This is a genomic window from Mucilaginibacter sp. (assembly GCF_028287845.1).
Lineage (GTDB): Bacteria > Bacteroidota > Bacteroidia > Sphingobacteriales > Sphingobacteriaceae > Mucilaginibacter.
Map to the genome: position 1 here is coordinate 1 of NZ_JAQBOW010000154.1, position 57,671 is coordinate 57,671.

Annotated in this window: 57 protein-coding genes and 1 tRNA gene (1 of these 58 running past the window's edge); 24 read left to right on the forward strand and 34 right to left on the reverse strand. The window is 41.2% G+C overall.

Translation table 11 applies throughout. The features are described 5' to 3' along the window. A partial coding sequence (locus JWP71_RS15030) for a TlpA disulfide reductase family protein (protein WP_299501576.1) occupies positions 1-375 on the forward strand: 375 nt, incomplete at its 5' end. A 32-nt stretch (positions 376-407) separates the two neighbouring features. Here the strand turns inward: JWP71_RS15030 and JWP71_RS15035 are convergent. The 4 genes from JWP71_RS15035 to ffh all read right to left on the reverse strand — a co-directional run bounded on the left by JWP71_RS15035 (position 408) and on the right by ffh (position 5,737). Continuing rightward, positions 408-1,949, reverse strand: coding sequence for a YifB family Mg chelatase-like AAA ATPase (locus JWP71_RS15035; protein ID WP_299501577.1), 1,542 nt, complete (start codon positions 1,947-1,949; stop codon positions 408-410). Between the two features lie 397 nt (positions 1,950-2,346). After that, the gene (locus JWP71_RS15040; protein WP_299501579.1) at positions 2,347-3,936 is read right to left on the reverse strand and encodes a M1 family metallopeptidase; all 1,590 of its coding nucleotides are present in this window, start codon (positions 3,934-3,936) and stop codon (positions 2,347-2,349) included. A 107-nt stretch (positions 3,937-4,043) separates the two neighbouring features. After that, positions 4,044-4,343: a GIY-YIG nuclease family protein gene (locus tag JWP71_RS15045; RefSeq protein ID WP_299501582.1), complete on the reverse strand. Its 300-nt coding sequence runs from the start codon at positions 4,341-4,343 to the stop codon at positions 4,044-4,046. A 68-nt stretch (positions 4,344-4,411) separates the two neighbouring features. Further along, positions 4,412-5,737, reverse strand: a complete 1,326-nt coding sequence (gene ffh / locus JWP71_RS15050; protein WP_299501584.1) for a signal recognition particle protein — start codon at positions 5,735-5,737, stop codon at positions 4,412-4,414. A gap of 182 nt (positions 5,738-5,919) precedes the next feature. Here ffh and JWP71_RS15055 point away from each other — a divergent pair, with 182 nt between their 5' ends. Beyond that, complete coding sequence (locus JWP71_RS15055; RefSeq protein ID WP_299501585.1) at positions 5,920-8,382, forward strand: DUF5916 domain-containing protein; 2,463 nt, start codon at positions 5,920-5,922, stop codon at positions 8,380-8,382. Between the two features lie 10 nt (positions 8,383-8,392). Here JWP71_RS15055 and JWP71_RS15060 read toward each other — a convergent pair whose 3' ends face one another. The 7 genes from JWP71_RS15060 to ruvX form a co-directional block, all read right to left on the reverse strand. Continuing rightward, a complete protein-coding gene (locus JWP71_RS15060) occupies positions 8,393-9,418 on the reverse strand; it encodes a DUF3078 domain-containing protein (RefSeq protein WP_299501588.1) in 1,026 nt (341 codons plus the stop codon). A 41-nt stretch (positions 9,419-9,459) separates the two neighbouring features. Continuing rightward, positions 9,460-10,227: a hypothetical protein gene (locus JWP71_RS15065; RefSeq protein ID WP_299501590.1), complete on the reverse strand. Its 768-nt coding sequence runs from the start codon at positions 10,225-10,227 to the stop codon at positions 9,460-9,462. A 65-nt stretch (positions 10,228-10,292) separates the two neighbouring features. Then, the gene (locus JWP71_RS15070) at positions 10,293-11,180 is read right to left on the reverse strand and encodes a glucosaminidase domain-containing protein (RefSeq protein ID WP_299501592.1); all 888 of its coding nucleotides are present in this window, start codon (positions 11,178-11,180) and stop codon (positions 10,293-10,295) included. A gap of 28 nt (positions 11,181-11,208) precedes the next feature. Then, positions 11,209-11,751 carry a glucosaminidase domain-containing protein gene (locus JWP71_RS15075; RefSeq protein WP_299501594.1) on the reverse strand — a complete coding sequence of 181 codons (543 nt, stop codon included), beginning with the start codon at positions 11,749-11,751 and terminating at the stop codon, positions 11,209-11,211. A 2-nt stretch (positions 11,752-11,753) separates the two neighbouring features. Beyond that, positions 11,754-12,392, reverse strand: a complete 639-nt coding sequence (locus JWP71_RS15080; RefSeq protein WP_299501595.1) for an O-methyltransferase — start codon at positions 12,390-12,392, stop codon at positions 11,754-11,756. Positions 12,393-12,472: 80 nt separating this feature from the next. Next, the gene (locus JWP71_RS15085) at positions 12,473-12,847 is read right to left on the reverse strand and encodes a GxxExxY protein (protein WP_299501597.1); all 375 of its coding nucleotides are present in this window, start codon (positions 12,845-12,847) and stop codon (positions 12,473-12,475) included. 49 nt (positions 12,848-12,896) lie between these two features. Further along, positions 12,897-13,307, reverse strand: a complete 411-nt coding sequence (gene ruvX, locus JWP71_RS15090; RefSeq protein ID WP_299501600.1) for a Holliday junction resolvase RuvX — start codon at positions 13,305-13,307, stop codon at positions 12,897-12,899. 158 nt (positions 13,308-13,465) lie between these two features. On the opposite strand from ruvX, the gene JWP71_RS15095 reads away from it, so the two are divergent. The 5 genes from JWP71_RS15095 to rmuC all read left to right on the forward strand — a co-directional run bounded on the left by JWP71_RS15095 (position 13,466) and on the right by rmuC (position 18,232). Then, complete coding sequence (locus JWP71_RS15095) at positions 13,466-14,611, forward strand: hypothetical protein (protein ID WP_299501603.1); 1,146 nt, start codon at positions 13,466-13,468, stop codon at positions 14,609-14,611. Between the two features lie 2 nt (positions 14,612-14,613). Next, the gene (ricT, locus tag JWP71_RS15100; RefSeq protein ID WP_299501606.1) at positions 14,614-15,996 is read left to right on the forward strand and encodes a regulatory iron-sulfur-containing complex subunit RicT; all 1,383 of its coding nucleotides are present in this window, start codon (positions 14,614-14,616) and stop codon (positions 15,994-15,996) included. A gap of 3 nt (positions 15,997-15,999) precedes the next feature. Continuing rightward, entirely contained in the window at positions 16,000-16,482 is a 483-nt protein-coding gene (locus JWP71_RS15105) for a gliding motility lipoprotein GldH (RefSeq protein ID WP_299501609.1), read from the forward strand. 66 nt (positions 16,483-16,548) lie between these two features. Next, positions 16,549-16,803 (forward strand): hypothetical protein, encoded by a 255-nt coding sequence (locus JWP71_RS15110; protein ID WP_299501612.1) that lies wholly within the window; start codon positions 16,549-16,551, stop codon positions 16,801-16,803. A gap of 55 nt (positions 16,804-16,858) precedes the next feature. Then, positions 16,859-18,232, forward strand: coding sequence for a DNA recombination protein RmuC (rmuC, locus tag JWP71_RS15115; protein ID WP_299501615.1), 1,374 nt, complete (start codon positions 16,859-16,861; stop codon positions 18,230-18,232). An 11-nt stretch (positions 18,233-18,243) separates the two neighbouring features. Here rmuC and thiL read toward each other — a convergent pair whose 3' ends face one another. Continuing rightward, the gene (gene thiL / locus JWP71_RS15120) at positions 18,244-19,293 is read right to left on the reverse strand and encodes a thiamine-phosphate kinase (protein WP_299501618.1); all 1,050 of its coding nucleotides are present in this window, start codon (positions 19,291-19,293) and stop codon (positions 18,244-18,246) included. An 87-nt stretch (positions 19,294-19,380) separates the two neighbouring features. Next, positions 19,381-20,373 (reverse strand): quinolinate synthase NadA, encoded by a 993-nt coding sequence (gene nadA, locus JWP71_RS15125; RefSeq protein ID WP_299501621.1) that lies wholly within the window; start codon positions 20,371-20,373, stop codon positions 19,381-19,383. A gap of 408 nt (positions 20,374-20,781) precedes the next feature. Between nadA and nadB the strand changes: the two genes are divergently transcribed. Further along, the gene (gene nadB, locus JWP71_RS15130) at positions 20,782-22,374 is read left to right on the forward strand and encodes an L-aspartate oxidase (protein ID WP_299501624.1); all 1,593 of its coding nucleotides are present in this window, start codon (positions 20,782-20,784) and stop codon (positions 22,372-22,374) included. Here the strand turns inward: nadB and JWP71_RS15135 are convergent. Next, a tRNA-Gly gene (locus JWP71_RS15135) sits at positions 22,375-22,447 on the reverse strand. Between the two features lie 34 nt (positions 22,448-22,481). Between JWP71_RS15135 and JWP71_RS15140 the strand changes: the two genes are divergently transcribed. After that, entirely contained in the window at positions 22,482-22,997 is a 516-nt protein-coding gene (locus JWP71_RS15140; protein ID WP_299501627.1) for a gamma carbonic anhydrase family protein, read from the forward strand. Here JWP71_RS15140 and JWP71_RS15145 read toward each other — a convergent pair. From JWP71_RS15145 to JWP71_RS15165, 5 genes are all read right to left on the reverse strand, one after another. Continuing rightward, positions 22,984-24,645 carry an Ig-like domain-containing protein gene (locus JWP71_RS15145; RefSeq protein WP_299501630.1) on the reverse strand — a complete coding sequence of 554 codons (1,662 nt, stop codon included), beginning with the start codon at positions 24,643-24,645 and terminating at the stop codon, positions 22,984-22,986. The genes JWP71_RS15140 and JWP71_RS15145 overlap by 14 nt on opposite strands. Positions 24,646-24,757: 112 nt before the next feature. Next, on the reverse strand, positions 24,758-26,620 hold the full coding sequence (gene mnmG, locus JWP71_RS15150) for a tRNA uridine-5-carboxymethylaminomethyl(34) synthesis enzyme MnmG (protein WP_299501633.1): 1,863 nt from the start codon (positions 26,618-26,620) through the stop codon (positions 24,758-24,760). Between the two features lie 81 nt (positions 26,621-26,701). Next, complete coding sequence (locus JWP71_RS15155) at positions 26,702-26,950, reverse strand: hypothetical protein (protein WP_299501636.1); 249 nt, start codon at positions 26,948-26,950, stop codon at positions 26,702-26,704. Further along, positions 26,950-28,821, reverse strand: coding sequence for an ABC-F family ATP-binding cassette domain-containing protein (locus tag JWP71_RS15160; RefSeq protein ID WP_299501639.1), 1,872 nt, complete (start codon positions 28,819-28,821; stop codon positions 26,950-26,952). The genes JWP71_RS15155 and JWP71_RS15160 overlap by 1 nt, the downstream gene beginning before the upstream one ends. A 6-nt stretch (positions 28,822-28,827) precedes the next feature. Then, complete coding sequence (locus JWP71_RS15165) at positions 28,828-29,487, reverse strand: NAD-dependent epimerase/dehydratase family protein (protein WP_299501642.1); 660 nt, start codon at positions 29,485-29,487, stop codon at positions 28,828-28,830. Positions 29,488-29,570: 83 nt separating this feature from the next. On the opposite strand from JWP71_RS15165, the gene JWP71_RS15170 reads away from it, so the two are divergent. From JWP71_RS15170 to JWP71_RS15190, 5 genes are all read left to right on the forward strand, one after another. Then, positions 29,571-30,281 (forward strand): pirin family protein, encoded by a 711-nt coding sequence (locus JWP71_RS15170; protein ID WP_299501644.1) that lies wholly within the window; start codon positions 29,571-29,573, stop codon positions 30,279-30,281. A gap of 80 nt (positions 30,282-30,361) precedes the next feature. Continuing rightward, positions 30,362-31,141, forward strand: coding sequence for an ABC transporter permease (locus JWP71_RS15175; RefSeq protein ID WP_299501647.1), 780 nt, complete (start codon positions 30,362-30,364; stop codon positions 31,139-31,141). A 2-nt stretch (positions 31,142-31,143) separates the two neighbouring features. Next, positions 31,144-31,929, forward strand: a complete 786-nt coding sequence (locus JWP71_RS15180; RefSeq protein ID WP_299501650.1) for an ATP-binding cassette domain-containing protein — start codon at positions 31,144-31,146, stop codon at positions 31,927-31,929. Further along, positions 31,926-32,684, forward strand: coding sequence for an MlaD family protein (locus JWP71_RS15185; protein WP_299501652.1), 759 nt, complete (start codon positions 31,926-31,928; stop codon positions 32,682-32,684). Before JWP71_RS15180 ends, JWP71_RS15185 begins: the two co-directional genes overlap by 4 nt. A 72-nt stretch (positions 32,685-32,756) precedes the next feature. Then, a complete protein-coding gene (locus tag JWP71_RS15190) occupies positions 32,757-33,323 on the forward strand; it encodes a TetR/AcrR family transcriptional regulator (protein ID WP_299501654.1) in 567 nt (188 codons plus the stop codon). 97 nt (positions 33,324-33,420) lie between these two features. On the opposite strand, the gene JWP71_RS15195 is transcribed toward JWP71_RS15190, so the two are convergent. Genes JWP71_RS15195 through JWP71_RS15210 form a run of 4 tightly spaced genes read right to left on the reverse strand, consistent with a single transcriptional unit; the run spans position 33,421 to position 38,159 of the window. Beyond that, positions 33,421-33,933 (reverse strand): glutathione peroxidase, encoded by a 513-nt coding sequence (locus JWP71_RS15195; protein ID WP_299501656.1) that lies wholly within the window; start codon positions 33,931-33,933, stop codon positions 33,421-33,423. A gap of 49 nt (positions 33,934-33,982) precedes the next feature. Then, the gene (ybeY, locus tag JWP71_RS15200) at positions 33,983-34,408 is read right to left on the reverse strand and encodes an rRNA maturation RNase YbeY (RefSeq protein WP_299501658.1); all 426 of its coding nucleotides are present in this window, start codon (positions 34,406-34,408) and stop codon (positions 33,983-33,985) included. After that, positions 34,408-34,836: an ATP-binding protein gene (locus JWP71_RS15205; RefSeq protein WP_299501661.1), complete on the reverse strand. Its 429-nt coding sequence runs from the start codon at positions 34,834-34,836 to the stop codon at positions 34,408-34,410. The genes ybeY and JWP71_RS15205 overlap by 1 nt, the downstream gene beginning before the upstream one ends. After that, a complete protein-coding gene (locus JWP71_RS15210; RefSeq protein WP_299501663.1) occupies positions 34,833-38,159 on the reverse strand; it encodes a DUF4175 family protein in 3,327 nt (1,108 codons plus the stop codon). The genes JWP71_RS15205 and JWP71_RS15210 overlap by 4 nt, the downstream gene beginning before the upstream one ends. Before the next feature lie 201 nt (positions 38,160-38,360). Here JWP71_RS15210 and JWP71_RS15215 point away from each other — a divergent pair, with 201 nt between their 5' ends. The 5 genes from JWP71_RS15215 (at position 38,361) to JWP71_RS15235 (ending at position 42,754) form a co-directional block, all read left to right on the forward strand. Beyond that, positions 38,361-38,846, forward strand: a complete 486-nt coding sequence (locus tag JWP71_RS15215; RefSeq protein WP_299501665.1) for a DUF1801 domain-containing protein — start codon at positions 38,361-38,363, stop codon at positions 38,844-38,846. Positions 38,847-39,221: 375 nt separating this feature from the next. Then, positions 39,222-39,656, forward strand: coding sequence for a MarR family transcriptional regulator (locus JWP71_RS15220; protein WP_299501666.1), 435 nt, complete (start codon positions 39,222-39,224; stop codon positions 39,654-39,656). Positions 39,657-39,700: 44 nt separating this feature from the next. Further along, positions 39,701-40,960, forward strand: a complete 1,260-nt coding sequence (locus tag JWP71_RS15225) for an MFS transporter (protein WP_299501668.1) — start codon at positions 39,701-39,703, stop codon at positions 40,958-40,960. 206 nt (positions 40,961-41,166) lie between these two features. After that, positions 41,167-41,340 carry a hypothetical protein gene (locus JWP71_RS15230; RefSeq protein WP_299501670.1) on the forward strand — a complete coding sequence of 58 codons (174 nt, stop codon included), beginning with the start codon at positions 41,167-41,169 and terminating at the stop codon, positions 41,338-41,340. 133 nt (positions 41,341-41,473) lie between these two features. Beyond that, a complete protein-coding gene (locus tag JWP71_RS15235) occupies positions 41,474-42,754 on the forward strand; it encodes a glycoside hydrolase family 71/99-like protein (protein ID WP_299501672.1) in 1,281 nt (426 codons plus the stop codon). 209 nt (positions 42,755-42,963) lie between these two features. Here JWP71_RS15235 and JWP71_RS15240 read toward each other — a convergent pair whose 3' ends face one another. Continuing rightward, positions 42,964-43,188: a KTSC domain-containing protein gene (locus tag JWP71_RS15240; protein ID WP_299501675.1), complete on the reverse strand. Its 225-nt coding sequence runs from the start codon at positions 43,186-43,188 to the stop codon at positions 42,964-42,966. Between the two features lie 3 nt (positions 43,189-43,191). Beyond that, positions 43,192-43,377: a hypothetical protein gene (locus tag JWP71_RS15245; protein WP_299501678.1), complete on the reverse strand. Its 186-nt coding sequence runs from the start codon at positions 43,375-43,377 to the stop codon at positions 43,192-43,194. Between the two features lie 95 nt (positions 43,378-43,472). On the opposite strand from JWP71_RS15245, the gene JWP71_RS15250 reads away from it, so the two are divergent. Beyond that, on the forward strand, positions 43,473-43,844 hold the full coding sequence (locus JWP71_RS15250) for a nicotinamide-nucleotide amidohydrolase family protein (RefSeq protein ID WP_299501681.1): 372 nt from the start codon (positions 43,473-43,475) through the stop codon (positions 43,842-43,844). A gap of 341 nt (positions 43,845-44,185) precedes the next feature. Here JWP71_RS15250 and JWP71_RS15255 read toward each other — a convergent pair whose 3' ends face one another. From JWP71_RS15255 to JWP71_RS15265, 3 genes are all read right to left on the reverse strand, one after another. Continuing rightward, positions 44,186-45,031 carry a universal stress protein gene (locus JWP71_RS15255; protein ID WP_299501684.1) on the reverse strand — a complete coding sequence of 282 codons (846 nt, stop codon included), beginning with the start codon at positions 45,029-45,031 and terminating at the stop codon, positions 44,186-44,188. A gap of 108 nt (positions 45,032-45,139) precedes the next feature. Further along, positions 45,140-45,454 carry a hypothetical protein gene (locus JWP71_RS15260; protein ID WP_299501686.1) on the reverse strand — a complete coding sequence of 105 codons (315 nt, stop codon included), beginning with the start codon at positions 45,452-45,454 and terminating at the stop codon, positions 45,140-45,142. Positions 45,455-45,642: 188 nt separating this feature from the next. After that, positions 45,643-45,936 carry a hypothetical protein gene (locus tag JWP71_RS15265; protein WP_299501689.1) on the reverse strand — a complete coding sequence of 98 codons (294 nt, stop codon included), beginning with the start codon at positions 45,934-45,936 and terminating at the stop codon, positions 45,643-45,645. 204 nt (positions 45,937-46,140) lie between these two features. On the opposite strand from JWP71_RS15265, the gene tal reads away from it, so the two are divergent. Beyond that, positions 46,141-47,253: a transaldolase gene (tal, locus tag JWP71_RS15270; RefSeq protein WP_299501691.1), complete on the forward strand. Its 1,113-nt coding sequence runs from the start codon at positions 46,141-46,143 to the stop codon at positions 47,251-47,253. A 95-nt stretch (positions 47,254-47,348) separates the two neighbouring features. Here the strand turns inward: tal and JWP71_RS15275 are convergent, their stop codons facing one another. Then, on the reverse strand, positions 47,349-48,236 hold the full coding sequence (locus tag JWP71_RS15275) for a dienelactone hydrolase family protein (RefSeq protein WP_299501694.1): 888 nt from the start codon (positions 48,234-48,236) through the stop codon (positions 47,349-47,351). Between the two features lie 128 nt (positions 48,237-48,364). Here JWP71_RS15275 and JWP71_RS15280 point away from each other — a divergent pair, with 128 nt between their 5' ends. After that, positions 48,365-49,708, forward strand: coding sequence for an MFS transporter (locus JWP71_RS15280; RefSeq protein ID WP_299501696.1), 1,344 nt, complete (start codon positions 48,365-48,367; stop codon positions 49,706-49,708). Positions 49,709-49,710: 2 nt separating this feature from the next. Here JWP71_RS15280 and JWP71_RS15285 read toward each other — a convergent pair whose 3' ends face one another. The 3 genes from JWP71_RS15285 to JWP71_RS15295 are packed head-to-tail and all read right to left on the reverse strand — an operon-like array spanning position 49,711 to position 52,578. Next, positions 49,711-50,829, reverse strand: a complete 1,119-nt coding sequence (locus JWP71_RS15285) for an alpha/beta hydrolase (RefSeq protein ID WP_299501698.1) — start codon at positions 50,827-50,829, stop codon at positions 49,711-49,713. A 58-nt stretch (positions 50,830-50,887) separates the two neighbouring features. Next, positions 50,888-51,907: a hypothetical protein gene (locus tag JWP71_RS15290; protein ID WP_299501700.1), complete on the reverse strand. Its 1,020-nt coding sequence runs from the start codon at positions 51,905-51,907 to the stop codon at positions 50,888-50,890. A 59-nt stretch (positions 51,908-51,966) separates the two neighbouring features. After that, positions 51,967-52,578, reverse strand: a complete 612-nt coding sequence (locus tag JWP71_RS15295) for a SprT-like domain-containing protein (RefSeq protein ID WP_299501702.1) — start codon at positions 52,576-52,578, stop codon at positions 51,967-51,969. Positions 52,579-52,757: 179 nt separating this feature from the next. Here JWP71_RS15295 and JWP71_RS15300 point away from each other — a divergent pair, with 179 nt between their 5' ends. Further along, the gene (locus JWP71_RS15300; RefSeq protein WP_299501748.1) at positions 52,758-53,738 is read left to right on the forward strand and encodes an acyltransferase; all 981 of its coding nucleotides are present in this window, start codon (positions 52,758-52,760) and stop codon (positions 53,736-53,738) included. A gap of 18 nt (positions 53,739-53,756) precedes the next feature. Here JWP71_RS15300 and feoB read toward each other — a convergent pair whose 3' ends face one another. After that, the gene (gene feoB, locus JWP71_RS15305; protein ID WP_299501703.1) at positions 53,757-55,868 is read right to left on the reverse strand and encodes a ferrous iron transport protein B; all 2,112 of its coding nucleotides are present in this window, start codon (positions 55,866-55,868) and stop codon (positions 53,757-53,759) included. A gap of 13 nt (positions 55,869-55,881) precedes the next feature. Continuing rightward, complete coding sequence (locus tag JWP71_RS15310) at positions 55,882-56,097, reverse strand: FeoA family protein (RefSeq protein WP_299501705.1); 216 nt, start codon at positions 56,095-56,097, stop codon at positions 55,882-55,884. Between the two features lie 350 nt (positions 56,098-56,447). Here JWP71_RS15310 and JWP71_RS15315 point away from each other — a divergent pair, with 350 nt between their 5' ends. Then, a protein-coding gene (locus JWP71_RS15315) for a tetratricopeptide repeat protein (RefSeq protein ID WP_299501707.1) crosses the window boundary here: on the forward strand, positions 56,448-57,671 show its 5' portion. 255 nt of this gene lie beyond the right edge of the window; only the first 1,224 of its 1,479 coding nucleotides appear in the window; its start codon is at positions 56,448-56,450; its stop codon lies beyond the right edge, outside the window.

Genomic DNA, 57,671 nt, shown 5'->3' on the forward strand with positions numbered 1-57,671 from the left:
ATGGACGAGACGGCTTACTTAATTAATTATGATAAAAAATATCATTCAAAAGGCGTGGAAGTAGTTGGGTTGGCTTATGAGCGCACTACCGACTTTGCCAAATCGCGAAGAACAGTGCAGCAGTTAAAGAACCGTTTCAACATACCATATCCATTGTTGATAACCGATTATACACCAACTAATGGCGATCCGGCTAAAAGCCTGCCTATGATGGCTAAAGTATTAGGGTTTCCTACAACGATTATTATTGATAAAAAAGGCGACGTACGTAAAATACATACCGGGTTTAGCGGTCCGGGTACCGGCAAATACTACACAGACTTTATAGCAGAATTTGAAAAACTTACAAATGATCTGTTGGCCGAGAAAGGATAGTAGCAGCTAACTCCTTTGCTTTAACTTGCTAATTATCCAGCCCAGCCCTCTCTATCCAAACTCCTAAACTGTATCGCCTCGGCCAGGTGTTCTGTTTGAATATCTTCGCTTCCGGCCAAATCGGCAATGGTACGTGATACTTTCAGGATACGGTCATAAGCGCGTGCAGATAGGCCCAGTTTCTCCATTGCCTTTTTAAGCAAGGTTTGCCCGGCAGCGGTGATCTTACACAAGTCGCGCACCATTTGCGGGCTCATCTGGGCGTTGGCGTGCAAGTCTGGCCTGTTGCCGAAACGGGCTATTTGCACCTCCCTCGCTTTTATTACGCGTTCACGGATATGTTCGCTTTTTTCGGCCAGCCTGTCGGATGCCAGTTCATTAAAGTTAACCGGCGTTACTTCCACATGTAAATCGATACGGTCAAGCAATGGGCCGGATATTTTACTCAGGTATTTTTGCACCATGCCCGGCGGGCAAATACATTCCTTCTCGGGATGGTTATAATAGCCACATGGGCATGGGTTCATACTGGCCACCAACATAAAGCTACTGGGATAATCTACCGAGAATTTGGCGCGCGATATGGTTACTTTTCGTTCTTCCAGCGGCTGGCGCATAACCTCTAACGCGCTGCGTTTAAACTCGGGCAACTCATCCAAAAACAAAACACCATTATGTGCCAGCGATATTTCGCCGGGCTGCGGGTTGCCGCCGCCGCCAACAAGCGCCACATCGCTTATGGTATGGTGCGGCGACCGGAATGGCCTGATTGTAACCAACGCGTCGGCGGCGGAAAGCTTGCCGGCTACCGAGTGTATCTTGGTTGTTTCTAATGATTCGTATAAACTCAACGGCGGCAATATAGATGGCAGCCTGCGCGCCAGCATAGTTTTACCTGCTCCCGGCGGACCAATCAATATAGCGTTATGCCCGCCTGCGGCGGCTATCTCTAAGGCGCGTTTAATGTTTTCCTGTCCCTTTACTTCGCTAAAGTCGCTGTCGTAATTGCAGAGGCTGTTGTAGAACTCCTCGCGGGTGTTTACCACCTCGCGGGTTAGTTGTATATCGCCGTTAAAAAACCCGGCAACCTCGGTGATGTTTTCCACACCATAAACTTCCAGGTCATTAACAATGGCGGCCTCGCGGGCGTTTTGTTTGGGCAGAATAAAGCCTTTAAAGCCGTCTTTGCGTGCTTGTATGGAAATTGATAAAGCGCCTTTTATTGGCTGTAAGCTGCCGTCGAGCGACAGTTCGCCCATAATTAAATACTTATCCAGTTCTTCTGCATTTATTTGATTAGAGGCGGCAAGAATGGCTGTGGCAATGGTCAGATCATAAGACGAGCCTTCTTTTTTAATATCGGCAGGGGCCATATTAACTATGATTCGCTGACGGGGCATTCGAAAGCTGTTTGTTGATAATGCTGATTCTATGCGTTGCAGCGATTCGCGCACCGCATTATCAGGCAGGCCAACAATCGCGTAATAGATATTGCCCCCGCTTATATTTACCTCAACCGTAATAGTAATGGCTTCTATGCCATAAACGGCGCTGCCAAAGGTTTTAACTAACAATGTAATAGATTTTTATTTATGCGTAAGATATAGATTTTATTTTGACGTTTTTAATCGGATCGTAAATCTGATGGCGCTAAAGTCCGGGATTCGCTGGTTGGTACTGTCGCCGTAGGTTTTAGATCTTGTTTCACGCGAGGGTGTAACAAAATGTAACAAGTGAAACAAGATTTTGAGTTAAAGTATTGCTAATAAGCTATTTATGAAAAAGTGATGTAACAAAATGTAACAACTTATTCGTCAGTATTTTTAAGTATGATTTTATATTGATATATTGATAATCAGATAATTGCCAATTGACTGTTTTAGGAGTGATGTAACAAGATAATGAAACACATGAAACACCCATTTCAGGACAAATCAACGTCAAATTTAAAATCCCGACTAACAAGAAAGTTTATTTCACTTCCGCCACCGTAAAACTCGCCAATAAATTCACATCAGGGTCAACTTTTATAACCGCTGGGTTTTGCCTGGCGGGGATATTAATTGTCGTAGACCGGTCGGTCACATTTATGGTGTGTAGCTGCCCATCAACCGCTATCTCCAACGGAAAACTGTATAATACCTTTTGGGTTTGACTAACCTGTATATTAACCCCATGACTGGCGGCATCATATTTCCAGGCTATAGCCAGATCCGGATGACCGGCTGTATTTAGCCATTGTTTAAAAAATTCTTCCAGGTTCTTGCCGCTAACCTGTTCCATCACCTTGCGGAAAGCAGTAGTGTTGGCGTTACCGCCTTTATATTTGGCGAAGTAGGCGCTTATGCCCTTCCAGAAAACATCATCGCCTAATTGTCTGCGCAGCATGTGCAATGTCCAGTTACCTTTTTCATAGCTGTTGGCATTAAGCAGGGGCATATAGTTGGTTTTTACAGCGGTATCAACAACCGGGGTAAAACGAGTCTTTTCAAACTTTAATACTTTTACGCGGTCGGCCGCTAAGCGCTTTTTTAGGGTATCTACGCCATATTTGTTTTCGAGGTAATAGTTGGTTAGGTAAGTAGCAAAGCCCTCGCTTAGCCATAGGTGGTGAAAGTCTGTTTCGCTTACCGCATCGCCAAACCATTGGTGGGCAATCTCGTGCGCCATTAGTTCTTCTATACCTGTACTGCTTACCGATTCTTCGTAATAGAAAATAGCGCTGGCATTTTCCATACCGCCAAATATGGTTTTTGATTGCACATTAGCCAGCTTTTTATAAGCATACGGACCAATTTTATCGATATAAAACGGCAATATCTGCGCGGCAACCGCATAGCTTTTAAAGCCAATTGCCTGGTTCTCGGGGAACACATAAGTATAAACCGGGATGCCATTAACATCCCCGGGATGATCTATAGCGAAATCGGCTACGCCAATAACCATTACTTTGGTTGGCAACTGCGCGGTTTCTGCCCAATGGGTTAGTTTAAGTTTATTAGGCAGCTCTGTTTCGCTTTGCTTTAATCCGTTTGCTATAACCTGGTAATGATCGGGTGCGGTAACTAAAAAATCAACCGGGGCCTTATCGTCAGGCTCATCAACGCAGGGTAGCCAATTATGCGCGCGGTTGGGCCAGTTATCGCCAAAAAAAGTACGGTGCCCAAATTTATTGGTAGATATGATCAAGCCATCGGCCGGTATGCCTTCATAAACTATGGTATAAGTTTTCTGTTGATTTGGGGTGGCTTTGGTAAATATTTTTACCGCATCGCTATCTTGTTTAAATTTAATAGCTTTTCCATTCTGCACTACTGAGCTTACCAGCATCCCCTTGCCTTTAGCATTCTTTTCAACCAGGTTAACCTGGAAAGACTCCGCGCTTTTTAAAAACTTAACCGCGATATCTGCCCGGCCTTTAATAACGTTATTGGCATCGTTTAACTGTATGGCAAAGTTGTAGTGCTGTACATCTATTGTTGCGCCGGGAATCTGGGCAAGTGCGGATAAAGAAAAAAAGGGGGATACTAAAAGCGAGATATATAAATAAATTTTGTGCATAATGATAGTTACAAGATGTTTAAATATATGAATCTTGCTTTGCGAATCAAAACCCCGTGTCATTTCGAACGATAGAGAGAAATCTTATACGCCTTATTACAACGCTATCATTTACTTTCTTCATTAAGAAAACGCCACCCTGAATTTAAAGATGTTATTAACAGGTTTTTCTTTTCCCTACGCCATTTCTTAATTTCCTTTTCACGTGCGATGGCCTGTTCTATATGTGCAAAGTGTTCGTAGTAAACTAAGTTATAGCAAAAATACTTTCCGGCGAATGTGCTTTTGTTTCCTTTGTTTTCAGCATGTTCGTATAATCGTCTGCTTAAATCATTAGTAACACCAACATACAATACAGACCTGTCGGGGTTGGTTGTGATATAAACATAAAAATTGTAGTTCCACATAAACCGTGGTTTTTCGCTCGTATAAGATTTCTCCTCGTTCCTCGTCGAAATGACAATCGGGTTAAAGGCTACCGCGGCATCCTCTTCATCATACTCGCCATAGCTGCAGGGTTACTCATCTGTTTCATCACCTTGCGCATATCTTCAAATTGTTTTATCAGGCGGTTAACTTCGGCCAGGTCGGTGCCCGAGCCTTTGGCTATACGTGTACGGCGGCTTTGGTTTATGGTATCCGGGTTTTCTTTTTCGTGCGGGGTCATGGATTGAATAATGGCTTCAATGTTTTTAAAGGCGTCGTCCTTTATATCTACGTCCTTCATCATTTTGCCAACACCCGGTATCATGCCCATCAGGTCCTTCATGTTACCCATTTTCTTGATCTGCTGTATCTGGCTGTAAAAATCGTTAAAGTCGAATTTGTTCTTCCGGATCTTCTTTTGCAGTTCGGCAGCTTCTTTCTCATCAAATTGCTGCTGGGCGCGCTCAACCAATGATATCACATCACCCATCCCCAAAATACGGGAGGCCATACGATCAGGGTGGAAAACATCCAGCGCTTCCATCTTCTCGCCGGTACCAATAAATTTAATAGGTTTGTTTACAACAGATTTTATAGAGAGCGCCGCGCCACCGCGGGTATCGCCATCCAGCTTGGTTAATACAACGCCGGTAAAGTCAAGACGGTCATTAAACACTTTGGCTGTATTCACGGCGTCCTGGCCAGTCATGGCATCAACCACAAATAATATTTCCTGCGGATTTACGGCGGCTTTTACCTGTTCTATCTCCACCATCATGGCCTCATCAATAGCTAAACGGCCGGCGGTATCAATAATAATAACATTGTGCCCGTTCTGTTTGGCAAAGGCAATACCTTCTTTTGCTATCGCGACAGGGTCCTTCGATTCGCGGTTAACATAAACCGGCACACCTATCTGCTCGCCTAAAACCATTAACTGGTCCATAGCTGCCGGGCGATAAATATCGTCGGCAACCAATAGCGGCTTTTTATTTTTTTGTGTTTTTAAGTAATTGGCCAGCTTTCCCGTAAAGGTTGTTTTACCCGCGCCGTTCAAACCTGCAATTAATATTATAGTTGGTGATGTGCTAAGATTAAGCTCGGCAGCGGTGCCACCCATTAACGCAGACAGCTCATCATTCATGAGCTTGGTAAGCAACTGGCCCGGCGACACGGCTGTTAGCACGTTTGCACCTATGGCTTTTTGCCTTACATCATCTGTAAAAGCTTTGGCTGTTTTATAGTTAACGTCGGCATCCAGAAGGGCTTTGCGTATTTCCTTCATGGTTTCGGCCACGTTTATTTCTGTAATAGTTCCTTGTCCCTTCAGGACCTTAAATGCCCTGTCGAGTTTATCCGAAAGATTTTCAAACATGCGTATTATTTACTTTAAATTCCCAGTATTTTGAGGTTACAAAGGTATGATTTTGTTGCAATTATGCCTTAATGATTTAACATGCGCCTGCACATATTTAATGCTCTTTAACAATTCATTAACAAAAATATTGTAACGTTTTTTTTACTTTGCCGTCTTATAACCAAGCCGTAAGCACATTTATGATGAAATTTTTACCTGGTCTTTTTCTTTCCTGTATAACCCTTTGTGTGTATTCGCAGGCTCCCGTTAAAAAACTGGAGGCAGTTAAGGTAGCCATCCCGCCTAAAGTTGATGGTGTGCTAGACGATGAAATATGGAAAAATATACCTATCGCTACCGGTTTTATTGAGAATAATCCGGTAGCCGGGCGGCACGAAAAACCCGAAGAGCGCACCGAAGTAAAAATTATATATGACAACACGGCAATTTATGTTGCCGCGCGCATGTACGAAACATCCGCAAAAAAAGTAGCTAATGAACTTACCGCCCGCGACCAGATAGCTAATGATGATTTTTTTGGGGTGATACTTGATACTTATCTTGATGGGTTAAATGGCACCGGTTTTTATGTAACCGCGGCCGGGGTACAGTTTGATGCTAAGTATGTACCAACCAGCGGTGGCGGAGGAAATGAAGATGCTACCTGGAACGGTGTATGGGAAAGTAAAGTAAAAATAAACGACGATGGCTGGACGGCCGAATTCAAAATTCCATACTCGGCCCTGCGTTTTGGCAAAAAAGATATACAAACCTGGGGTCTTAATATGATACGCAGGCGACAATCTGTCCAAGCGCAGCTTTTTTGGAACGAGATCGACCCTAAAAAGAACGGGCTAATGAACCAGGAGGGCCAACTAACCGGGCTTAAAAGTATAACCCCGCCATTGCGCCTGGCCTTTTATCCTTACTTTTCTACCTATGTAAATAATTACCCTTATAATACGCCGGGTATTAAAAATACTACCAACTCTGTAAATGGAGGCATGGATGTAAAATATGGCATTAATCAAAGCTTTACGCTTGATGTAACCCTGGTACCCGATTTTGGGCAGGTACAATCAGACAATAAAATACTTAACTTAACACCTTTTGAGGTTAAGTACACAGAGAACCGGCCGTTTTTTACCGAAGGCACCGAGCTGTTTAACAAGGGCAACTTATTTTATAGCAGGCGCATAGGCGGGCAGCCCATTAATTATAGTGCCGCCTACAGTAACCTCAAAACCGGCGAATCTGTTAGCAGCAATCCTGTAGAGACCCGGTTGTTAAATGCTACCAAGTTATCCGGACGCTTATCAAATGGTTTAGGTATTGGCGTTTTTAACGCGGTAACCAGCGCGGCCAACGCGGTTGTTGAAGACGCGGCAGGCAATCATCGCCTGGTACAAACATCCCCCTTAACCAATTATAATATCCTTGTGCTTGACCAAAACCTAAAGAACAACTCTGATATCGCTTTAATTAATACCAACGTTAACCGGTTTGGTAAAGATTATAGCGCCGATGTAGGCGGCATTGTTTTTAACCTGAACAATAAGCCTAACTCTTATAATCTTACCGGTTATGGTATGATGAGCAATTTGCTTTATACCAACAAACCAACATCCACCGGGTTTAACTATGAAATTGGCGGGGGGAAAACACAAGGCAACTTTACCTGGAGCTTTTACCAGGATTTTGTTGATGACAAATATAACCCTAACGATTTGGGTATACTTTCATTTAACAATTATTTTAACCACACGCTTAACCTCAATTACTTTGATTATAAGGCGGGTAAGTACTTTAACCAGTGGGGAATATTTTCATCTACGCTTTACTCGCGCAGGTATAAAGAGTCGGCATATCAGAATTTAAATATTAACGCGGGGGCTTATTTAAGATACAAAAATAACTGGCAAAGCAATATTAACATTAACCATAATTTAGAGGGAAATGATTTTTATGAGCCCCGTGTTGCCGGGCGTTATTTCCGCACGGCAGAGGAGAATAATATCAGCATGAATTTAAATACAACCACCTCCAGCCGGTTACATGGCGGTATTTATTATATGTACCGCCTATATAACCGTTTTAGCGGGCACGGTTCTGACGCGGAAGTGTACTATACTTACCGTGTTAGTAATCACTTTTCATTCGGGCAGGATGTTATCTATTCGCCGCGGCATAATAGCACCGGGTTTTCAACGCTTGATACCTTAAACAACAACCCTGTTTTTGCCCGGCGCAATATTCAAACGCTCGAAAATATATTTAATATAAAATATACTTTTAACAATGTAATGGGGCTGTCTTTCAGGCTTAGGCATTATTGGTCTAAACTTAACAATCAGCAATATTTTGACCTTGCAACAAATGGCGAACTAACCAATTTAACTTCAGCGAACTTTAACCAGGATAATGACCAAAACTATAATGTCTGGAACATCGATATGATATACCTGTGGGAATTTTCGCCGGGCAGCGAGATAAGCGTAGCCTGGAAAAGCTCGTCATTAACCAATACTACCTTGGCCCGATATGGTTATTTCAATAATTTTGACAACACCCTCAATCAACCTAAAAACAATAATTTTTCGTTTAAAATATTGTATTATATTGATTATCAGAATTTAAAAAAGAAAAGCAAGAACAAGCTGTGATCAAGACCGATTATGGAAACCGGTAAGCTATCCCTAAAGCCATTCCTTCTGTGCCCTGCGGATCGGGCGAGGTGCTCTTATCATACAGGAAGGTGCCGTTTACTGTAACGTTTATCAGGCGGTTTACTTTTGCGGTCAGGATGGCATCAATGCGGTGACTGGTATAGGCAAGGGGCCGCTCGTAAGGGATGAACAACGCATACCTGGCATTGATGTGCATATTTTTCATAAAGTCCTTATCTAATAGCGCTACTATCTGGAAAGCCAGGTCGTTTTTAAAAGTATGCCCCGGCAGCACGCCATAATTAGCGGGTTGGTTATGGTAAATAGTGGTGTCTTTTACAAAGGTTTGGCGGGCGGTACCGGTGCCTATACGCAAGTCAAAGTATTTTACCGGTTTATATTCAAACCCCATCGATTCGGTAAGGTAGCCGGGCGCCATAAAGTTAGAGAGCAACAGCGGGTTAGCAAGCACGGCCCCACTTGCATCGGTGTATTGAAATCCTTTATCAAACTGTGATTCAAAACTTAACGAGCCAAAAAAGAACCAGTGTTTAGACAACTGTGTAGCTATTTTATTATCAAAAAATATACGGTCGTTTGTTTTGCGTGAACCCTGGCCCTTGTTTTTTGAAATGCCATAAATAAGATTTAGCTCGGCAGTGTAGTCAAATGGCGCTTTGTTATATTCTGTTTTAAAATCAAAGTTAGTCCCAAGCGCTATAGCATTAACCCCGCCGGCGCTATAATTATTACTAAACGCCGACTGGCTAAAGTTTAATCCAAATGTTATCCATTTATGCCAGTAGTTAACTTTATAGTCCAGCATAGATAGAGGTATCAGTTCAGGTTCTATCTGCAGGGCCCTTACACGAACAGGCAAGGCATTTTTAGGTGGGTCTATCCTGTACTTGTTAAGTAAGGCTGTGTCAATTTTAACACTATCTTTTTTTGATGTGTCGGTTTTTTGAGCCGATGCGGTTATTGCGGCTAAAAAAAGCGTAAGGAAGACTACTGCAAATCTTGTTTTAAACATACCAGTTGCAAAGAAAAGCAAAATTCTGTTTTTATGCAGATTTATTCCTTTTTTGCAGGCGATGCTGCATTAACTTTGGGTGGATATAATGGAGCCAATGCATGCGCGCCGGGGTTGCGCAAATATCTTCTGTAATTGGTTCTTATTGACAGTATAAAATCATACTCGGTCGAGTTGGCAACCAGGTAATATCCGGGCCGGTACTTTAACATAAAATCGGCCAGCCGTTTGTCTTTTAAACCGGTTACTCTACCTACCAGGGTTTTATTAAAGCGGTAATCTATAATGTCCTGTTTGTAATCCTCCTCTATGGTTTCGCGTAAATGCGCCGCGTTGCGACCGCTTCGGCTGAATATATTGTATAAAGCGTCTATGCCCAAACCCGCTCCGCTGGGGCCAAAATTTAAAAGGTCGCGGTTTGCTAATGGCCCGTATGCTTTGCTAAAATCACGTTTCGTTGCCAGCAATCTTTTTTGCGGGTCCATTAAGGTATCGAATATGGTAACTTCTTTAAGCTGTATCGCCATCCGCTTTAAATAAATAGCCAGGGGTATATAGCTTTGTACTTTTATGGTATCGGCAAAGTGTTCTTTTTGGCTAAAAACCAGCTGATCGCCGGGTTTGGCATCTATGGTAAATACCCCGTTTAAATTATCATAAACAGATATATGGGTATTCAGATTTAGTATATTAACCCTTGATAGCCTATCCTTGCTTTCGGTATCAAACACAATACCCGCAACAGAAGTTTCCTGGGCAAGGGCATGCGCTGATACAATAAAAAAAAACAGAAGTAGTGCCGGTTTCATTTGTGGGGTCAAAACTAAACGTTTATAAATGCTGCAGCATACATTTTAACAATAATTAACAGGGATTATTTAGCGATGACAAGCGCCTGGCCTATCTTGATGCCATTGTCTTCCATGTTATTTAATGCTTTAAGTTCATCAACAGTTAAGCCAAAACGTTTAGAAATGTTGTATAGTGTGTCGCCGGTTTTTATGGTATATAATTTATTGGTTGGTGTGCTTTGCACGAGCGAGTCTTTTATTGACTTCCCTATATTTTGACCAATCTGGGCCAATACCCTATCTTCCCGCTTAATTTTCTGAATTTCACCTTCGGGGCGGTCATACTGATCTAAATGGTATTTTTCTATAACACCAATTAATAACTGCGGATATTTAGGATTGGTTGCATATCCTGCCTGTTTTAAGCCATTGGCCCAGCCCTGATAATCGTTCTTATCAAGCTCGAACAATGCTGCGTAACGCTTTCTTTTTAAAAATTCCGAATGGTCCCGGTAAGAATCTTCGGCCTTATCGTATACCCGGAAACAATCGTTCTGCTGGTCATCATCTTTGTAGTAGCTTTTGCCTTTCCAGTCGCTGGTGCATTTAATGCCAAAATGATTATTGGCAATCCTGGCCAGGTCGCCATTGCCGTAGCCCGATTCAAATAACCCTTGCGCCAGAGTAATACTGGCCGGGATGCCATATAAATTCATTTCCTGTATGGCAATGGTTTTAAAGCGATCAATATAAGAAGCTACTGTAAAGGGCACATAATTGGCAATAGCTTCGCTGCGTGCTTTTTGGATGATCGCATTATTTTTGTGAGCCTCGCTATCAGAAATAATTGGAGCCGGACCGTGGGTAATGCCTTTTTTGTGCACGGAGCATGAGCTGAAAAAGACAATAGCAATAAATAAACAAGTTATGTTTTGCCTTAAAGCAAAAGCGGTGAGTTTGGCATGATTCATTGTGCCAAAATAAGTTTTATTACTGTAATTATGGATTGGTTGAATTGTTTTGTGCCATTTGTGGTTTATCATCCGGCATTTGGTCCAGGTCATTTAACTGGTATTTACGGATGATGGCCAGTACCTGTGATCCCCATTTTTTGCTGCTGGCATAGCCACTGCGCTGAATACTTTTTACCCATTTTTCATAATCACATAGCGTAAGATCAGACGCAAGGCGACCCAATTGTTGGCGCTGGGTGATAATTCGGGCAAAATCATCAAAAGAGTCTAATATTGAATCGTATTTTTTATAGGCAGAGTGTACCTTCTTTTTATGATTATAAAACACGGCACCACCGCCGCCTTTTACTCCAAATTGATTATTTAAATTTTGAGCGATGGCGCTGTTGCCGCAGCCCGATTCATGCATGGCTATCCCTAATATAATGCTGGCGGGTATGCCTGTTTCGTGCATAATGGCTATAGCATTGTTTTTGAATTGCTCAATATAACTTAATGAAGTGTTTTTTTGGGCGAATGCGCCGAAAGATGATATCAGTAGCGTGATAATCAGTAAGGTTTTCTTCATAATTATTTTTTTTGGATGAGCAAAAGGCCGTCCCGCACAGGTAGTATCAGTTTTTCAACCCTTGTGTCGGCAGCGATCTGGTCATTTAGCTTGCGGATGTTTACGGTATCGGCGTCATTTTCGTTGCCATATACCTTCCCTTTCCACAAAACATTATCAATTATTATTAATCCTCCGGATCTGACTTTGTTAAGTACTAACTCAAAGTAAAGTAAATTATTCTTTTTATCCGCATCTATAAACACCATATCGAAGCTTTTTTCGTCTAAATCGGCTATTACCAACTCTGCAGCGCCAAAATGAAGTCTGATCTTTTTTTCCACATTTGTTAGTGAAAAGTGTGTTTTAAGCATTTCTTCCATTTCGCGGTTAACCTCAATGGTGTGGATTATGCCGTCTTCGGCAAGGCCCTCCGCCAGGCAAATTGTAGCATAGCCGGTAAAAGTTCCAATCTCCAGGATGCGTTTGGGCTGCATCATTTTGCTTAACATGCTCAACACCCTGCCCTGGTAATGGCCAGATAGCATATTAGGCTTTAGCACCTTCAAATAGGTTTCCCTATTTATAAATTTCAGGGCCTCCGGTTCGGGCTCGCAATGGTTATCTAAGTATGTTTGCAGGTCGTCGTCAAGGATTTCCATGGGGCAAAGGTAAGGAATTTGAAATTAATGGGTTTTGAACCATGATTTATAGGATTGGCAGATTGCCTTGATTTATGGCGTTAAAGGATCTTATTATTATGGACTCGTTTAAATTGTAAACTTTTTGCGCCAAAGTTTATAAGCAACCCTATCTCCATTTTATACGCTTCAACATAGTTCATTGCTTGTGCCAGGTGAACGTCTTCTAAATTTATTATTGCTTTTAATTCTACCATTATCACATCTTCTACAAAGAAATCAACCCGCCTTGTTCCCACATCTATACCGTCGTAATATATTGGCATTTCTAACTCCCTTGCAAAACCCAATCCTTGTTTTTGCATTTCAATCGCAAGACATCTTTGGTAAATCACTTCCTGGAAACCATTACCTAATAAACTATGAACTTTCATAGCACACCCAATTATTTTCTCTGTTAACTCTTTATGCTTCATATTAATAATCACGGAAATCAAAAAATCCTATAAATCATGGTTCAGAAAATTAACGCGTCTTTTCCATCCAGCTCTGCAACAAAATCACCGCCGAAATATTATCAACCAGCTCCTTATTTTGCCTTGCTTTTTTACCCATTCCACTTTGCGCGATAACCGCCGACGCCATTTTTGAGGTAAAGCGCTCGTCCAGCATTTCAACAGGTATTTCAGGAAAAGTTTTTTTAAGCAGGTTAACAAACCCCTTAACATGCGGGGCCGATTGCGATGGCGTATTATCCATTTGCTTTGGTTCGCCCACAATAAAGCGCTCCACCTGTTCGGTCTGCAGATATGTTTTTAAAAAATCCGTTATTTTATTGGGATGGATGGTGTCTAAGCCGGTCGCTATTATCTGCAATGGGTCGGTAACCGCAATGCCTATTCGCTTGGTACCGTAATCGAAGGCCATTATTCTCATGGCCGGGTAAAGATTAAAGATTGAAGATTAAAAATTGGGCCTATCATTTAGCAAATATAGCTTATTGGCATTGTTTGTTGACAAACCCAACTAATCTTTAACCTTCAATCTTTAATCTCTAAAATAAACTTTCACATCTAATTATTACCTTGCACCAAATGCAGTTTAAACGTATAGCAGGGCAGGCGGCAATCAAGCAGCGGTTAATCAATTCGGTAAAAGAAAACCGGGTTAGTCATGCGCAATTGTTTTTGGGGCCTGAGGGATCTGGAAGTTTGGCCCTGGCTGTCGCATATGCGCAGTACTTATCCTGTTTAGATAAACAGGCCGATGATTCCTGCGGCGAATGTTCATCCTGCCGCAAGTATCAAAAACTAATGCACCCTGATCTGCATTTCTCTTATCCATTTTTTGCCAAGCATAAAGATGATACGGCGCTTACTTTTATTGAGCAATGGCGCGATGCGTTTACAGCATCGCCTTATTTAAACCTGGATGTATGGCGCGGATATTTAGATGCCGAGAATAAGCAAGCCAACATTAACATAGCCGAGTGTCACCAGATCATAAAAAAATTAAGTTTTAAGCCTTTCGAATCAGATTATAAGATCCTTATTTTATGGCTGCCTGAGTTTTTAGATAAAGAAGGCAATGCCCTGCTTAAAATTATTGAAGAGCCCCAGCCAAATACTTTATTTTTATTAGTAGCGCAAAACCAGGACCAGATATTAAATACCATCCTGTCTCGTACGCAGCTGATAAAAATACCGGCGTTAAATTATGATGATATTAAGGCCGAATTAATAACCCATCATCACCAAACAGAACATGCCGCTGCCGAAATTGCCTATTTAAGCAATGGTAATTTAACCGACGCGCTTATTATGCTGCAACAGGAAAATAAAAGTTACCATACGCTGTTTGTGCAGTGGCTGCGCTTTTGTTTTGCCAATAAGGGTATAGAGATAGTTGGTTTTGTGGATCAGCTGTCAAAAATGGGGCGCGAAAATCAAAAGAATTTTTTACGTTATGGCATCAGCTTTATAAGGGAATGCTGTTTGCTGATAGCCGGTGCCGGCGAATTGGTACATTTACCTTCGGCAGAACTGGAGACCGCGCAAAAAATGGCAGCCATCATGAATATTTCCATGAACCAGGCCATTATTGCCGAGCTGGAAAAGGCACATTATCACGTAGAAAGAAATGCAAACCCTAAAATTTTATTTTTAGATGTATCTTTACGGCTAATAAGTTTTTTAAAACTTAAATCAAGCCCGCAAGGGAATCAATATATAGAGAATTAATTATGGGATGTGGAAGTTGCTCAACCGGGGGCGGATGCTCGCCGGCAGGCTGCAAAAGTAATGGCTCTTGCCTAACTGGCGGATGCAGTAAATTAGATGTTTACGACTGGCTGTCGCAGATGGATATGCCGGTTAATTATAAGCCATTTCAAATTGTAGAGATAAAGTTTAAAGGCTCACGAAAAGAGTTTTATTTAAATAACGATAATGTTTATTTGGAGAATGGCGACCTGGTGGTTGTTGAAGCTGCCACCGGTGGGTATGATATTGGCCATGTATCTATAACCGGCGAGCTGGTTAGGATGCAAATGGTTAAGCGCAGGGTTAAAGAAGAGGATGTTTTAAAGAAGATATATCGCCGCGCTACACCTGCCGATGTTGATAAATGGAAAGCCGCAAAAGATATGGAATGGGAAACCATGCATAGTGCGCGCAAGCTGGCTCTTAGCCTTAACCTGTCTATGAAGTTAAGTGACGTGGATTACCAGGCCGATAAAACAAAAGCTACTTTTTATTATACTGCAGAGGGCAGGGTTGATTTTCGTGAGCTGATCAAGAAAATGGCCGAGACCTTCCGTATCCGTATAGAAATGCGCCAGATAGGCATGCGCCAGGAAGCAAGCCGCTTAGGCGGTATTGGCTCTTGCGGCCGCGAATTATGTTGCTCTACCTGGTTAACAGATTTTAAAACCGTTTCTACCTCTGCGGCACGTTATCAAAATTTATCGTTGAATACTTTGAAACTGGCCGGGCAATGCGGTAAGTTAAAGTGCTGCTTAAATTATGAGCTGGATACGTACATGGATGCATTAAAGCATATCCCTGATAATGTAAACTACCTAAAGACCTTAAAAGGAGATGCCCGTCTGCAAAAAACTGACATCTTTAAAAAACAGATGTGGTTCAGTTATCCGCGCGAAGAATCATGGATAGCGGTGCCTATTCGCCGCGTTAAAGAAATTCAGCAAATGAACAAGGATGGCGTATTGCCAGACGATCTGCTGGTATTTGTTGAGGTGGAAACCGAACCGGTAAAAGCCCTTGATTACGAAAATGTTGTTGGTCAGGATAGCCTTACACGCTTGGATGAACGCAACCGAAACAACAATAAAAAGAAAAATAAGAACCGCAATAAAAACAAACCCAACCCCAGTGGACAACCGCGCCCGGCTAATGCTGCCGGACAGCCAACCCCCAATGGACAACCGCGCCCGACCAATGTTGCTGAACAGCCCGCACCGGGCGGACAGGTAAACCCGCAGAGGCCAAAACCGGAAGGCGGCAACAATAATCCAAACAGGAACAGAAAACGGCCAAATAAAAACAGGAATAACTCCAACCGCCCCAATGGAAACACCGGTGGAAACGAATCGCCAAAACAGTAAGCAATGAAAAGTGCTTTTAAATATATATTCCCCGCCATGACGGCTTTTATATTGTTGTCATGGACGGGTTGTACAGACCCTAATGCAATTGTCGATCAAAATATAGAGATCGTTAATAATAACTGGGCCTACTCTAATAAAATAAAGTATGCCGTTAAGATTGATAACGAGCAAACTCCTTATAATCTTTACCTAAACTTGCGGGTAACCGGCGACTATAAGTATTCTAACTTATTTGTGCTGATCTATCAAACCAATCCGGATAAAAAAGCAACCGGTACCCGGTATGAGTTTAAGCTGGCAAATCCTGATGGGGAGTGGCTGGGACAGGGCTCTGGTAATTTATATAGCTACCAGATACCATTTCGTTTAAACTATAAATTTCCGGCCAAAGGTGTTTATACCATTCAAATAGAACAAAACATGCGCGATAACCCCCTGCATGAGGTAAGTGATATTGGCCTGCGTGTAGAAAAAGCACAATAATTTTACAAACTGATTTCGCGCTAATTTCGCGGGCTTGTCGTTATTCTAACCAGAGTCATCATAGTTATGAAAAAATTATCTTTAATCTTAGTTTTAGTCGCTGCCGCTACTTTATTTGCCTGCAATAGCACCCACAATAAAACCGGTAGCCCTGCGCGTGATTCGAGCGTGAGTCATGATAATTCCGGCCTGGATACGGCATTTGGTGCCGGGGTACCAGAGGCAGAATCAACCAGCGGAACAGATACCAGTACTACCGGGCAAGTAACGGACGACCCTACGGCCGATACAGCGCGGGCAAAACCTAAAAAACATCATTAATTTATTACCATAACTAATTTTTCTTTACTTTCGTTTTGCTAATATTTTTATCAAAATGATTGTTGCCGCTTTAGTTGCCTCCCTTGTAATTCTTATAATTTCTATTTTGCTTTTTTTAAAGCGGCCAACTACTACCGATGGTATTTCGGCAGATGAGTTTGCGCGTTTAAAAAATGAAAATACAACGCTTAGTATATCTTTAGCCAAAGCCGAAGAACGCGCGCTGGGCCTGGGTTTGGAGCGCGATAAAGCCGATAAACAATTACAGGACGAACGCGAACGATACGATACTGCCATAACCGCATTAAACCAGGAATTGCTAGCCGAAAAGAATCGAATGGCTAAAGCCGAAGAATCATTTAAAGCACAGCGCGAACGTTTAGGCGAACAGGAAAAAAGTATACAGGATATTCAGCAAAAGTTTCAAAAAGAATTTGAGAACGTTGCGGAGAAATTGCTTAAAGAAAAATCGAAAGAGTTTATTGATGTTAACCGTACCAATTTAGATATTATTCTTAATCCGCTTAAAGAAAATCTGAAAGCATTTGAGGATAAAGTAGATAAGGTATATAATATGGAGGCTGCCGAACGCAATACAATGAAAGGGGTAATTACCCAGCTAATGGAGTTGAACAAACAAATTAGTGACGAGGCGCAAAACCTAACCAAAGCCCTGAAAGGCGATAACAAAAAGCAAGGTAACTGGGGCGAGGTTATATTAGAGCGTGTTTTAGAGCGTTCGGGCTTAGTTAAAGACCAGGAGTACCGACTGCAAGCCAGTTTAGTCGGTATAGATGGCACCCGCCTGCAACCCGATGTGATAATTGATCTGCCGGATGAAAAACACCTGATCATTGATTCGAAAGTTTCCCTGATAGCTTATGAACGCCTGGTTAATTGCGAAACAGAAGATGACCGCAAGCTATTCTCTAAAGCACATGTGGAATCAATAAGAAGCCACGTACATGGTCTATCATCAAAAAACTATCATGATCTGTACCAGATCAACTCGCCGGATTTTGTGTTGCTGTTTATACCGATTGAATCTTCGTTCAGCTTCGCGGTACAGATAGATTCTGAACTGTTTAGCGATGCCTGGGACAAGCGGGTGGTTATTGTGAGCCCGTCAACCTTGCTGGCTACGCTGCGGACCATCGCCAGTATCTGGAAACAAGAGCGTCAAAACCGCAACGTGCTTGAAATTGCCCGCCTGAGCGGCGCCATGTATGATAAGTTTGTAGGCTTTGTTAATGACATGGAAGGCATCGGTAAAAATATTAAGCTGAGCCAAAACGCTTATGATAATGCAATTAGCAAACTAACAGAGGGCAATGGTAACCTTACCAAAACTGCCGAGAAAATTAAAAGTTTAGGCGCTAAAGCCAATAAGCAATTGGATCAGAAATATATTGAGATTGATGAACAATGACGCTTCTTTTATTATTCTTCCTCTTTACTAAACGCATTCCACCCCTGCGCCTTCAGCGGATGCACATTACCGCTCTTCGTTATCAAATTACACCCCGATGCCGGCTCGGTAATATGCCCAATAATGGTAATATCCATTTTAAATTTTATCTTTTCGTAATCGGCTTGTTTAACGGTGAAAAGCAGCTCATAATCTTCGCCGCCGCTTAGGGCACAAACTGTTGGGTCGAGGTTAAATTCGCGGGCGGTTTCAAACGTCATCGGGTCGAGCGGTATTTTCTCTTCGTAGATACTGCAGCCTTTTTCGCTTTGCTTGCAGATGTGCATAATCTCTGATGCTAATCCGTCTGATACATCTATCATCGATGTAGGTTTAACCTCAATTTCTTTTAATAGGTCTATAATATCCCGGCGAGCCTCCGGCTTTAACTGGCGCTCTACAATGTAATCTTTTCCTTCAAGATCGGGCTGGATATTAGGGTTCTCTAAATAGATCAGCTTTTCGCGCTCTAATAGTTGCAAGCCAACATAAGCTCCGCCCAGATCACCGGATACGCATATCAGATCGCCTTCCTGCGCGCCGTTGCGGTATACCACATCTTCCGCGTTAGCGTAACCTATCGAGGTTACACTTAATACCAATCCTTGTTTTGATGAAGAAGTATCGCCACCAACCAAATCAACACCATATTTTTCGCAGGCTATGTAAATGCCTTCATACAATTCTTCAACCGCCTCTATCGGGAACTTACTCGACATGCCAATAGATACCGTTACCTGTGTGGCAATACCATTCATAGCGTAAATATCACTCAGGTTAACTTGTACGGCTTTATAACCCAGGTGTTTTAACGGCGTATAAGCTAAATCAAAATGAATACCTTCCAGCAACATATCGGTAGATACCAACATTCTTTTTCCGCCAAAATCAAGCACCGCTGCATCATCACCAACGCCTTTGATAGTGCTTTTTTGCACCAACTCAATATTTTTAGTTAAGTGATTTATAAGGCCGAATTCGCCTAAAGCTTCTATATTGGTTTTCTCTTTATTGTCAAACATATATGATAGATTGCACTGATCTTTTAATTGATTACAATGGTTTTTTAAATCGTATTTAATTACTAAACGTGTTTACTATTATTTTTTTTACAATCCCAATCTCGCCGATATCTCCAGCATCCTTTCAATAGGAATCACAGCTTTTTTAATAATATCATCAGGAACGTCTATCTCGGGCATTTCATTCTTAAGACATAAATAAAGCTTCTCCAGCGTGTTTCTTTTCATGTGAGGGCAATCATTACATGCGCAATTATTATTCGGTGGAGCGGGTATAAACACCTTATCAGGGTTATCCTTTTGCATCTGATGAATAATGCCAGGCTCGGTAGCTACTATAAACTCTTTATCTGGATGGTTTGTAGCATATTTTAGTATTCCTGTTGTAGATCCAATATAATCTGCCATTTGCAGTATTACGTCTTCACATTCAGGATGTGCCAGTAATTTAGCGCCCGGGTGCCTTTCTTTCAGTTTGGTAATTTTCTCTCTCGAAAAAATTTCATGCACCATACAGGCGCCGTTCCAAAGTACTAAATCACGACCTGTTTTTTTAGCTACATAAGCGCCTAAATTTTTATCAGGACCAAATATTATTTTCTTATCTTTTGGCAGGCTTTCAACTATCCCTATCGCGTTGCTCGAGGTACAAACTATATCGCTCATCGCTTTTAACTCTGCGGTACAATTCACATAAGTTATTACCAGATGATCAGGGTATTGCTCTTTAAACTTTTTAAATAAGTGCGGCGGGCAGCTATCGGCTAAAGAGCAGCCAGCCTTTATGTCTGGTAGAAGTACCTTTTTTGTTGGCGATAATATTTTTGCTGTTTCGGCCATGAAGTGTACTCCGGCAAAAACAATAATATCGGCATCTGTTTTCGCTGCTTGCTGCGACAGGCCCAAACTATCTCCAATGTAATCTGCAATATCTTGTATATCAGGTTCCTGATAATAGTGAGCCAGTATAACTGCATTTTTCTCTTTTTTAAGTTTTTCTATTTCATCAAAAAGGTCAAGTGTCGGGTCAATTAATTCCTCGGCATAGCCTTTCAGTTTTATTTCTTCGAAGATATCCATTTCAACAATTCAATTAATAACAATTAGATTTATATATAAAAAGAAACTATTGTTATTGGTGTGTTAGTTATGTTTAAAAGTTGGTTAAGTTTTGCTTTAATATATTGTTTTTAACTACTTACTAACATCTTTCTAATATTTCTTACCAGTTTTTATATTGATTATTAGTTAAGTACGTTAAGCAAGTTTTATTTTTAAAACTTATTTGTTAATATTTTATTGATAGTTATGATGTTAGTTTCGTTGTTAAAACGACTCAAAAGTCGATTAAAAATTGTTATCATTATCAGCAAAAAGTAAGGTTATACACTATTTAATTACTTGTTAGGTTTTTGCTTACACAAAATTAACATCTTTGGGGCCTATTATTAACATAGTTTATAATTTTACACATATAACACATTTTCTATGTCCAGATCTGTGGATTTCCTGGTAGTTGGTTCTGGCATTGCCGGATTGAGTTTTGCCCTCAAAGCGGCTAATCATGGTAAGGTGCTGATAGTTACAAAATCAAATGAAGACGAGTCTAACACTAAATATGCTCAGGGTGGCGTTGCTGTGGTTGTTGATAAAAAAGAAGATTCTTTTGAAAAACATATAAATGATACCATGATTGCCGGCGATGGGCTGTGTGATAAGGAAGTTGTTGAAATTGTTGTAAAGGAAGGTCCGGACCGTATTAATGAAATTATTGATTACGGAACCAGTTTTGATAAAACAAATGAAGGCTTTTACGATCTGGCAAAAGAGGGTGGACACTCCGAATTTAGGGTGCTACATTATAAAGATATCACTGGTTTTGAAATAGAACGTTCTTTGTTAGAGCAGATACATCAAAACGCTAATATTGAAATACTTACACATTATTTTGCTGTAGATTTAATAACACAACATCACTTGGGAAAATTTGTAGATAAATCATCAGATGATATTACCTGCTATGGTATATATGCTTTAAATACAGTAACTAATGAAGTAGAGAAAATCTTATCGAAAGTTACTGTGATGGCATCAGGTGGTGCGGGACATATTTATTCGGTAACAACAAATCCAACCATTGCTACCGGCGATGGTGTAGCTATGGTTTACCGGGCAAAAGGGAAAGTTAGGAATATGGAATTTATCCAATTTCATCCAACGGCTTTGTATAACCCCGGCGACTATCCATCATTTTTAATATCAGAAGCCGTACGTGGTTTTGGTGGTATATTAAAACGCACCAATGGCGAGGAGTTTATGCAAGAGTATGACGAGCGTAAATCTTTAGCGCCACGTGATGTCGTTGCCCGGGCAATTGATGCCGAGATAAAAAAATCAGGCGAGGATTTTGTTTACTTAGATATACGTCATCGCAGTAAAAAGGATATTTTAACCCATTTTCCTAATATATATGCTAAATGTTTAGAAATAGGCATTGATATGACCAAAGATATGATTCCGGTTTCGCCTGCTTGTCATTATATGTGCGGCGGTGTAATGGTAGATCATTACGGACAGTCATCCATTATGCGTTTATATGCCTGCGGGGAATGCTCGTCTACCGGGTTGCATGGGGCAAATCGGTTAGCTTCCAATTCGTTATTAGAAGCCTTGGTTTTTGCACATCGTATTTATAAAAATGCTATTGATAAATTTGATACGATAACTATTCCCGAAAATATACCTGATTGGGATGAAAAAGGTGTAAAATTATCTAACGAAGACATCCTGGTAACGCATAATGTGCGCGAAATGCAAAAACTGATGAATGATTATGTAGGTATTGTTCGTTCTGATTTTAGGCTGGAACGTGCTATGCGCCGTTTAGGTTTATTATACGAAGAAACCGAGGAATTTTATAAGCAAACCAAGTTATCCGTAAAACTTTGCGAGTTACGTAATTTGATCCAGGTATCTTTTATTGTTGTAAAATCGGCTATGATGCGTAAGGAAAGCAGGGGGCTGCATTACACAACAGATTATCCGGAGCATCAGGAAGTTTTGGAGGATACGGTATTTTAGAGCGGAAAACGGGATTCGAACCCGCGACCTTCAGTTTGGGAAACTGATGCTCTACCAACTGAGCTATTTCCGCTTATATTTGTACTAAAGTATAAAATAAATTTATCATGCCTGTAATATTACCCGTAAAAGATAAACACCCATCATGGGGACAAGATTGTTTCATTGCCGAAAACGCCACCATAGTTGGTGATGTAAGTATGGGCGATAATTGTTCTGTATGGTTCAACGCGGTTATACGTGGTGATGTGCATTATATTAAAATAGGCAATAATACCAATATACAGGATGGTGCGGTTATACATTGCACCTACTTATATGCGCCAACCAATATAGGTAACAATGTATCTATTGGCCATAATGCCCTGGTACACGGCTGCACGCTAAAAGATCATACACTGGTAGGCATGGGTGCCATAGTAATGGATCATGCGGTGGTAGAAGAGTATGTAATAATAGGGGCAGGATCTGTTGTGTTAGAAAAGACGGTTTGCGAATCGGGCTACCTATATGCTGGTACACCCGCAAAAAAGATAAAGCCGTTAACAGACGAGCAGCGTGCTATGTTGGATAAGCTGCCTAATAACTATATTATGTACTCTGGCTGGTTTATGGGGAAGTAGATTCTTTTGGGATAACAAGTTCTTCGTCTATTTCCCAGTTTGGCCTTAGTGCAAAAATTTTCTCGTAAACCCATATATTTTCAGGCTGTGTTTTATTCTTTAGGCTACCAGGGTCGTACTTGCCATTTTTATTATCATCATATATAACACGGACAGTAAATTTGCCAGTATAAATATTTCTATATGCGATGCTGGTGTTTTTGGTAACATGGTTACTCCTTAACACATTTTTTTGCTCATTAAGCAATTCTACTATATACGACCTGCCCGTATCCGGGACAGTAACTTTTAACGTTAAGGTGCTATACTCTTCCGGATTATCTATTTTAAATTTTACTAACTGTTTTTTATTAATATCGCCGTACATGCTGGTAACAGACCCTTCATTAAATGTTAAGGTATAGGTTGCCTTTTGTCGCCAGCGATATTTTAACATAAGGCTTTTTGTCGTGCCGGTATCTTTTGTTAAAGTAAAGTTTACCCTTGTTGAATCTTCCATCAAAGCAACAAGCGATTGATCAAAGCTGGCTATAGGGGTATTAGAATAAATATGCAAATCGGTGCCCGGCTTTAAAGCGCTGGCATTTTTGCTGAGGCCAAATTTTAACTGAAGGTTTCGGGTATAAGTTTCTTTTTTGCTTTTACGTAAATAGGTTGTATCAATAGGCTTGTTGTTATCATAGATAGCGACACGTACCGAATCGAAATCCATATTTTTCGAATATATCAAAACAGTATCACGGGTTTTGCTGATGTCAACAATTTTTTGTTCGTCGAGCCCCGGAGGATATATTATACGTACCGATGGTTTATCAAGGCTTTTATTAAAAGCGAAAAACATTTTTCCATCAATATCAAATTTCTTCTCAGCAATCCTAAACTTTGGAGGTATTTGTTTAAATAGTTTTAAGCGTACACCGGCAGTATCATGCTGCAGGTTAATAATTTTTTTTGAAAATGCAATTAACTCATTATCGTTATCATATATCTTATTTGGGGCCGTTTCTCTTAAGGCGTATATTTTATATTGGCCCTCTTTTAAATTATTAAGAGAAAAGTTGCCGGCGCTATCCACACTGGTAAATACACTGGGTTTCTTTTTACCAAACAATAATGAGTCCTGTTTTAAAGTGAAAAGCATAACCGTTACATTTTCGTTTGTTCCCAGCACTTCTTTCTTTTGGGTAAGCGAATTAATTACCGATCCCGAAATGCTCAATGAGTCGATATGAGTGCCGGTAGAAAAAACGTAGGTGAAATTTTTTAAAATGTTGCCTTCGTTTACGTCGCGAATAGCGGTTCCAAAATTTATAACATAAGTTGTGTTTTTTAACAACGTATCTTTAAAAGTAATAACCAGACTTTTTTGCTTGACCTTAAAATCCGGTGATTTATCAGGTGCCGGCGATATGGTTATTTCCTGAAACTGATTAGTCAGTTTGAAGTATTCGTCAAAATCTAATTGGATCTGTTTTGCCGCAAAATTATGTGTTTGATTTTTTGGGGTGGCCTTTAATAATTTGGGGGGAGTGCGATCGCGCGGCCCTCCCTGGGGTTTTTGTTGTACCGCGCAGCCAAAATACAACATAGCCAGGCCTAGCAAGCATAAATTTTTGTAAAAAAACAGCCCCTTTTTATTTAACGTCATTTTTAAGCGAAATAAACGATTTTTATTTTTTGATAAGTATTACCATTAAGATTTTAAAATAATGGCTTATAATTAATGTTTTGTAACTAATTGATTTGCAATAATTTATATACTATCTTGACATGTGCACCATCAAAACCGATATGTCAGACGGTGAAACCCCCGAAATACGTGATGCCTGGCCTAAAGTACGTGGTTTTATTTTCATTAATTTTTCGCGTGCTTCTTTTGACAGGGATTGCATTTGCTGATAATTAAAATCCGGGTTAATCTCTTTGTCTTCCATTTTTTTCATCCGGTCAACAATATCCATTTCTTTTTCAAAATAACTCTCATATTTAATTTTTATTTCAGCCTGCTCAATAGTTTCTTTATTATAGGCTGATAAAAAAGTTTCTAATGTTGGATCAACTTTTTTCAGGTCGTCAATGGATACCTGCGGACGGCTCAACAAATTAAACAGTTTTGTTGTTTGCGAAACAGTGCTGGTATTTAACTCTTCCAGCAACCCATTAACGCTTGACTGGTCAATCGATTTTGTTCGGGTGTAAGCAACAATCTCATCAGAGTTTTTTACTTTTTGTTTTACCTTATCCAAGCGTTCATCATTTATTAAACCCAGTTCATGACCTATGGGGCTTAACCGTATATCGGCATTATCCTGGCGCAATAGCAAACGATGTTCGGCACGCGAGGTGAACATTCTATAAGGCTCTTCAGTGCCTTTGGTTACCAGGTCATCAATCAGCACACCAATGTATGATTCTGATCTTTTCATTATCAGCTCATGCTTATCATTTAATTTTTGGTGCGCGTTTATGCCGGCAATAAATCCTTGTGATGCCGCTTCTTCATAACCGGTGGTGCCGTTTATTTGACCCGCGAAATACAAATTGCTTACCAGTTTGGTTTCTAAAGTAAGGCCAAGCTGGGTAGGTGGAAAGTAATCATATTCTATTGCGTACCCCGGCCTAAACATTTTCGCCCCCTCAAAGCCGGGTATCTGGGTCAATGCTTTATATTGTACATCTTCAGGAAGAGAAGTAGAGAAACCATTTACATATATCTCTACTGTATTCAATCCTTCTGGCTCTACAAATATTTGGTGACGTTCGCGTTCTGCAAAACGGTTGATCTTATCTTCAATAGATGGGCAGTATCTCGGGCCCAAACCCTTAATGCGTCCGGTGAACATAGGCGATTTTTCAAAGCCCTCTTTCAGCGTTTCATGCACTTTGGTATTGGTATAGGTTATCCAGCAGCACCGTTGCTCTTGTATCTGTTCCACATCGGTGTAAGAGAATCTACCCCGGTCTTCATCACCCCATTGTTCTTCCATTAGGGCGTAGTTTAAACTTCTCCCATCAACACGTGGAGGAGTGCCTGTTTTCATCCTGCCTGATTCAAATCCCAATGTCACCAATTGTTCGGTTAAGCCAGTTGCCGCTTTTTCTGCCGTGCGGCCGCCACCAAATTTCTTTTCGCCAATGTGTATGATGCCATTTAAAAAAGTACCGTTGGTTAGCACCACGGCATCGGCTTCTATCTCTATTCCGAGCGAGGTTCGTACGCCCTTAATTGTATTGTTTGTTACCAATAATGCATTTACGGTATCCTGCCAAAAATCAACATTGGGCGTTCTTTCCAGCGCCAGGCGCCACTCTTCCGCGAAGCGCATGCGATCGCTTTGAGCACGCGGGCTCCACATTGCCGGACCTTTAGATAGGTTGAGCATTCTAAACTGTATAGATGTCTTATCGGTGATTATGCCTGAGTAGCCACCCATTGCATCAATTTCGCGCACTATTTGCCCTTTGGCAACGCCGCCCATAGCCGGGTTGCAACTCATCTGGGCAATGGTGCCCATGTTCATGGTGATTAGCAAAACAGACGAGCCCAGGTTGGCCGCTGCCGCTGCCGCCTCGCATCCGGCATGGCCGGCACCCACTACAATTACATCGTATTTCTTAAACATTTTAACCTCCCGTGTTCCACGTGGAACACTCTATATTTTCTTTTTCGTAAATGTTCCACGTGGAACATTTGACTTATTTATTCATTTTCCAGTTGTTCCACGTGGAACATTAAAGAGTGATACCAATGCAAACCCCGCCCAAATGCTTTCTAAAATAACAAAAGGATAGAAGCGTATCATATAAGAGGAGAGGCAGCAAAGCGCCGCTCCTATAAAATTCATAAAACAATAAGCCCTGCTTGTGGCCTGTATTTTCTTGTATAAATTTAATAAAAACGCTATTAATAACAGCACTACGCCTAATGATGCAATAATATCCGATGCTTTCATTAGGCCTCTTTTAGTTCGGTTAACTCAATCCAGCGCATGCTTTTTTCATCAAGCCTGCTATTTAACGCAGTTATCTTTTCTGCTATTTCAATAATAGCAGCGTTATCTACCGCGCCCGAATTAAGCTTCTCATTCTGTGTTTTTATTTCGTTTTCAATGGCTGCTATTTCTTTATCCAATGCATCCAACTCCTTCTGCTCTTTGAAACTCAATTTGTTTTTAGCAACAACAGGGGTTGGTTGAGCAACAACACCGGCAGCTTTGTCTGCTTTGTTTTGTTGTTTTTCTTCTTCCTGCTCTAATCTATAAGACGAATAATTGCCATTATATATTTTAACCTTGCCTTTTTCTTCAACAATAAATAGCTGGTCGGTTAGCTTATCCAGCAAATATCTGTCGTGCGATACAATCATTAACACGCCGCCATAGTTAGTTAGAAACTCTTCCAGCACATTTAAAGTATCAATATCCAAGTCATTTGTTGGCTCATCCAGAATTAAAAAGTTAGGGTTTTTCATCAGGATGCTCATTAATTGCAACCTTTTTTTCTCGCCACCACTTAGTTTGGATATAAACCCATATTGTTTAGCAGGGGGGAAAAGGAATAAGGTAAGCAATGCCGAAGCCGAAATCATCTTTCCGTCGGCCATTGTAATAAACTCTGCAACGTTTTTTACAATATCAATAACGCGCTCATCCTCCTTAAATGTAATACCCGATTGGTGAAAATAGCCCAAAACGGTGGTTTCGCCTTTTTGTATAGACCCGCTATCAGGCAATAAGCCGCCGGTTATCATATTCAATAAAGTCGATTTGCCGCTGCCGTTTTTTCCGGCTAAGCCAATACGGTCGCCTTTTTTAAACACATAATTAAAGTGATCGATATAAGTAACGCCATTAAAGGCTTTGCTTATACCGTGTATTTCCATGATCTTATTTCCCTGCCGCGCTGTTTTAACACTTAATTCTACGTTTAATTTAGGGCCGTTGTTTTGTGTTTTCGATTCCAGGTCATAAAACGCATCTATTCTAGCCTTAGATTTAGTGCCACGGGCCTTGGGTTGACGGCGCATCCATTCTAATTCCTTTCGCAATAAATTAGAGTTTTTCTGAAATGTTGCCTCATCAGATGCTTCACGTTCGGCCTTACGTTCTAAATAATAGCCGTAATTACCTACGTAGGGTATTATTTTACCCCGGTCAATCTCCAATATCTCATTACAAACATTATCCAGGAAATATCTGTCGTGTGTAACCATTAATATGGTTTTAGAGCCATCTGTAAGCAGTTTTTCTAACCATTCTATTGTGTCTATATCCAGGTGATTGGTTGGCTCATCTAAAATATACAGATCAGGGTCCTCTATCAGCAGCTTGGCTAATGCCAAACGTTTTTTTTGCCCGCCTGATAAGGTGTTAATACTTTGATTTAAATGATGAATATCCAATCGTCCTAAAATGGTTTTGATCTTATATTCATATTCCCAGGCATCAACTTCGCTTAATTCTTCCATTACCAGATCAAGCGCCTTTGCATTATCCGGGTCGTTCTCTAAAAGCTCTTCGTACTTACGGATGGCTTGTTGTTGCACATTATCTGCATGAAAAATATAATCGCTTATAGTTACTGCGTCTTTAAAGCCGGGGTCCTGCTCCAGGTAGCCCATGCGCAGGTCTTTGGTTTGCACAACCTTGCCCTCGGTAGGTAAAAACTGGCCGGCCAAAAGTTTTAACAGGGTTGATTTACCGGCACCGTTAATGCCCACCAGCGCAACACGGCGCCCGCGATTAATACCTATAGTAATATTTTTAAAAAGCCAATTATCATGGAACTGATGGCCAAGATTCTCGGCGGATATATATGTACTCACTATTTTTTATTTAGATAGTTGTTTTATTTTATCAGATGTATAAGTAAATACGCCTGTTTGATTTTTTAATGATTGTTTAAAAAGGGTCTTAGCCACACTGTGTGCCGATATAGCCCTGTATTTTTTTAATGTGCCCAATAAAAGCGGACTTGTTATTTTCAGGAAAAATATACTAATTCCTTCTAAAAGCCTTGCACTTTGTCTGTAGCCAATTAACACCGATGGCTGATATATATGCAAGCTTTTTAAGCCAATTTTCTTTATATCTTCCTCGGTTTCGCCTTTCATCCTTAAATAAAAATTTGATGATCTGGCATCTGCGCTTATTGATGAAACTAAATGGTATTGTTCAATTCCATTTTTTAAAGCTATTTCTGCCAATTTAACAGGATAGTCGTGATCTATTTTTCTATATTCATCCAAGTCTGGTGTTTCACTCCTTGTTGAACCTAAGCAACAAAAAATAACATTACCTGTTATTGATTTAGCATAGCGGTCCAAATGCGCAAATTCAATTATCAATTGGGTAACTTTAACGTTATTTGTCCGGGTTTTTTTTCGGGCTATTATTAAAATTTCATCATAGTTGGGTTGAGTTGATAGCATTGCCAGTAAATTGCTGCCAATTAGTCCGCTTGCACCCACTATAACTGCTTTTTTTGTCATTTAAAGCTATGTTTTTTTGCAAAAATACGTATAATTAATTATTGGAATAAATATTGTATGTTTAAACATATAAATTTGATGTTATGAAAAGTATATTTTATCCTGCTAATGAGCGGGGAACAAGCGACCACGGATGGTTAAAGGCAAATTTTTCATTCAGTTTTGGTCCGTATTATAATCCTGATAAAGTGCATTTTGGCGCGTTAAGGGTATTAAATGACGATATTATTGCGGGGGGCACTGGTTTTGGTACACACCCTCATGATAATATGGAAATTATTACTATTCCATTACAAGGTGCGCTGGAACATAAGGATAGTATGGGTAATACAGGTGTAATAAATGCCGGCGAAGTGCAGGTAATGTCAGCAGGTACCGGCATCGAACACTCAGAATATAATCATTCTGCTACTGAAGCTGCAAATACTTTGCAGATATGGTTGTTTCCAAAGCACAGAAACATTGAGCCAAGGTATGATCAACGGAACTTTACCGATTCATTTAAGCCAAATGAGTTTACCACCCTGGTAACCGGGGATAAAAACATTGACGCACTATGGATAAACCAGGACGCCACCTTTTCTATAGGCGAGTTTGAAGCAGGCAAGTCAATAAACTACGATATTAAAACAGCCGGAAATGGCGCATACCTTTTTGTTTTAGATGGCGCTATAAAAATAAGCGACCAGATTTTAAACAAAAAGGACGCATTGGGTGTTTATGATACCAGTTCAATTACTATTGATACCCAGGCAAATACCCGATTACTTATAATTGACGTACCAATGCTATAAACCAGATAAAACTGCCGGGTAAGTTTATTGAGCGCAAACAACAGGATAAAACCTGTTATATACAGTTAATAATATAAACCATGGCAGAAGAGATTATTATACCCGGCTGGAGAAAATGGCTGGAAGACATTGGCGAACAGGTGTCATTTTTTACCCGTTTCCTCAGAAATATTTTTGTTGGCGGTTTTGAATGGTCTGAGTTTGTAAGGCAATGTTATGAAATAGGTTACCGGTCATTAATGCTGGTTGGTATTACCTCCTTTATAATGGGTGTGGTTTTAATAGTACAATTAAGGCCCACCCTTGTAGCGTTTGGTGCGGCAAGCATGCTGCCCAAAACCCTTTCTGTATCTTTTGTTCGCGAAATTGGCCCGGTTATCATTGCCATTATATGTGCCGGTAAAATAGCCTCAAGTATTGGTGCCGAATTAGGTAGCATGAAGGTTTCGGAACAATTGGATGCTATGGATGTATCCGGGGCCAATCCGCTGCAGTATCTGGTTGTTACGCGCATACTGGCAACAACCATAATGGTACCCATATTATCTGTATTAGGCGATGTAATAGGCTTGTTTGGGGGATTCCTTGCTCTAAACCTTCGAGACCATATCAGCCTATCGCTATACGCTACCAAAGTAGTAGCCTCTCTTGATTATACTGACTTCTTGCCGGCGTTTATAAAAACTATATTTTTTGGCCTGGCCATTGGTTTTGTAGGTTGCTATAAAGGCTTCCACTCCAGTAAAGGCACAGAAAGCGTTGGATTGGCTGCAAATTCGGCAGTGGTTACCGCATCGCTGTGGATATTTGTTATTGATGCCATTGCCGTACAAATAACCAGTTTGTTATTTTATAAATAGTTATGGAAGAAGAAAAAACAATAGCTGAGTTCAAACAAATCAAAGGCAAAAATGAGGTGGTTATTGAGATAAAAGGCCTTAAAAAAGCATTTGGAAGCAAAGAGGTTTTAAAGGATATAAATCTGGATGTAAAACGTGGTGAGAACGTAGTGGTTTTAGGCCGGTCGGGAGTAGGAAAATCAGTTTTGATAGAATGTATAGTGGGGATGCTTATACCAGATGGCGGTACATTAAAGGTATTGGGAGTTGAGGTTGCCGAAATGGGCGATAAAGAATTAAAAGAGCTGCGGATGAAGATCGGCTTCCTGTTTCAAAGCGGGGCCCTGTATGATTCCATGACGGTTAGAGAAAACCTGGAATTTCCATTAACAAGGGTGTTAAAAATAGACGACCAGGCCGAACTTGATAAGCGGGTTGAAGAGGTTCTGGATAGCGTGGGCCTGGAAGAAGCGATTGATAAGTTGCCGTCTGACCTGTCTGGCGGTATGCGCAAAAGAGCCGGTCTGGCACGTACGCTTATTATAAAACCAGAGATCATGCTTTATGATGAGCCCACTACGGGCCTCGACCCAATCACCTCGCGCGAGATAAGCGAACTGATATTAAACATGCAAAAAAAATATAAAACAACATCAATAATTATTACGCACGATATGGAATGCGCACGCATTACGGCAGACCGTGTAGTAATTATGGACGATGGGAAATATATAGAAGAAGGCACTTTTGATAGCCTGAAAAAATCAAAAAACAAAATTGTACAATCATTTTTTAGAGATATATCATGAAAACGACTTCTTCACAGAAATTAAAAATAGGGTTATTTACTTTTATTGGCCTGTTGGTGCTAATAGCGGCAGTGTTTTTTATAGGCAATCAAAAAAGCCTGTTCAGCGCGACTTTTAAGATAAACGGCGTGTTTAAAAACGTAAATGGCTTACAGATAGGCAATAACGTCCGCTTTGCCGGCATAAATGTTGGAGTCGTTAATGATATTGAAATTATTAACGATACCGCTGTGAGAGTCGTACTAAATATTAACGATGAGGTAAAAAAATTCATGAAAAAAGACTCGAAAATGAGTATTGGCAGCGACGGTTTAATGGGCGATAAACTGGTTGTGTTGATGCCGGGCGGTGCAGCAGCAACTGCGATGGTAAAAGATGGCGATCGGATAAATTCCGTTAACCCGGTTGATGTGGACAAGATAGTTGCTAAATTAACCAAAATAGAAGATGACGCGGGTTCGCTTATTGATAACATGGCGCAAATAGTAGCTAAAATAAATACGGGCAAGGGTAGCCTGAGCCGGTTATTAAATAATGATAAGATGGCGCGCGAAATGGAGAAGACGGTTACGCAGGCAAAAACAACTATGCAAAATGTACATAAAACCAGTGCTACATTAAATGAGGACCTAAAAGCCGCCCAGGGCAACTTCCTGTTAAAAGGATTTTTTAATAAAAAGAAAAAAGCAGCTAAAGCAAAACAAGACTCTATAAAGAAAATTCAGGATGATGCCCAAAAGCCGCAAAAGCAATAAACGGAAAGATACTATAGGCTTAATAGAATGGGATTAATTGTTTATATTTAGACTGATTAATCAGTTTGTAAATTGGACAAGAAACAACAAATCCTATCTGCCGCACTGCGTTTATTTGTAGCGAATGGTTTTGACGGAACCCCAACTGCTAAAATAGCAATAGAAGCTGCGGTTGCAAACGGTACTTTGTTTTACCACTATAAAACAAAAGAAGAATTAATAGTTGCCCTTTATAATCAATTAAAAGAAGAGCAGGCTAACTATATATTGCCAATTATAACCGGCTCGGGCTTTATAACAGACAAATTCAGGGATATTTTTATCCACTCGGTTCATTGGGCGCTTAGCAATCCGGATAAATTTTATTATATCCAGCAATTCAATTTTTCTCCGCATTTAGCTGTAGTTCCAAAGCAGGTGTTGAAACAACAGACAATAATATATGAGAATTTTATTGAAGAAGGCATAAAAAGAAAATTGCTGAAACAGCAAGATCCAGAACTTATCATCGCATTATTTAATGGCCAGGTGTATGGCATTTACCACTATCTTACATCTGCTGAATTCACTCCCGCTTTGCGTGAAAAAACAATTAATGAAAGCTATGAAATGGTTTGGGATATGATGAAGTATATGTAAACAACTTTTCTTTTAAAAAAATGTGGAGCAACCAGTCATTAGTAAACAAAAAAGACTAACCACATTTGGTTAGTCTTTTTTGTTTAGTTTGTTAAGCTTAAAGCTGGCTGGTAATAGCCGGATCTAAAGGAGTAACCTTTGAACGGTAACGGTGTATTAGCTTGCCATTTTCATCTATCAAGAATTTCTCGAAGTTCCATTTAATGTCGCCGGTAAAATCAGGGTTTTCCGCGCTGGTTAAATATTGGAATAATGGATCAATATCCAAACCTAATACGCTCACCTTGCCGCTCATTGGGAAAGTAACTGAAAAATTATCATGGCAAAATGATTTAATATCCTGATTAGTGCCCGGCTCTTGTCCGCCAAAATTATTAGCCGGGAAACCTACTACTACTACTTTATCTTTATAAAGCTCTGCAAGCTTCTCCAATTCTTTATACTGTGGGGTAAACCCGCATTTTGAAGCGGTGTTAACGATCAATAATTTTTTGCCTTTGTATTTTAACAGCGAGAAGTTTTTACCATCAATGGTTTTCAATTTAAAGTCATAAACTGATGACGCGCTCGTTACAAACAACAGGGCGAATATTAATGCTATTGTTTTCATTTCGTTTTATAATTAGTTGGGAGATAAATATTTTAAGTAAAATTAAAGATTAAAAAGGCCGTTTTCCAAGATAGTAGTCTTCTTTTTCTGTCATTTTTTTCTTAGCAGCAGGGGTTTTGTCTTTATAGCCCAATAAGTGTAATACGCCATGTATAATTACACGGTCTAATTCATCAGTTACAGACACGCTAAAGCCGGCAGCATTTTCGCGGATGCGGGGTATAGAAATAAAAATATCCCCTCTTATCTCACCCTTGTCTACCGAATTATCAAACGTAATAATATCGGTATAGGTGTCATGATCCAAATATTTCTGATTAATCTTCAGCAAATATGCATCCGAACAAAATACAAAAACAAGCTCCTGTAAGGTAAAACCTTCGGCAACGATGGTTTGATTTATCCACTGCCGTATTTTGGTTTTGTTTTTTAGCGTGTAGGTTATATCCTCTTCAAAAAACTGTATAGCCGGCATTATAATTTAAATAGCAGTTCAACCTCGTTGCCTTTTGTATTAAACACGCATTGATCTGCCAGATGCTTAACTATAAACACGCCGCGGCCGGTTAATTTTTCTAAGTTTTCCTCGGCTGTTGGATCTGCCAGGTGAACATAGTCAAATCCTTCACCTTCATCGGTAATGGTCCAAATAGTACGTTTGGCATCAACCTCAACATTTACAATAACCTTTTTATTTGGGTCTAATTTATTGCCATGTATAATTGCATTAATAACAACTTCATTTAAACAAGTCATCATGTTAGCAAAAATGTCATCACTAATCTGATATTTATCGGCAATTTCTTCTATCAAATTTTCCAATAAGGTTACACTCTCCCGTGCAGACGGTAGCTGTAAAGTATATAGGTCAGTGGTTTGAATAGGCGCTTGCTCCATTATCATTTTGAATTAAGTTGGTCAAAATAAGATTTTATTTTCTGTTTATAATACAAATTTAGCGCCGGGGACACAGTTCTAACCTGTTCAGTCTGTTTTTGTTTTACTTGTTGGTAGTCTTGTAACGCTTTTATGTAGCCTGGCGGCAAATCCCTACCCACATGGCTTTCGCGTTGCTTATCCTGCTCCCGCTCCTGTTCGGCCTTCTCGGCTTCCAAAAGTCGGGTCTGTATTTGCTGCTGACGTTTCAACGCTTCATCTGTTATTCTCCTGTTTACGAGATCCCTCTCAGTTTGTTCCATTTGCTGCGATATTTTATCAGCATCCTTCACGCCCGAGCCGCCCTCTTTGCTTTGTTCATTATTAATTTGTTGCAATGATTGGCGTATCATTTGCTGCTCACGAGCCATTTTAGCCAGCTGTTCGCTCATTTGCCCTCGCTGGCTTTGCCCCTGTGGCGTATTGCCCTGTTGCTGCATTTGATCGCGCATTTTTTGCATGTTCTGCGTTAGTTTTTCCTGCATTTGCCGTAATTGCGAAACCGACATTTGCTTCGATTTTCCCTTGCCGCCTTTAGCATTCATTTTGGCCTGCAATTGTGCAAGCGCATCGCTTAACATTAATGCCAGGTTGTTCATGGATGTCATAGCATACTGTTGGTCGCGGTTAGCCTCGGCGGTGCGTCTGTCTCCCAAATACTCCAGCGATGCATCAACGTGGCTATTTATTGCTGTAATTTCGCGGTTAACGGTTGATTGTATTTGCGGTATACGTTTGCTCAGCGAAAATAGGCTGTCTTCGGCGGTTTTCAAATTATCCTTTATGTTTTTTTGACTTTGAGCCAATGTAATATAATTGGGGTCGGCCTGGCTGGTGTTTCTCAGTGTTTGCATCACCTTTTCCTGGTCGAACGAGCTGTTTATCAAACTCTTTAATAATTCGCGTAGCTGCCGGGCATCAACTTCGGTTTCTTTTTCATCCTGTTCCTGCTGTTCCTGCTCCATTTTTTGGGCAAGCTGCTGCATTTGATTGGCAGATTGTTTTTGCGATTGCGACGCTTTTGATTTATTATTCTTTGATAACTGATCTGAACTTTGGTTCATCTGATCTTCAATGTTTTTCTCGTCGGCCTCCGGGTTTTTAAAATCTTGTTTGGCCGCCTGGTCGGTATTTTTATCCAGGTCCTTTAGTGATTTTTCTAAATTTTCAAACTCCTTGTTCAGGTTTTGCTGCTGTTGCTGTAACCGGTCCTTGTCTGACTCGGGCTGCTGGGTTTCGTCACTTAATTTCTGTTGTTTCTCTGCCAGCTGTTTTAACTGGTTAATGTGTTGATTTAGCTTTTGATCAAACTCCAGCTTTTTATATAAGTTAAGCATTCGGTCAAGCTCTTTTTTAAGAGACTTATTATCCATCTGCATTTTTGATAGTTCATTACGCGTGCCATCCTTTTGATCCTGCTGCAATAATTGCTGTAGTTTTTGCAACAGCTCTTTGGTTTTAGGATCAAGTACGTTATTTAACAGGTCCTCTATTTGTTTTTGTTCTGCTAACAACTCCTTGTTTTGGGGTTCGTTTTCGCGGCGGTTATACAGGTTCCTTTTATTCTCTTCCTGTATTTGTTTAACCAATTCATCTAATTCTTTCCGTTTTTGCAACAAGTCTTCCACCTGTTTTTTTTCATCGAAAGAAAGATTGTTTTTATTTAATAAAACCTGATCAAGCTTTTTCGAGTCGCGCTCTATTTGGTCGGCCAGTTTAATAGCCGATTGCATTTTTTGCTTAACACCGGTAGTGCCCGAATTTAATTCATCTCTTAATGCTTGCGCATCGGGTACATTCAGCGTGCGCTCGGGCGTGCGTGCTTTTTTTGGGCCGCTTACCCCATCATTATCGGCTACCTCGAAAAAATAGGTTACCTGGTCGCCGGGTTTTATGCCCAGTTCCTTCAAATTCCAGAAATAAAAGAAATCTGCTAATGTTTGATTCAGATCGGCCTTAACCGATTTAACAATTTCATGTTCATTGCTTTTGTCGCCGGCTGCGCCAACTTTATAATGAAAGGTTAATGAAGTAAAGCCATGATCGTCCTGTATTTTACCATTAAAGTAAAAAGCGCGCATGCTAACGGAATCCGGTTTTTCCTGCACATCAATAGATGGCGGCTCATCAGCAACAATATTAATGCGGTATGAGGCCGAATCACTTTGTGTAACAACAGCGTTTACCGGGCTTAATTTATAGGCCGACGGCTTAATAATCCGTTCGTTATGCTCAAAAAGATCATTGCTAACCGGGGCTAAGGAAAGTTTACTATCGTTCATTTCGAACATTAAACCTGTTGCATTTTGCGTATGAAACTTCCAGGCAACAGTTGTGCCGGCAGGGATGGTCAGGTCGCCGGCATTGGGTAAGGCCTCTGTTTTTTTATGCAGGTAAGCCGGATATTGCAGCTCTACATCAAAATGTAATAATGACGGGCGCAGATTAACCTTAATTTCATAAGGAGCAGATATAAAACCATTGCCCACCAACCGGAACGATGTATTTTGTTGCAGATTGGTAAACAGGTAATGAAACTTGCTTACATTTTCCTTGTCAAGCTTAAAGGTATTATTGGCGGTTTCTACATAAACATCAGCCGGAAGCTGGTTGCCTTGCAATTTTAGCTCCAATTTCAGGTCCTCGCCTTGTACAGCCGATAGCCTTTGGTTCAACACTACAAACTGAAACGGCGCCACGGGTGCAAAATATTCGTTATGGCGGATGATCTTTTTAGTGCTTTCTGTTAAAATTGATGGAGCCGCCAGGCCAATAATAATTATTATAGCTATAGGGGTTAGTATCCATTTAAGGTATTTAGAATTTTCTTTTATGTTGATAGCAGACGGAAAACGTACCGGCTTTAAGTTTTGAATCTTTTGGTCGATGCCGGCTTCTATGAGTTCGCGGTGCAGGGCATCCTCGCCGGCAAGTTTTTTAAGCTGCAGCGTATTCAACAGTTTATCATTTACATCGCTAAAATGTTTGCCTATAATTTCGGCGGCTTCATCATGCGTTAGGGTTTTGCTCAGTTGAAGCCATGCCAATAATGACGGGATAACCAGCCAGCATAATAAACCCAGGTTAAGCAGGATAAAACCATAAAATAAAACACTGCGAAAAAACGAATTGAAATTGCCAAAATACTCGCTCAGCGTAATAACTACGTAAGCCGAAAACAGGCCCGCGCCCAAAAATATCAATCCCCTTAACAGGTTGTTTAAATAAAACTTCCTGGTAAAAGTATTGATCTTAGCGATCAGTATATCGTAGTTTTCTGATTGGGTCATAAATTGCCATCATTAAAATACCGGTATTTAATATTTAAACGCAAAAAGTATAATAAATTATGCGTTAAATGTTAAATCGGGAAACTAATATAAGGAAAATAAGAAGCTGATAGGTAACAAATTAGATGAATTGCTTATATTTATGTTATTAACCACCCGTATGCCCATTTCTGGCCTGTTTTATTATTATATTTAAACATAATGGCAAGAGAAGATAATGCCGACCTCTTATTATTTCTGCGCCCGTTCACCCCAAGGATACAGGAGTTAACCCTATGGCTGCGCGATTTTGTGTGGGACCTTTATCCCGAATGCAATGAGTTGATCTATGATAACTATAACGCCCTGGCCTTTGGCTGGTCGCCGTCTCATATATTGGGCGATACCTTTTGCTCTATTGCTGTGTTTAATGATAAGTATGTGCACTTTGGGTTTTACTGGGGATCAAAAATTGCCGATCCCGAAAAAATTTTATTAGGTAACGGCAGCCAGTATCGCTACATCATTATCAAAGAAAAAGAGGATCTGCCGCAAGATTACATAAAAAAGCTAATGGCCGATGCTTATGCGTTTTCGGTTGATAAAGCGAAAGACTTAACCAAAGCGCCTAAGGGAACAACCATAACCAAATCTATATCGCCGGTAAAAAAACGGCCGGGGATGATGCCGCCAAAGAAAAAGAAATAGTACTGTTTTTTTAAAAAAAAAGTGTTTCATCAGGTGTTTCACCCTGAATTTGCAAAAATCAACAAAATAGCATAAAGTGCTTATTGTAAGCTATTTATATATGTTTGCCTAAAGTGCTTGTACTGTTTCAAAGTGTTTCACTCATTTTGTCAAGTTGCTATTTATCAATAGGTTAACCTAAAAAAGTGTTTCATGCGTTTCATTTTTTTGTGAAACACTACATCTTTTTTTTAATACACCAAACCACTATTGTACCGGTAGGATACACAACAAGAAACTACTATAAATAGGTTTGCAAAATTACCTTAACATGTCATTTTTGCCTGAGCAACACCTTACCTTTGTAAGGTAAACTTATTAGTTTGTCTTACAATAATGGATAACAAAAACTTAGAATTTGTTTCAGACCTACGCACCGTGGTAGGCCGCTTAATTAAAAAGCTTCGAAAAGAGTCTACCACCGGACAGCAGCTCTCCCTTACAGAGCGCTCGGTGCTTTTTTTATTATTGCAGCACAAAGAAATGCTACCGAGTGAATTGGCGGCAATGGAAAAGATCACCAATCAATCTATGTCGGGCATATTGGCTCATTTGTTTGAGTTGAATTATATCACCCGTACCGCATCAGCTATTGATAAACGAAAAGTGCTGATCACCTTAACAGAAAAAGGCGAACAGACGCTGTTGCAGGTACGCAATGAGCGCGACCAATGGCTCACCAAAGCAATCCAGACAACCTGTACAAAAGAGGAGCAGGAATTATTAAAAAAAGCCATCGGGCCATTAACAAAATTAGTCGACTTTGAATGATCTGCAAATAGGTTTACACTTAAAAAGGATCAAGGATTTTATACATGAATATCAACACCTTCAGGGCTTTTAAGAGCCGCAATTTCAGGTTATACTTTACGGGCCAATCCGTTTCATTAATTGGCACATGGATGCAAAAAACAGCGGTAAGCTGGGTTATCTATTCGCTTAGTCACTCTACCTTCATGCTGGGACTAACGCTTTTTTGCAGCCAGTTTCCCTCATTTTTACTTTCGCTGTTGGGCGGCGTTGTGTCTGATCGCTACAATCGTTACCGCGTTTTGCTGGCTACACAGGTGGCCTCTATGATACAGGCTATTTTATTAGCTGTTTTAATATTGCTTAAGCATTATGAGGTTTGGGAGATACTGGCGCTAAGCGTTATGCTGGGCATTATTAATGCGTTTGATGTGCCGGCAAGGCAATCATTAGTATATGAAATGGTTGAAGATAAAAGCGACCTGCCAAATGCATTGGCGCTTAACTCGTCTATGGTAAACCTATCGCGGCTCATTGGTCCGGCCATTGCCGGATTAATATTAGAGGGGCTTGGCGACGGTGCCTGTTTTTTGGGGAACGCCATCAGCTTTATAGCGGTCATCGGTTCGTTGTTAATGATGAAACTACCCAAATATGTTAGCAAGCCACACCCTAAAAATGTATTTGGCGAATTGAAGGACGGCTTCTCCTATATTAAACGGACACCATCCATCGCATTTGTATTGGTGATGCTTGCCTTAATAAGTTTGATGGTATTACCCTTCAGCACATTGATACCCTACTATGCCCGGGATGTTTTTAAAGGCACCGCAACAACCTTTGGTATTATAGACAGTTTTATTGGTCTGGGTGCATTTTCGGGAGCGATATTCCTGGCTTCGCTAAAGCCGGGTGCTAATTTGAAAAAGATATTATTTATAAATACGCTGGTATTTGGCGCCGGACTGGTGCTGTTTTCGCATGAGCAAAGTTACCCGCTGGCGTTGCTGTTTGTAACTATCGCGGGGTTTGGTATGATGTCGCAAATTACGGTGAGCAATACACTGATACAAACGACGGTCGACCAGAACATGCGCGGGCGTGTTATCAGTTTTTATGCTATGGCTTTTTTTGGGATGCAACCCCTGGGCGGTTTGCTGGTTGGCTCTATATCAAAATGGGTAGGCACAACCGATACGCTGATGGGCGAGGGAATAGCAGCTTTATTAATTGGCCTACTACACTGGCGCTACCTGCACAGGGAAAAATTAAAAAAATTACGCAAAAAGCAACTGGTTGAGCCGGTGGTGGTGCCTGCGGCATAATAAGTGTTGCATGGTGTCGTATGTGTTACACAACATCATGCACAGGTTGAAGAAAAAAAAGAACAACTTCCCCGATTAAAGGTTATTAATGGCAGAGAATAAAATAACCATAAATAAAATAAACCTTATGGCTGGTTATTACTCAACAAATAATATACTAAATACACATATCTATGAAAATTGTAAAAACACTATTGTTTGCCATCATGGCAATTTGCTTCTTAGGAAGTGCGCAAGCACAGATCAGAGTTAAAGCACGAATAGGCACACCGCCGCCACCGCAACACAGAGTGGTAGTGGTTCAACGCCCGGTACACCATTATCAGGCCAGACGCCACTATGTAAAGCGCAGGCACGTTGTGGTACGCCGTCATTACTAAAACAAAAAAGCTCTCTTATCGAGGGCTTTTTTTATGGGCTTTTTATCGTAACGATTATGGTACAATAAATACGGTATGCGTAAAGCGAACTAAATTAGTATACCAATTACACAACCAATTATCTAACCATATTATGTTAAAAAAAGCACTTATATTACTGTTGGCGTTATTCTGCATAGGCTGCTCAACAAAAAAGCATAGCAAAACATCGGCACATACCAGCTATAAAGGGTTAATAATGGCCGGCTATCAGGGCTGGCATGATACACCCACTGACGGCGCCGATCGTGGCTGGGGCCATTATCTGCAACGGGGCGTGTTTGGTCCGGGAAATTTGAAAATAGATCTATGGCCGGAGCTAAGCGAATACAAAAAGATGTACCCTACGCCATTTATCCATGCAGACGGCAGCGTAGCCATGCTACCCAGCGACCATGATTACACCACTACTGATGTGCGCTTTAAATGGATGAAACAATATGGCGTTGATGGCGTATTTATGCAGCGATTTATTGGTAATACGCACCCTGGCTACACCCGTAACCATTTTAACAAAGTATTGGGCGACGCGCTTAAAGCCGCCCGTAAATACAACCGTGCCATTGCTGTTATGTATGATTTTTCGGGCATGCGTGATACGCTGGATCTTCCGTTGTTTAAAAGTGATTGGAAAAATTTGGTTGATAGTATGAAAATAACCCATGGGGGCAATAAACAACCGTACCTGTATCACAACGGCAAACCATTGGTAGTGCTATGGGGCGTAGGCTTTAATGATAGCGGCCGCCATTATACTACAAAAACAATGGCAAAAATTGTTGATTTTTTACAAAACGATCCGAAATATGGCCATTGCGCGGTAATGCTGGGCGTACCTACCTATTGGCGCGAGTTTGGTAACGATACCGAAAAGAACCCCGAGCTGCATGCTTTGATAAAAAAGGTGGATGTTATACACCCATGGACGGTAGGGAGGTATAAGGACGATGCCGGCTTCCAAAAATATAATGAAATAGAAAAAGCCGACCTGGCATGGTGCAAAGCAAACCATATTGATTATGCACCTACGTGTTTCCCGGGCTTTAGCTGGCATAATTTAAATTTAAAAGATAAGTTTAATGCTATACCAAGAAACAGGGGTAACTTTTTTTGGAATGAACTATCGGCAGCCATAAAAAACGGCGCCGAAATGATATATGTAGCCATGTTTGACGAAGTGGACGAAGGCACAGCCATTATGAAGGTATCGCAAAACCCGCCGATAGGCCCAAGCCCGTTTGTAACTTTTGAGGAAGGCATACCATCTGATTATTATTTGTACCTGGCCGGATATGCCGGTAAAGTGCTTAAAAAAGAATTGCCTTTGCCGGAGTCTATCCCGCTGCCAAAATCGGCTAAGTCGGCAATCAAATAAAAACAGGCTGCATCAAAAGGCATAAATAGCAAACAGCAGCAAAATAATATTTGGCCTTTGCGGTCTCCTATATTTGATTTCAACATAGGAGACTGCAAAGAAGTCACAAAGTAAGATGGAGAGTTAAGTCCGAAAAAATATAACTCTGTGTTGATTTTTGTAATATCAATTGCGTTTAGTTATTTTAAGCTATTAGGTTGTTGTTTAGCTTACAATAATTTGGTTTGATTTAGCCCCGGCGTTACCGCTTCGTAGAGATATTTGCCTTTGATATGCTGGTTGAACCAGATGCCCTTCGCCATGGTGGCGCGCATTTCTTTAAAAACTTTTTCCGGTACGTTCAGGTAGTTGTACATTTTACCAGAATGGTAACGCACGGTCAGCGTTTCCGTTGAAGCATCATAATTATAACCGGCGATCATAGCTGATGGCATGGCTTATTTGTTTTCCGTTTTCTTTTTGTCGGCAAAATATTTCCGGGCCCGTTTTAATCCGGTAGCAATGGCTATTCCTTCATCTGCACCGTCCGTTAAGACCTGGTTCGCAATCTCGACCGCCTTTTCCCGCAGCTTCTTAGGCTGGTTCTTGTAAGATGGCGGGTAATCTCCATTATACCAAGGCATCACCTCCTCCTTTTTAGGATAAACAGCCGGCCCATATAAATGTTTCTTTTAGCTAAAAATCAAACCATTCACGGCTATTGCAGGTTATAGTAATAATGGCAGAAAGCAAGATCAGTATTTGCAGTAAGTTAATGGCGCGTCAAGGCCTGACCATCGCTTTCGCGGAAAGCGCCACGGCCGGCTGGCTTTGTTCGGAATTCGCATTGACCGAAGAATCAGGGAAAATATTAAAAGGAGGTATTGCCTGCTACGATGCCGGTCTGAAGGTGAAGCTGCTTAAAGTGCCGCAGGAACTTATCGATCAATATACGCCAGAGTCTTTGGAGGTCACCCGTGAAATGGCCTATCGCCTGCGGGAACTCATCGAATCTGATATCCAGGTAACCGTTACCGGGCTCACCACTCCAGGGGGGCAGCGAAACGCCGGAGAAACCGGTAGGCACCATGTTTGTTTTTGCGCTAATTAAAGGCCGGGAAGCCAGCTTCCGGAAAGTGTTCGCAGGTTCTTGCGAAAAAGTGATCCACCAAACCATTTGAAGCTACCGCCGAGCTACTGACAAGGGAATTAAGTCTATCATAGTTTTTGGATAAAATAAAAACTAACGTGCTCGCCATCAGCAAGAATTAATAGGTGGATTTCAACAGGCTAGCCGAAGTATGGCCAACAATACAGACTTAAAGCTCCTTAACCATATTAAACATGCGCCTGCTGCTTAATTTTCGATATGTTTATTTTCAGCGCATTGCAATTTTTGGGTGTGCCAATGTGTACACAGTATACCAACGTGTACATGCTTATTATTAATCGCTACTCCGGCAGGTGCTTTTCCCTGATCAGCAACAGCGGTACAGACGTATGAAAGGCCAGTTTTTGGGTAATACTGTCATGAAATAAACGGTCAAAGAAATTATGGTGCCGGGGCACAGCGATCATCAGTTGTATATCATATTCCCGGATGAAGTGCAGAATGCCTTCCGCTATATCTTCATGGATCAGATAATGATAATCTGGCTTTTCCTGGTCCCAAAGCTCGTGCAATGCGTTTTGTTCATCGATGGTGTCCGGTGTAAAACGGGTCCGGTCCTTGGTATCCACATTCAAGATCAGCAAACGGGCATTCAGTGTATGGACCAGGCGCCTGATAGCATCCGCCGGGGTAGCAGTGGATACATTTTCGAGCTCGCAGGCAAAGGCCACCCGGCGGATCTTGTTATAGAGGGCCTCCTTGGGTACAAATAATAATGGGGTTGTACATTCTCTGGCCATCAGTAGCGTATTGCTCCCTATCAGGACTTGTTCCAGCTTGCTTTTGCCGGTGACACCCATCACCGTCAGTCCCGCCTGCTGTTCTACCGCAATAGCGGCTGCGGCTGTCAGGAGTGGCCGGTCATCCGTTAGGGCACTAATCTGCGTTCTTTCACTGACATATGTCCGCAACTCGTTTTTCATTTTGGTCAAAGCGGCCAGACTTGCCAACCGCAAAAGTTCCATGTTCGGAGGTTCCGGCAGAAGTGCGTCCGCCGGCGGCATAAACTCATAGGAATGATATAGCAGTAATTCATCGGCTTCCAGCTGGTGTGTCAGTCCTGCGGCATAAAGCGCTGCCTGACGCGATGCCCGGGAAAAATCAATCAACACGAGAATCTTTTTCATGACTGCCGATTCTAATAGACGACGGGTATTTTAACTTTCAGCGAAGAGGCAACCAACTCTATGGTGAACTGTTCGGTGGGTTCTTTCCTGTTTTCCCTGGCTGAATATTTAAACAGATTTCCATATTTTAAAGACATTTTCGTGCCTTGCGTCCTCGTCACGGATAACGATCCCCAAATGATCCGGTCTTTCGGGGTGATGCTGCTCAATCAGCCGGTAGACCCGTTGCAACAGGGTACCCAACCGGTGCTCAAAATCTGCCTTGCTGATATTAATCAGTACCTTGTCGCGGTAGGGCGCTACCCGGTTTTTATCTCCCAGCTCGGTTTGCAACAGCCGGATGATATTTGCTTTTACTTCTTCCATTTTTGAAATGTTGTTCTTTTTCGTATGTTTTTTACTTATCAACCCCCTCATATGCATTAAGCAGAGATGCTATAGATGCCGACCGGGAATTGCGCGAATTCGGTTCTCATTAATGAACGCCAGTTGTGCCGGAATTCCGGCAGGGTAATTCAATAAAGAAAAGGATGGGCTTGCTGATAGATGTATCGGAAAGAATGTAATATAGCAGAATGCTATTTTATAGCGGCCTTTATGTAGGCAAGTTTTTACCCCCAATGTCCCCGTTGCCATCTATAGCCATGGCCCGAGTGCTGCAATGAACCACGTATATAAGTACGAACGGGCTTTGACCTGTCCCAATGACCGCGTATGTAAACGTATCTGCCTCCGCTCCACGTCCAGTCGCCATCTATCCAAACGGCTCCATCATAAGGCGCAACCGGCCTTTCATAAACCGGCTCAACCGATTGATCAGCCTCATAATAACTTCCTGCACAAGATGACAGAAATATGGATTCCTCCAAAAGAAGCAAGGATCCAAACGTTGATAATATTCTCATTGGTATAACTTTTTAACTACGCAAGAGCCGCACAAGCCTGCGTACAAAAAATAACAACCCTAATTAACTACGGTTTTAATAATTTTCAAATTGTATATAAACATGCTTTCTGATTGTTCGCACAGGCAGAAAAAAACACAAACCAACATGAATTAAAATTGTTTTATAGATGGAGCTTCCGGCCCCGCTATTTAAAAATCTTGAATGATGAAAATGAATAATATCAAACAAATACATGAATTCGGCCAAAGTATTTGGCTGGATTTTCTCGACCGTAAGCTAATCCGTTCAGGCGAATTAAAAAAACTGATCGAGGAAGACGGCCTGCGGGGTATGACCTCCAACCCGGCCATCTTTGAAAAAGCCATCAGCGGCAGTGCGGATTATGATGAGCAGATATGGGAAGTAGCAGAAAAACATCAAAATAATGAAGCCATTTTTTACGAGCTGGCAGTTACCGATATCCGGGAGGCGGCCGATCTGTTCGGGCCCGTTTTTGCGGCGAGCCAGGATGGCTATGTCAGCCTGGAAGTTTCGCCACACCTGGCGCGTGATTCCAGCCGGACAATCCGCCAGGCGACGGAGCTTTGGCGAAAAGTGGATAGAAAAAACGTGATGATCAAAATCCCCGCGACCGCCGAAGGCCTGTCCGCTATCCGCAGGGCCATTTGCGAGGGCATTAATGTAAATATTACGCTGCTTTTCGGCCTGGATCGCTATGAAGCCGTCACCGACGCTTACCTATCGGGACTGGAGGACCGCTTGGCAGATGGACATCCCATCGATCAGATCGCCTCGGTCGCCAGCTTTTTCCTGAGCAGGATTGATGTGCTGGTGGACCAAATGCTGGAAACTAAAGGACACCTCGAGCTAAAGGGCGAGGTTGCCATTGCATGCGCTAAACAGGCTTACCAGATCTATAAGCAAGTGTTTGGCAGCGAGCGATTTAAAAAGCTACAGGAAAAAGGTGCCAGGCCACAGCGTGTTTTATGGGCCAGCACCGGCACTAAGGATCCATCTTTCGCGGATACTAAATATGTGGATGCCCTGATTGGTCCGGAAACGGTGAATACTGTTCCCCCGGAAACGCTGGAAGCCTACCGGGATCATGGGCATCCCGAAAGCCGCCTGGAGCAGGACGCGGATCTGGCGGCACAGACCTTGGCCCGGTTGAAAAAGATTGGGATCAACATAGACGAGGTTACCGCGCAACTGGAAAACGAGGGCATCGAAAAATTCAATAAGCCCTATGACCAGCTGTTGCAGGCTATCGAGGAGAAAAAAGCCCGCTCGCCGCTCAAGTCTTACGCGCTTTAAATTAGTTTTGCTCCGGAAAACGGGTGCACTGCCGAACAGGCCAAAACGGTTGGCGATTTGACCTGTTCTGATATTTCGCCCCTTCTCGACGTCGCCTATTTCAAATGCTCATTAAAAAAATCAATCGTGCGTTTCCAAGCAAGTTCTGCGGCGGCTTTGTCATAACGGGGTGTGGTATCGTTATGGAAGCCATGATTTACGTTTTCATAAATAAATGCCTGGTATTTTTTGCCGTTCGCTTTTAAAGCAGCTTCGTAGGCCGGCCATCCCCCGGTGATTCGGGTATCCAGCGACGCATAGTGCAGCAGCAGGGGCGCTTTAATTTTTGGCACATCCCCGGCTACAGGCTGACTGCCATAGAAAGGTACCGCTGCTGCCAGATCGGGTATCCTAACGGCCATCATATTGGCTATGCCGCCACCATAACAAAAACCCACCACACCTACCTTACCGTTACAGTCCGAGTGGTTTTTAAGGTAGTAGTAGGCGGCTATAAAATCTTCCTCCATTTCTTTGGGATCTCTTTTGCTTTGCATGGCACGTCCCTCTTCGTCATTGCCCGGGTAGCCGCCCAGAGGCGTAAGCGCATCGGGTGCAAGGGTAATAAATCCGGCCAGGGCAGCTCTTCTGGCCACATCTTCAATGTATGGGTTCAAACCCCGGTTTTCATGAACTACAATGATGCCACCCAATTTCTTTTTAGCATCTTTAGGTTCTGATAGCAATGCTTTGATAGTTCCGCCGCCTTTTGGCGAAGGGTATTTGATGTATGCCGATTTCAATCGGGGATCATCGGCCCTGATCTGTACGTTGCCTTTATAATCGGGCATCAGGAAACTCATGAGTGTGGGTACGGTTAATCCGCCAACAGCATAAAGCGATAGCTTTTCTACAAATCCACGCCGGTCAAGCCGGTTGTGGGCGTAGTCATCATACAGGTCGAACACTTCCTGTTTGATGTCTTCTTTTTTTATCTGGCTCATAGTTAATGGTTTTATTCAAATATAATAATATCACGCGGAAAAAAATTAAACGGAGGGACGTTATTACTGCAACGCTGCACTACACTTTTCATCTAAAATTCACTAACTTATCAGCATATTGCGATAAGATGCCCGGTTCAAGGTTTCCTTTCAGAAAACAACTGGCCTATACCTGCGGGATGATAGGCTGGAGCATGATGACCAATATGATCATCGTAATGATGCCGTACTTTTATTTGCCGCCATCAAATTCGGGATTAATACCATTTGTGCCTCAGTTGCTTGTATTTGGCGTGCTTAACCTGTTATCGGTAATTGCCGCCTCGGGCCGGTTTGTTGATGCTGTTTACGATCCGTTGATAGCCTCATTGAGCGATAAAAGCACTCATCCAAATGGCAGGCGCATTCCTTTCATGAAGTGGGCCATATTACCCGCCATGTTTTTTTTCTGTTTAACCTTTTCGCCATTGGTTAGGGGCGAAAGCGTTTACAATGCCGTGTGGCTCACCATTAATATGATCTTTTTCTTTATGGGTGCTACCACCTATATTATTCCCTACAATGCCCTGTTGCCCGAGTTAACAAATACCGCCGCCGAAAAAGTTAAGCTATCTTCTTTTCAACAAGTGGGTTTTATCATTGGCATTATGCTATCGGCACTGGTAAATAACTTTGCAGACCTGGTGCAAAAACATTTTACCGTTATTGACCGCGATTCGGCAGTACAATACACCATTTGGGGACTAAGCGTTATAGCCGGACTATTTATGCTGATACCGGTGCTGTATATCAACGAAAAAAAGTACTCCAGCGGCAAGCCCTCGCATCTGCCTTTATTGCCGGCTATCCGCAAAACTTTTGGTAACCGTAATTTTAAATATTACCTGATTTCTGATTTTTCGTATTACATGGCACTAAGCATCATATCAAGCGGCTTATTGTATTTTGTTACTGTTTTGCTGCGCCTGCCCGAATCAGACGGGGGTGTTTTTATGGCAACTATGGTGTTGGTATCGCTGGTGTTTTACCCGTTGATTAATTACTTGTCTAAAAAGATGGGGAAAAAGCCCATCGTAATGTTTTCTTTCGGTTTGCTGAGTTTAATATTTGTGGCGATATTTTTTTTAGGAAAGTTCCCGGTATCGCCGTATGTGCAGATCTATACCCTGGTATTATGTGCCGCCTTCCCACTGGCTTCATTGGGGATATTACCCAATGCCATCCTCGCGGAAATTGCCCAGGAGGATACCAATCAAACCGGCGAAAACCGTGAAGGAATGTACTTTGCCGTAAAATACCTGTTTGTAAAATTTGGGCAAACATTAGGGATAGCCCTGTTTGCTTTTTTAACAGTTTACGGAAAAGACCCGGGCAATGATTACGGATTGCGCTTAAATGGCATTTGCGGCTGTGTACTGTGCGTAGTGGCTTTAATAGTATTTAGCCGTTTTAAAGAAGCTAGAACGAGATGAGCCTATTGGGTAACCGCTTTTAAAAAGCCATCAACAGCGTAGGTTGATAACTGGCCGCCCGGGCCATTCAAATTATAATCAAACCCGTGTGTTGCCCAGGGCAGTTTTAGCCAATAATGTTTAATGCCATTTTGCTGAAGCTTTTCATTCAAGCGTCGGCTATGCTCATAGGCCACCAGCACATCATTATACCCATGAATAATTAGCGTCGGAACGGACTGCCGGTTTACAAACCCAATAGGCGAGCTTGCCGCATAGTTGTACGGAACCTGTTTGTATGTACCCCCTAAATAGTTTTCCATTACTGCCCTTGAATCCATAACCCATCGACTGGCCGGAGCAGAATATCCCCAAACCATATCCGCTGGGCCATAAAAATCTATTACGCCCTTTATGCCTTTATTGTGCAACGTATAAGCTGCCAATAACGCTATTTGCGCACCTGCCGACCGGCCCAGCAGCACAAAGTTATTGGTGTCTATTTTAAGTTCATCAGCATGCTCATGCAGGTAATTTAACGCGGCTTGCGTATCATCTACAGCCGCCGGATTGTGATTTTCGGGCGATAAGCGGTAATTTATAGCCGCAACATTATACCCCAATTTTGCAAGGTGGCTGTTAAGCCCGGGCACCTGTTTACTATCGCCGGTACTCCATGAGCCGCCATGTATTACAATAACGCATGGCCGTTTTCCGGGGATTTGCGCGGGATAAAAATCGAGGGTTAAAGCGGTATTCCGATAGGTAACATAAGTTACGGTTTTATAGGCGATAACGGTATTACCTGCAAATAATTTAACAAGGCTAAATGGTTGGGCGTTATCATTATTATCCTTGCCAAATGCCGTGGTAAGCTCACTCTTTAAACTACTTGCTACCGCGCATGCCCTTATAATTGGCGAAAGAAACAACAGGATTGCAGCAACACCAATAATGGCCCCCGCTAATTGATACTTAGGAACCCAGATACCCCACACGGTTAACACGGCGGTAGCGCCGACAAAAATCAGGGGGAATTCGGTTACTAAAACGGCCAATAGCCATAGGTGATAGGTAGGCGCTTTAAAAATGGCTAATAAGGAGATTAAAAAGAATAGGTTGATGAGGATTAATCGGGGCATGTTGCTGGAGTTACTTAGCAAAACTAATCTTTCGGTCGCTATTGCTTAAAAAATTTCATTATTGCTTCGTAATTTTCCTAACTCTTTTATTATTGCCTTCTACCACATATATATTGCCCGAAGCATCAATTGTTAGTGCGCCAATGTCGGCAAATTGGGCACTTGACGCAGCGCCGTCTTTATAGCCAGCGACACCTGTTCCGGCAAGAGTTGTTGTTACTCCAGCCGGGTTGATTTTTCTTATTCTACCATTATCAAAAACATATAGATTTCCGGCAGGGTCTATCGTTATATCACGTAAGCCGCCAAAAACTGCATTTGTTCCGGTTCCATCCGCAAAGCCAGAAGTTAGCGCATCTATTGAACCTGCAAAGACAGAAGTTACTCCCGATGGGGTAATTTTGATAATTTTAAACCCATTAGCAACATATATATTGCCCGCGACATCAGCTGCTATTCTATCGTAATAACCGTTATTGATTAGGGTAGAAACAAGGCCAGAAGGCGTAATTTTTCTAATACTACCAGCGTCGGTAACATACAAGTTTCCCGATGCGTCAATAGTTATATATCGTGGTGCGAAAAAAGATGCTGTCGAAGCAGGGCCATCTACGGTAGCTTTTGTACCGTTACCGGCAAAAGTACTTACTACTCCGGCAGGAGTGATTTTCCTTATTCGGTAATTGCCATTATCGCATACATATAAATTACCAGAGGCATCGGAAACGATCCCCTGGATACTATTAAAAGAAGCATTTGTGCCTGTTGCATCTACATATCCGAAGGTTGTACCACCGGCAAAAGTTGAAACTGTTCCGGCAGGCGTAACTTTTCTGATCTGTCCGTCTACAACATAAAGATTCCCGGATGGATCGGCTGTAATACTGGTAGGAAAATAAAAGCTGGCATTAACTCCTGTACCATCGGCGGGTGGAGCAGCACTATTCCCGCTGCCCGCAATAGTTGAAACAGTGTACGTAGTTGTTGTATTATCAGGCGCAGGCGTTGAGCCGCCTTTGCCGCAGCTTAATAAACAGGTGGTAATTATTGCTGCAAGCAGCAGGTTATATTTTTTCATAAGGATTAGGCATTGTTGGTTCTGTCAACAAATATAGAATAGTTTTGAAAATCAACAAACTAATCGTTAATCAGCTCAACTTCAGCCACCGGGCTAAACAAATAAATACGTTTGGTTTTAATCTCCACACATTTATACCGTTTGCGCAGTTTCTCTTCCTTGCGGAAAATACGGCCATCCTTTAATTTAAATACAGCATGCAGAGGTAGCTTCTCCACTGTATGTACATCTTCCTTGGGCGCATCATATTTGCGGAGGGAGCGATACAGTGTCAGATCAGAGCAACTGGATGCCGCCGGATTATTCAGATAGCTAACTATAGCGTGTTTAACATCCGCCGGAAAAACATCTTTTTCAAAAAATGGCTGCATCATTTTTTTGAAGTTGTTTTTCCATTCGGTGCCGTGGGGTTTTGCTTTTTGCTTGTGCTCGTTCCAGGTGTGCAGGTGCGCAAACTCATGCACGGTAGTTACCAAAAAAGCATAGGGGTTAAGATCGAAATTAACAGAGATACGGTGTCCTTTGCCATCAAAAGGCGCACGGTAATCGCCAAACTTGCTGCCGCGATTACGCGAAATTTTAAACTCGCACTTAAAATAATCTATCCAGCGGCCAATCAATGGTGCCGCGTCAGGCGGAAGATATTTTTCTAAAACTTTTACTTTATCCAATTCTTACCTCAACCCAAAGATAGTTTATTGAAAGGAAAGGTAAAAGCGGAAATGTGTAAGGTTTTTAAGCTAACCGTAACTACCCGGCTTAATGTGTCAGAGTCGTTATTATAACTGTCGAAAACTTTTATTATTTTCGGAGCCCGTGGTCATTAAACCAACATAAGAGATTATACGAAATTGATGCCTTAAGGGGAATAGCGGCAATTTCTGTTTGTTTATTTCATTTTAGTTTATTTGGTTACGGCTGTACTGGTGTAGATTTATTCTTCATAATCAGTGGGTTCGTTATATTCATGTCTCTTACGCATGTAAAAAGCATAAAGGACTTTTGGTTTTCAAGAATAATTCGTCTCTACCCCTCTTATTGGCTTTCAATTATTATTGCTGTGGTTAGTATTAAGCTATTTAATGACCATCCACTTCCTCATAATCTTAAGTTCGTGATTGGAAACATTACCATGTTTCAGCCCTTATTTCATACTACTAATTTAGCAGACGTTTACTGGACGTTATATGTTGAAATGTCGTTTTATATAATAATATTTTTGCTATGGCTTTTTAACTTGTTTAAAAATATTGAATTATTAATTTTAATCGGCTTGGTCATTACTGCAACCATTAATGGGGTTTATTTAATTACTGGTAATGAGTATGCCCAGTACACCAAGTTCTTTGTTATAACCAGGTCAATAATGCCATTACTTAGCCATTTTCAATTCTTTGCTGCAGGTATAATTTTCTACATATGCTACACAAAGGGTTTTAATTCATATCGTGTGGCATTATTAATACTTACTATTTGTGAAGCAGCTGTAGCTCATAGCAACAGTGTTATGATCAATAGCTATTTAACTATTTATGAACACGTTATGTGTAATATAATATTTTATATGGTTTTTGCATTGATAATTAGCAACAAGCTAAGTTTTTTAAAAGCGAAAATTTTAATTGCTTTTGGTAATGCTTCGTACCCTATATATTTAATTCATCAATCTTTTGGGGTGAGTCTTAAAGCCTATTTGAACCATATTACGGGCGAAATTAATTCAACCATAATAGCAATTTCCTGTACGTTATTATTGTCTTTTTTAATAACTTATTTTTATGATATTCCAATAAGGCATTGGCTAAGACATAAATATTTAGGTAAGACTTAATTTGGCTTCAGTAAGTTTTTATCTTAAAAGATGGTACGCCACAAAACTCGCCGCATAAGCCAATACTGTCATGTAAGCAAACTGTATAGCTGGCCAGCGCCAGCTTTTGGTTTCGCGGTAAACTACGGCTATAGTGCTGGCGCACTGCATGGCAAAGGCATAAAACATCATCAATGAAAACGCCACGGCGAAAGTAAATACGGGCTGCCCGGTTTGGGTGTTTTTGGCCTGATGCATTTTCTGTTGTACAGATTGCATATTGTCGGCATTGCCGTTTACGCTGTAAATGGTGGCCATAGTGCCTACAAATACCTCGCGTGCTGCAAATGATGTAATGAGGGCGATGCCTATCTTCCAATCGAAACCTAACGGACGGATAACCGGCTCAATAACATGACCAAATACGCCAGCATACGAGTTTTCCAATTTTTCGGATGCGATATCTTTTTGCAGCTGATCTGCATTTACTGTTTTGTATTGTGATTGTTGATATTTCTGATCTATCTTTTCGAAACGGTTGCCCGGCCCGTAGGATGCCATCACCCATAATACGATGGATACCGCTATAATAACGCTACCCGCGTTCAAAACAAACGATTTACAACGCTCATACACAGCGTACGCTACATTGTTCCACCGCGGCAAGCGGTAAACGGGTAGCTCCATTATAAAGTAACCCCGCTCGCGACTCTTTAAAATAAACTTAAATACCCACGCAACCACCACTGCTGATACCAGGCTGAATACATACATGCCGGTTAAAGCTAATCCCTGTAAATTAAAAAACCACCAAACGTTTTTATTAGGTACAACCAGCGCTATCAATAAAGTATAAACCGGTAGCCGTGCAGAGCAGGTTACCAATGGCGTAACCATAATGGTTATCATGCGGTCCTTCCAGTTCTCAATAGTGCGGGTACTCATGATAGATGGTACCGCGCAGGCAAAACCACCTATTAATGGTACTACCGATTTGCCGTTTAAGCCAACCTTCCGCATCAGCTTATCCATCATGAAAGTAACCCGCGACATATAGCCGGTATCTTCCAGTATAGATATAAAGGCGAACAGTATAGCTATCTGCGGAATAAAAACTATTACACCACTTAAGCCGGCAATAATACCATCAACCAATAAACTGGTTAGCGGGCCGGTTGGCAGTACATGATGCAGTGTGTTTTGCACCCATACAAACGCATCGGCTATTAATTCCATTGGGTAAACCGCCCACGAAAATATAGCCTGAAACATAAACATCAGTATGGCAAAAAACAAAACAAAGCCAAATATTTTATGTGTAAGTACCTTATCTATTTTGTTGCTTGTTGTTTCGTCGCCGGCGGTATCGGGTTTTTTAACCGTATCATATAGCAGGTCATTAATAAAATTATAGCGGGCAATGGTTTCTGCTCCCTGTGCTTTTTGCGAGTGGAACGAATGTTCCTTTTCCAGCTCCTCAATACGGTCTGATTGTTTAGCTGATAGAAATTTTAAAGTTTCGTGCTGGTGCGCAAGCTGTAAAGCAAAGTAAGGATTATCAAGATCCAGCTCGTTACTTATACTTTCAATTAATTGCGGGGCTATGGATCTTACATCTATGCTATCTTCCTGAAGCGCTATTTTATTAGCGTAAGATATAGCTGTTTTAAGTTGCTCAATGCCCTCTGCTTTTCTTGCTGATATAGGCACAACGGGTACGCCCAGGTTCTTCGAAAACAAGCTCACATCAATGATGGTTCCTGCTTTTTTGGCAAGGTCCATCATGTTAAGCGCTACAATAACCGGTATTTTCAGATCGGCAACCTGGCTATATAGCAGTAAATTTCTTTTAAGGTTTGTTGCGTCAAGAATGATTATGACTAAATCCGGACTTAGTGGGTTTGCCCTGTCGGCTAATACAGAGAATACGATTGATTCGTCCTGGCTTTTTGGATAGAGGCTATAGGTGCCGGGCAGGTCAACAATTTCGGCTACACGGCCATCCGGCAATTTGCTGTATCCAACTTTTTTATCAACAGTAACTCCCGGAAAATTTCCTATTTTTTGATTTAAACCGGTTAATACATTAAAGAGAGTTGATTTACCGGTGTTTGGATTTCCTACAAGTGCAACTCTTATATCAGCTTTCAACGTAATTAAAAAACTAATGTAAAATTATTGTTGAGGCTTCGCGTTTCCGCAAGCTCAACTGGTACCCGGATACATTAATGGCAATTGGGTCGCCCATTGGGGCAATGCGGTCAACCCTTATCTCTTCGCCGGGTAAGCACCCCATTTCCATTAATTTAATTGACATTTCAAGATCAGTAAACTCTTTTACAATACCTTTTTCTCCTACTTCAAGTTGCGAAAGCCTCATATTTATGCGTTAACTGAACAAATGTATTGCTTATTTAAATTAAATCCAAATAAGAACGGGCAATTTTTACACTATAAAAACCTATCGTCATATTTTTATCATTATTATTAAAAATTTATAGGCGCAGGCAACTATTAGGGCATAAGTTACGTTATTGTGTATGTAGGCGCAAGCTTACAATGTGATAAGGTTTAGGTTGAAAGCCCCCAAGCAGCGAGTGTGCGGGGGCTTTTATTTTGCAGCGTACTTTGTTTTTTAAAAACGGAACAATAGTTGTTTTACAAACCTTACTAAAAAACTATCTATCTTCGTCAAAAAACCGTTTGTAATATTTATAGTCCCTAATATTAATGTTTTATAAACTTTCTTTTTCAATTTTATTTATATCTGCTTACAGTTTAACCGCAAATGCGAATTTCAATTTTAATGGTCGCTGTGTTGAGGCTTATAAGGATATATTTCACCTTAAATTAAATGATGCGAGATCAATTATAAGGGAAGAAAAAAAGCAAAGCCCGCAAAATGGGGTCCCTATTTTGCTGGATAATTATATTGACTACGTTAACCTGTTAATGTCTGACAATAAAGCGGATTATGAAAGGCTAAAAGATTATCAGTCTGACCGGATAGACGAGTTGGAAAACAATGATAAAAACTCACCTTATTTTCTTTACGCCCAAGCCGAGGTTTATTTGCAATGGGGAATAGTAAAGGCAAAGTTCGGCGATTATTTTTCATCATTCAGTGACCTAAAGAAAGCCCGCAGCCTGCTTAAAGAAAATACTGCAAAGTATCCGGATTTTCTGCCCGATCAAAAGGACGCCGCCATAATAGATGTTATTTTAGGAGCGCTGCCATCAAATTTAAAAAGTATTACAAAATTATTGGGGATGAGTGGAAATGTCCAATCTGGCATATCCCGGCTTGAAAAGCTCAGAGCGGAGATCGGCACTACTAAATTCACCCATTATAAAGATGAATTAACCTTTTCTTTATGTTATATGCATTTAGATGTTTTGCACACCACTCATAATTACGATCGGCTTATGTTGTATGTGAAAGACATGGATAATAGTACTTTAAGGGACTATTTAAGCGGTTATGTAGCTGCAAAAAACGGCTATAATGATGAAGCGATAGAATGCTTTATGCGCATTCAAATTCCACCACAGCAATTTGCTTTACCTACGGCAACCTATATGTTAGGGTACGCTAAATTATGCCGGAGAGACAGCGATGCCAATCTTTATTTACTCCGTTATATAAAAGAGTATAAAGGCTCTAAATATATTAAAGACGCTTATCTTAAACTTGCCTACTATTATCTTTTAGACAGCGACGTGTCAAAATACAATTACTATTTAAATATGGTGCGTAACAACGGCTATTTGACCGATGAAAAAGACAAGCAAGCACTAAGAGAGGCAAATGATTCTCCGCCAGATGCCGATTTGTTAAAAGCCCGGTTATATTATGATGGCGGTTATTACAACAAAGCGTTAGCACAATTAAAAAACAAACAATTAAACGATTTTAAACTATTACGCGACCGGGTGGAATATATTTATCGGCTT

What these genes read in the sequence shown, in the direction of transcription:
- JWP71_RS15060 (WP_299501588.1), bottom strand. Translation starts at nt 9,418, where the DNA reads ATGTTTAAAACAAGATTTGCAGTAGTCTTCCTTACGCTTTTTTTAGCC.
- JWP71_RS15235 (WP_299501672.1), top strand. Translation starts at nt 41,474, where the DNA reads ATGTTAAAAAAAGCACTTATATTACTGTTGGCGTTATTCTGCATAGGC.
- JWP71_RS15085 (WP_299501597.1), bottom strand. Translation starts at nt 12,847, where the DNA reads ATGAAGCATAAAGAGTTAACAGAGAAAATAATTGGGTGTGCTATGAAA.
- JWP71_RS15175 (WP_299501647.1), top strand. Translation starts at nt 30,362, where the DNA reads ATGGCAGAAGAGATTATTATACCCGGCTGGAGAAAATGGCTGGAAGAC.
- JWP71_RS15225 (WP_299501668.1), top strand. Translation starts at nt 39,701, where the DNA reads ATGAATATCAACACCTTCAGGGCTTTTAAGAGCCGCAATTTCAGGTTA.
- JWP71_RS15240 (WP_299501675.1), bottom strand. Translation starts at nt 43,188, where the DNA reads ATGCCATCAGCTATGATCGCCGGTTATAATTATGATGCTTCAACGGAA.
- JWP71_RS15170 (WP_299501644.1), top strand. Translation starts at nt 29,571, where the DNA reads ATGAAAAGTATATTTTATCCTGCTAATGAGCGGGGAACAAGCGACCAC.
- thiL (WP_299501618.1), bottom strand. Translation starts at nt 19,293, where the DNA reads ATGTTTGACAATAAAGAGAAAACCAATATAGAAGCTTTAGGCGAATTC.
- JWP71_RS15195 (WP_299501656.1), bottom strand. Translation starts at nt 33,933, where the DNA reads ATGAAAACAATAGCATTAATATTCGCCCTGTTGTTTGTAACGAGCGCG.
- JWP71_RS15055 (WP_299501585.1), top strand. Translation starts at nt 5,920, where the DNA reads ATGATGAAATTTTTACCTGGTCTTTTTCTTTCCTGTATAACCCTTTGT.
- JWP71_RS15110 (WP_299501612.1), top strand. Translation starts at nt 16,549, where the DNA reads ATGAAAAAATTATCTTTAATCTTAGTTTTAGTCGCTGCCGCTACTTTA.
- JWP71_RS15105 (WP_299501609.1), top strand. Translation starts at nt 16,000, where the DNA reads ATGAAAAGTGCTTTTAAATATATATTCCCCGCCATGACGGCTTTTATA.
- JWP71_RS15070 (WP_299501592.1), bottom strand. Translation starts at nt 11,180, where the DNA reads ATGAATCATGCCAAACTCACCGCTTTTGCTTTAAGGCAAAACATAACT.
- tal (WP_299501691.1), top strand. Translation starts at nt 46,141, where the DNA reads ATGATGAAAATGAATAATATCAAACAAATACATGAATTCGGCCAAAGT.
- mnmG (WP_299501633.1), bottom strand. Translation starts at nt 26,620, where the DNA reads ATGTTTAAGAAATACGATGTAATTGTAGTGGGTGCCGGCCATGCCGGA.
- ruvX (WP_299501600.1), bottom strand. Translation starts at nt 13,307, where the DNA reads ATGAGAATAATGGCCTTCGATTACGGTACCAAGCGAATAGGCATTGCG.
- nadB (WP_299501624.1), top strand. Translation starts at nt 20,782, where the DNA reads ATGTCCAGATCTGTGGATTTCCTGGTAGTTGGTTCTGGCATTGCCGGA.
- nadA (WP_299501621.1), bottom strand. Translation starts at nt 20,373, where the DNA reads ATGGATATCTTCGAAGAAATAAAACTGAAAGGCTATGCCGAGGAATTA.
- JWP71_RS15280 (WP_299501696.1), top strand. Translation starts at nt 48,365, where the DNA reads ATGCCCGGTTCAAGGTTTCCTTTCAGAAAACAACTGGCCTATACCTGC.
- JWP71_RS15040 (WP_299501579.1), bottom strand. Translation starts at nt 3,936, where the DNA reads ATGCACAAAATTTATTTATATATCTCGCTTTTAGTATCCCCCTTTTTT.
- JWP71_RS15080 (WP_299501595.1), bottom strand. Translation starts at nt 12,392, where the DNA reads ATGGAAATCCTTGACGACGACCTGCAAACATACTTAGATAACCATTGC.
- rmuC (WP_299501615.1), top strand. Translation starts at nt 16,859, where the DNA reads ATGATTGTTGCCGCTTTAGTTGCCTCCCTTGTAATTCTTATAATTTCT.
- JWP71_RS15075 (WP_299501594.1), bottom strand. Translation starts at nt 11,751, where the DNA reads ATGAAGAAAACCTTACTGATTATCACGCTACTGATATCATCTTTCGGC.
- JWP71_RS15220 (WP_299501666.1), top strand. Translation starts at nt 39,222, where the DNA reads ATGGATAACAAAAACTTAGAATTTGTTTCAGACCTACGCACCGTGGTA.
- JWP71_RS15145 (WP_299501630.1), bottom strand. Translation starts at nt 24,645, where the DNA reads ATGACGTTAAATAAAAAGGGGCTGTTTTTTTACAAAAATTTATGCTTG.
- JWP71_RS15230 (WP_299501670.1), top strand. Translation starts at nt 41,167, where the DNA reads ATGGCAATTTGCTTCTTAGGAAGTGCGCAAGCACAGATCAGAGTTAAA.
- JWP71_RS15205 (WP_299501661.1), bottom strand. Translation starts at nt 34,836, where the DNA reads ATGATAATGGAGCAAGCGCCTATTCAAACCACTGACCTATATACTTTA.
- JWP71_RS15265 (WP_299501689.1), bottom strand. Translation starts at nt 45,936, where the DNA reads ATGAGAATATTATCAACGTTTGGATCCTTGCTTCTTTTGGAGGAATCC.
- JWP71_RS15155 (WP_299501636.1), bottom strand. Translation starts at nt 26,950, where the DNA reads ATGAAAGCATCGGATATTATTGCATCATTAGGCGTAGTGCTGTTATTA.
- JWP71_RS15245 (WP_299501678.1), bottom strand. Translation starts at nt 43,377, where the DNA reads ATGCCTTGGTATAATGGAGATTACCCGCCATCTTACAAGAACCAGCCT.
- JWP71_RS15065 (WP_299501590.1), bottom strand. Translation starts at nt 10,227, where the DNA reads ATGAAACCGGCACTACTTCTGTTTTTTTTTATTGTATCAGCGCATGCC.
- JWP71_RS15255 (WP_299501684.1), bottom strand. Translation starts at nt 45,031, where the DNA reads ATGAAAAAGATTCTCGTGTTGATTGATTTTTCCCGGGCATCGCGTCAG.
- JWP71_RS15140 (WP_299501627.1), top strand. Translation starts at nt 22,482, where the DNA reads ATGCCTGTAATATTACCCGTAAAAGATAAACACCCATCATGGGGACAA.
- ffh (WP_299501584.1), bottom strand. Translation starts at nt 5,737, where the DNA reads ATGTTTGAAAATCTTTCGGATAAACTCGACAGGGCATTTAAGGTCCTG.
- JWP71_RS15045 (WP_299501582.1), bottom strand. Translation starts at nt 4,343, where the DNA reads ATGTGGAACTACAATTTTTATGTTTATATCACAACCAACCCCGACAGG.
- JWP71_RS15250 (WP_299501681.1), top strand. Translation starts at nt 43,473, where the DNA reads ATGGCAGAAAGCAAGATCAGTATTTGCAGTAAGTTAATGGCGCGTCAA.
- JWP71_RS15310 (WP_299501705.1), bottom strand. Translation starts at nt 56,097, where the DNA reads ATGAGGCTTTCGCAACTTGAAGTAGGAGAAAAAGGTATTGTAAAAGAG.
- JWP71_RS15215 (WP_299501665.1), top strand. Translation starts at nt 38,361, where the DNA reads ATGGCAAGAGAAGATAATGCCGACCTCTTATTATTTCTGCGCCCGTTC.
- JWP71_RS15210 (WP_299501663.1), bottom strand. Translation starts at nt 38,159, where the DNA reads ATGACCCAATCAGAAAACTACGATATACTGATCGCTAAGATCAATACT.
- JWP71_RS15165 (WP_299501642.1), bottom strand. Translation starts at nt 29,487, where the DNA reads ATGACAAAAAAAGCAGTTATAGTGGGTGCAAGCGGACTAATTGGCAGC.
- JWP71_RS15260 (WP_299501686.1), bottom strand. Translation starts at nt 45,454, where the DNA reads ATGCATATGAGGGGGTTGATAAGTAAAAAACATACGAAAAAGAACAAC.
- JWP71_RS15290 (WP_299501700.1), bottom strand. Translation starts at nt 51,907, where the DNA reads ATGAAAAAATATAACCTGCTGCTTGCAGCAATAATTACCACCTGTTTA.
- JWP71_RS15180 (WP_299501650.1), top strand. Translation starts at nt 31,144, where the DNA reads ATGGAAGAAGAAAAAACAATAGCTGAGTTCAAACAAATCAAAGGCAAA.
- JWP71_RS15185 (WP_299501652.1), top strand. Translation starts at nt 31,926, where the DNA reads ATGAAAACGACTTCTTCACAGAAATTAAAAATAGGGTTATTTACTTTT.
- JWP71_RS15285 (WP_299501698.1), bottom strand. Translation starts at nt 50,829, where the DNA reads ATGCCCCGATTAATCCTCATCAACCTATTCTTTTTAATCTCCTTATTA.
- JWP71_RS15275 (WP_299501694.1), bottom strand. Translation starts at nt 48,236, where the DNA reads ATGAGCCAGATAAAAAAAGAAGACATCAAACAGGAAGTGTTCGACCTG.
- ybeY (WP_299501658.1), bottom strand. Translation starts at nt 34,408, where the DNA reads ATGCCGGCTATACAGTTTTTTGAAGAGGATATAACCTACACGCTAAAA.
- ricT (WP_299501606.1), top strand. Translation starts at nt 14,614, where the DNA reads ATGGGATGTGGAAGTTGCTCAACCGGGGGCGGATGCTCGCCGGCAGGC.
- JWP71_RS15095 (WP_299501603.1), top strand. Translation starts at nt 13,466, where the DNA reads ATGCAGTTTAAACGTATAGCAGGGCAGGCGGCAATCAAGCAGCGGTTA.